This window comes from Kribbella pratensis (assembly GCF_004366075.1).
GTDB lineage: Bacteria > Actinomycetota > Actinomycetes > Propionibacteriales > Kribbellaceae > Kribbella > Kribbella pratensis.
On record NZ_SODU01000001.1, the window covers coordinates 1,502,650 to 1,549,153 of the forward strand.

Sequence of the window (46,504 nt, forward strand, 5' to 3'; positions counted from 1 at the left end):
CACCGAGGCCTTCAAGGAAGGCACGGTGGAGTCCGGCTTCGGCCGCCGCAAGATGATCCGCAACTCGCTGATCGGCGCGCTCGGCGTCCTCGGCCTGCCGGCCGTCATCCTGCTCCGCGACCTCGGCCCGCTGCCGGGCCGGGCGCTGTACAACACGATCTGGGCGAAGGGCATCCGGGTCGTCAACGACGTCACCGACCGCCCGATCAAGCCGTCCGACCTGATCGTCGGCCAGCTGGTCAACGCGGCGCCGGCCAACCTGGCCCCGCTGCAGGAGGAGAGCGCGGTCGAGTACCAGAACGCCAAGGCGAAGGCCGCGGTGATCGTGGTCCGGATCAAGCCGAGCGAGATCCGCACCAAGCCGGGCCGGGAGAACTGGGGCGTCGACGGCATCCTGTGCTACTCGAAGATCTGCACCCACGTCGGCTGCCCGATCTCGCTGTACGAGCAGACCACGCACCACGTGCTCTGCCCGTGCCACCAGTCGACGTTCGACCTGGCCGACAGCGCCAAGGTCGTGTTCGGCCCTGCTGCCCGGCCGCTGCCTCAGCTACCGTTGGCAGTGGACAGTGAGGGCTACCTGGTTGCGCAGAGCGGCTTCACCGAGCCGGTCGGCCCGAGCTTCTTCGAACGAGGGTGACAACAGTGTCAACAAACACAGAGTTCCCTGGACCGGTCAAGTGGGTCGACGATCGCCTCGGCATCGCGAAGATCGGCAAGAAGAACCTGCGGAAGGTCTTCCCGGACCACTGGTCCTTCATGCTGGGCGAGATCGCGCTCTACAGCTTCATCATCCTGATCCTGACCGGGACCTTCCTGACGTTCTGGTTCAAGCCCTCGATGGCCGAGGTCGAGTACCAGGGCTCGTACAGCCTGCTCAAGGGTCTGCACATGTCGGAGGCGTACGCCTCCACGCTGGACATCACGTTCGACGTCCGCGGCGGTCTGCTGATGCGGCAGATCCACCACTGGGCGGCCGTGCTGTTCATCGCCGCGATGATGGTGCACCTGCTGCGGATGTTCTTCACCGGCGCGTTCCGCAAGCCGCGGGAGCTGAACTGGCTGATCGGCTTCGGGATGCTGTTCCTCGGCATCGTCGAGGGCTTCATCGGCTACGGCCTCCCCGACGACCTGCTGTCCGGTACCGGTCTGCGGATCACCAACGGCATGATCCAGGCGTCACCGGTGGTCGGCACGTACATGAACTTCTTCATCTTCGGCGGTGAGTTCCCCGGCGACGACTTCGTCTCCAGATTCTTCATCGTCCACGTGCTGCTGATCCCGGGCATCATCCTGGCGCTCGTCACGGCGCACCTGTTCCTGGTCGTGTACCACAAGCACACGCAGTACGCCGGTCCCGGCCGGACGCAGAAGAACGTGGTCGGCTACCCGCTGTTCCCGGTGTACACGGCCAAGGCCGGCGGCTTCTTCTTCGTGGTCTTCGGCATCACGGCGCTGATGGGCGCGTTGATGCAGATCAACCCGGTCTGGCTGTACGGGCCGTACAACCCGGCCGAGGTGACCGCCGGTGCGCAACCGGACTGGTACATGGGCTGGCTGGAAGGCTCGGTGCGAATATTCCCCGGCTTCGAGTCGCACTTCTGGGGCATCACGCTCAGCTGGAACCTGATCATCCCGGCGCTGATCGTGCCACCGGCGTTCGTCACGCTGGTCGCGCTCTATCCGTTCATCGAGGGCTGGATCACCGGTGACAAGCGCGAGCACCACCTGCTGGACCGGCCGCGGGACATGCCGACCCGGACCGGTATCGGCGTCGCGTTCATCGTGTTCTACGCGATGCTGTGGATCGGCGGCGGTAACGACCTGATCGCCACCCACTTCAACCTGTCGCTGAACCACGTGACCTGGTTCCTGCGGTTCGCGGTGATCCTCGGCCCGATCCTGGGCTTCTGGGTCGCGCGCCGCTGGGCGATCTCGCTGCAGCGGGCCGACCAGGACCGGTTGCTGCACGGCCTGGAGACCGGTGTGATCATGCGCTCCCCCGAGGGCAAGTACACCGAGAAGCACCAGCCGATCTCGACGTACGAGGCGTACTCGATCACCGCGCGGGACCGGCTCGTGCCGCACGAGATCGGCCCGGAGACCGACGAGAACGGCGTCCGCGCCCCGCGTCGGGCGCTGCACAAGGCCCGTGCCGCGCTCTCCCGGTTCTACTTCGCCGACGCCGTACAGAAGCCGACCACTCAGGAGCTCGAGGCGGCGCACGAGCACGCTCACGACGCCGACGAGATCCACGAGCTGACGGAGGACACGGAGACCTATCGAGAGGTCACCAGCGACCGCTCCTGACGTCGCCCTGAAGTCGTACTGAAAGAGCCCCGGCCGATCGGCCGGGGCTCTTTCGTTTATCCGAGCGCGTCGGTGACCGCGGTGAGATAGTCCTTCACCAGCGTCTGCTGACTCGGGTCGAGTGCCTGGGTGGTGATGATCAGCCGGTCCAGGAGCGGGCCGAAGAACTGCCAGCCGAGGGCTACAGCGGTGTCGGAGACCTGGAGGCGGGCGCTGCGACCGTCTGTGCGGCTTCTGAGGCGTTCGACGTGGCCGGCGGCCTCCAGGCGGTGGATGACTGCCGTCGTCGCCTGAGAGGTCATTCCGAGCTGCTGAGCGAGCCATGTAGGCGTGGCCGCTACTCCGGCGCGTTCGGCGTCCAGGAGGCTCACCAGCGCGCGTACGTCGGTCCCGTGCAAGCCCGCCGTACGGGCGAACTCTCCGACCGCCCGGTCGTACCGCAAGGCGACCTCTCGCAGCAGGTGCACCACGTCCAGTGCAGCGGCCCGTTCCGGGTCGGCTGGTGTCACTCCTTCACGCATGCCTGACACTTTACCTCACTGAGTGAGCTATTCTCGGCAGCATGAGTTTTCAGGACACGTACGACGCTCTCCTCGCCCGCTGGGACGTGCCGGTCGAGCAACTCGAGCTGACCGACGAGTTCGGTACGACCCACGTCAACGCGTGCGGACCCGCTGACGGGCAACCCGTCGTACTGCTTCCGGGGCACGGTGCGACGTCACCCGTGTGGTTCGCCCTCGCGCCGCGGCTTGCGGAGCGGTACCGCGTCTACGCGATCGACCTGATCGTCGACGCGGGGCGCAGTACGAACAGCGGCCGGACGCCCAAGACGCCGGCCGATCTGCACACATGGCTGACGAACACCTTCGACGGACTCGGCATCAGCCAGGCGGCGTTGTGCGGTCATTCGTACGGCGCCTGGATCGCACTCACGTACACGATCGCGCACCCGGAGCGCGTCGAGCGCCTGGCCCTGCTCGACCCGACGGACTGCTACGCCGGCCTCCGCGTGCCCTACATCCTCAGAGCTTTGCCAGGCCTGCTGCGGCCGTCCCGGAAGCGCACGATGTCGTTCCTGCGCTGGGAGACGCACGGGCTTCCGATCGATCCCCAGGTCCTGGAACTGGCCGGACTGGCTGCAGAGCAGCCCTCCACCCCGTTCGTCCGCACCAAACGCCCCACGGACGACCAATTGCGAGAACTCGCTCCCCTGGTCTTCGTCGCGGGCCGCAGCAAGAGCCACAACGCAGCCCACCTGACTCGCCGAGTCACCACACTCTCCCCCGCCGCGACCGTCGTACAACTCGACACCGCAACCCACCACTCCCTCCCGTCCCTCCATGCGGACGAGGTGTGGGCAGTGTGGGCCCACGAATTGCCCACAAAATAAGGGGATTCTGGCTCGTCGGTCGACGGGCGGGCGTTCTAGGGTCGATGCCATGGAACTCCTGGGCGAGCGGCCGGTGTGGTCGATGAGTGGCAGCGAACTGCTGTCGACTCTCGACGCGCTGGAAGCCGAGGCCGCCCGCCGGGAGACGTACCGGTCGCGAGCGGACAGCTGGTGTACGGCGACGGATTGTCGGCCGCAACCGTCCGACGGCTGGCCTGCGACGCGCGGATCATCCCGCTCGTGCTCGGCACGAGCTCCGAGCCCCTGGATGTGGGCCGCAGCGAACGCCTGGTCACCCGGGCGATGCGTCGCGCGCTGAACGCCCGCGACCAGGGCTGCGTCATCTGTGGCGTCCCGCCGATCATGTGCGACGCGCACCACCTGCGCTCCTGGATCGACGGTGGCGAGACGAAGACCTCCAACCTCGTGCTCTTGTGCCGGCGCCACCACGTCGACCTGCATCACGGTCAGTGGAGCGTCACTATCACCGACGGCCTGGTCGAGGTCGCGCGCCCGAGCTGGGCAGAACCACCTCCCAGACAGCACCGCAGCCGTCGCCGACGGAGGGCAGATCACCCCGCCGGCGACTCGGTCGTGCCCATCTCCCAGCGCTCACGAACGAAGGCCGACGAGGCTGACGGCTCACGATCGAGCGCCGACAAGCCTCAGCGCTCGCGATGGAGGGCCGACGAGGCTGTCCTCCGGCAAGCGGCCGACTTCGCGTTGGCCGACGTACCTGCGGGCTGAACCAGCCACGGTGAAACACAGCAGCCTCCTGCCCGCGGGCATGCGGTGAGGAGGCTGCTGCGTCTTGGTGTGTCAGGAGAGGGCGGAGCCGGCCTTGTAGGCGGCCCAGGTGGTGTTCCAGTCGGTCCAGCCGTTGCCGGGCTCCATGTGGCGGGTGGTGCCGGTGACGATCACCGGATCGCCACGGAGGGTCTGGTTGAAGTACCACTGGGCGTCCTTGAGGCTCATGCCGACGCACCCGTGGCTGACGTTGGAGCTGCCCTGGCTGCCGGCCGACCACGGCGCGCCGTGGATGAACTCGCCGGAGCTGGTGACCCGCTGGGCCCACTTCACATCGGGGATGTTGTAGTACTCCGGGTCGCCGGGCTTGAGGCCGACCGTCGCCGCGTCCATCCGCTTCACCGTGAACTTCTCCATGATCACCTTCACCCCGCTGCGGGTGGTGAAGCCGTCCTTGCCGGCGGTGATCGGGATGGTCCGGGCCAGCTTGCCGTTGATCGTCACCGTCATCGTGTGCCTCTTGACGTTGACGTTGGTGACCACCGACTTGCCGATGGTGAACGCGATGGTCCGGCTCGCGGTGCCCCACGTGTTGTTGCCGGCGTTGACGCCCAGGGTGCCGATGTCGACCGTCACCTTGGTGCCGGCCGGCCAGTAGTTCTTCGGGCGGTAGTTGACCTGCTTGCTGTTCACCCAGTGCCAGCTGCCGTCGACCGGGACCGAGGTCTTCACCGAGAGCCGCTTCTCGACTGCCGCACGGTCCTTGACCGGGTTGTTCCAGAAGATCTGGATCGGCAGCGCGACGCCGACCGTCTCACCGTTCAGCGGGACGACCGAGGCCTTCAGGCTCTTCGACGCCTTCAGCGTCTTGAAGGTCGAGCTGATCGGCACGGTGGCACCGTCGGTGCCCTCGGCCGAGCCACTCACCGTGTACGTCGCGCCAGGCTTGAGCTGCGGCGACGACGTCCACTGGGTCTTGTCGGCGTTGAAGCTGCCGGTCACCTTGTCGCCGTCGTCGTCCTTGAGCGTGACCGCGGTCAGCTTGCCGGCCGTGGTGGTCACCGTCACCGGCTTGTCCGGCTGCACCGACGAGGCGCCCTTGGCAGGCACGATCGCGATGCTGGCCGACGCCGGGGTCTCCGACGGGCTCGTCGAGTTCCCTGGGGTGCTGGAGGCACCTGGCGAGTTGCTCTGCGACGTGGACGTGCCGGGCGTCGACTGCCCGCCAGAGCCGCCGCCGGCCTCTGTGTCGCTACAGGCCGTGCCGGCCAGCAGCAGGACGCAGATCCCCGCCACGGCAAGGCCGTGCTTCCTCACCGAACCGCTCACCATTCCCCAGTTCTCCCCTGTTTAGTCAGACCGCGGTAAGGGTAACCTGCCGCGGCGACATTTCTGTGCATCCGCACGAGCCGTTCCGGTACAGTCCACGACTCTCTGTACCCGTTCGCAGTACTACAGACGCACGAAAACGCCGCCCGGTTCGTTCCCGGACGGCGTTTTTCGTACGACTCTCAACTAGTGAGCAACTAGTGAGCGTGGTCACCGCGGTAGTACTCGAAGATGAACCCGCTCAGCGTGACGATGCCGATCCCGCAGCCGGCGATGAACAGCCACCAGCCGAAGACGACGCCGAGGACAACCACCGCCAGCGTCAGCGCGCACCACAGCGGCCACCAGGAGTACGGCGGGAAGAAGCCGAGCTCGCCGGCCCCTTCGACGATCTCCGCTTCCTTGCGGTCCTCGGGCCGGGCGTCCATCCGCCGGGCGGTGACGCTCAGGTAGAACGCCACCAGCAGCGAAAGGAAGAACGTCATCACCAGTGCGGTGGTGCCGGTCGGGTCCTCGGACATCAGCCAGTAGATCGGCGTGACGACGAGCACGAACACACTCAGGATCCCGAAGACCCAGGCTTCGACCTTCACGCCTTGTCCTTCCCGTCGTCCTCGGTACCCGCGAGCTCCTCGAGATGCTCGACGCGGCCCTGGTCCTCACCCGCGTCCAGCAGGTTGTCCTCGCCGGCCCGGTTGTCCGGGTACTCCGCCAGCGCCAGGTCGGCGTGGTGCAGGTCGAACGCCGGGGACTCCGAACGGATCCGGGGCAGCCTCTCGAAGTTGTGCCGCGGCGGCGGCGAACTGGTCGCCCACTCCAGCGAGCGGCCCCAGCCCCACGGGTCGTCGACACCCACGAGCGGCGTCTTGCGGGACTTGTAGATGTTGTAGAAGAACGGCAGCATCGACGCGCCCAGGATGAAGGCGCCGACGCTGGACACCTCGTTCAGCGTGGTGAAGCCCTCGTTGGCGCCGTACGACGCGTAGCGCCGCGGCATGCCCTCGACACCGAGCCAGTGCTGCACCAGGAACGTGGTGTGGAAGCCGATGAACAACATCCAGAAGTGCAGCTTGCCGAGCCGCTCGTCGAGCATCCGCCCGGTGAACTTCGGCCACCAGAAGTAGAACCCGGCGAACATCGCGAACACCACGGTGCCGAACACGACGTAGTGGAAGTGCGCGACCACGAAGTACGAGTCGGACAGCTGGTAGTCCAGGGCCGGCGAGGCCAGGATGACGCCGGTCAGACCGCCGAAGAGGAAGGTGGTCAGGAAGCCCACCGACCAGAGCATCGGGGTGTCGAACGAGACTGACCCGCCCCAGATCGTGCCGATCCAGTTGAAGAACTTCACGCCGGTCGGGACCGCGATCAGGAAGGTCATGAACGAAAAGAACGGCAGGTTCACCGCGCCGGTGACGAACATGTGGTGTGCCCACACCGCCACCGAGAGAACCGCGATACCGAGGGTCGCGCTGACCAGACCGATGTAGCCAAAGACCGGCTTGCGGCTGAACACCGGCAGGATCTCGGTCACGATGCCGAAGAACGGTAGCGCGATGATGTACACCTCTGGATGCCCGAAGAACCAGAACAGGTGTTGCCAGAGAATCGGGCCGCCGTTGGCCGCGTCGAAGACATGGGCCCCGAGTGTTCGATCCGCCTCCAGGACCAGCAGCGCCGCCGCCAGGATCGGGAAGGCGATCAGCACGAGGATCGACGTGACCAGGATGTTCCAGGTGAAGATCGGCATCCGGAACATCGTCATGCCGGGAGCGCGCATGGTGATGATTGTGGTGATGAAGTTGACCGCACCCAGGATCGTGCCCAGACCGGCCATCCACAGACCCATGATCCACAGGTCGCCGCCGACACCCGGTGAACGGACCGCGTTCGACAGCGGGGCGTAGGCGAACCAGCCGAAGTCGGCCGCGCCGCCCGGGGTGAAGAAGCCGCTGATCGTGATCAGGCCGCCGAACAGGAACAGCCAGAAGCTGAACATGTTCAGCCGCGGGAACGCGACGTCGGGCGCGCCGATCTGGATCGGCATGATCTCGTTCGCGAAGCCGACGAACAGCGGGGTCGCGAACAGCAGCAGCATGATCGTGCCGTGCATCGTGAAGAGCTGATTGTACACCTCTTCGTTCACGATCTGCAGGCCCGGCTTGGCCAGTTCGGCGCGGATCAGCAGCGCCATCACGCCGCCGATCAGGAAGAACGCGAACGACGTGATCAGGTACATGTGCCCGATCAGCTTGTGGTCCGTCGTGGTCAGGTACTTGACCAGCAACGCGCCCTTGCTGCGCCGGCGGGGCAGCGCGCTGGTGCTACCGATAGCGCCGGTGCGCTCGGCGAAGTCGGTCACTTCTCGCCCCCTGTACCGGGAATGGTGGTGGCGTCGGCGCCGCCGGTTGCGGCTCCGGTCTGGCCCTTGGCGGCCAGTTCCTTCAGGTGTGCGTCGTACTCGTCGCGGGAGACCACCTTGACGGTGAAGACCATCCGGCTGTGGTAGAGCCCGCAGAGCTCAGCACACTTGCCGGCGAAGGTGCCGGTCTTGGTCGGGGTCAGCTCGAACTTGTTCGTCTTGCCCGGGATCACGTCGAGCTTGAAGTAGAACGACGGCACCCAGAACGAGTGGATGACGTCCGGCGAGGTCAGGTCGAAGTGGACCGACTCGTTCACCGGGAGCCACAGGGTCGCCGGCTTGTCCAGCGTGCCGGTCTCCCAGACGCCCTGCTGCCCGTCGACGGTGTCCTTGTAGTTGAAGGTCCACTGCCACTGCTGGCCCACCACGTTCACGGTGTGCTGCGGATTGGCGTCCATCTTCGTGACCTGGTTGCCGTGCTCGACGGTGTAGAAGAACAGCACACCGATGATCGCGAACGGGGCCAGGGTGTAGAGCACCTCGAGCGGCAGGTTGTACCGCACTTGCCGGGGTGCGTCGTCGTTGCGCTTGCGGTACCGCACCACGACCCACAGGATCAGGCCCCAGACCATCACGCCGATGATCAGGGCGGCGATCCACGCCCCGATCCAGAGGCTGCGGATGGCCTCGGTCCGGTCCGATGCGCCCTCGGGCAGACCGAGTCGTTTCCACTGCTCAGTGGTCGCCGTCGAGCAACCGGTCAGCAGCAGGGTGCCGAGCACCACTGCACTGCCGACCAGCAGGCGACGCTTCGCCGGTCGTGTGGCGCCGGCAGAACCTGCCGGTCGCTCCTCCACTCCGGGCGTGCCGTTCGAACCCACGGGGCGCCTTTCCCTTCCCAAGTGAGACTGACGACCAAACACTACTGGACACCATTCGCGTCTCCGCGCATAGGTAGGGCCAAGAGCATGTCGACCCCTCCGACGCCTGCTGCGGGGCACTCGGTGGGCGTCTCGCCGCACTGGAGCAAAGGCCACGATGCTCCGCATCGAGACCTTCACTCCAGCACGCCGAGCCACTCCACCGAGCACCTCCTCGCGACGGCGTCGGAGGGGTCGACATGCTCTAGCGTTTCCCGTGTGAGCGAGCGTACGTACTTGGACGCCGCGTCGGCCGAGCCGATGCACCCCGCGGCGCGGGAGATGTTGCTGTCGGCAGTGGATTCCGGATGGGCGGATCCGGTGCGTCTGCACCATGAGGGCCGGACCGCCAGGCTGCTGGTGGACAACGCCCGCGCGGTCCTCGCGGAGGCGGTCGGCGTGCGGCCGGACGAGCTGTACCTGACTACCTCCGGTACGGCGGCGATCCAGAGCGGCCTGACCGCGGTACGGGCCGCGCGCAGCCGGGTCGGGGCAACGATCGTGCACAGTGCGGTCGAGCATTCCGCCGTACTGCGCACGGCTGGGGAGGCGGCTGCCGAGGTGGGCGTGGACCGGCTGGGGCGGGTCGAGCTGGATGCCTTCACAGACGCCGTACGGCGACCTGGTGTGGCTGTGGCCGCGCTGCAGTCGGCGAACCATGAGGTGGGGACGCGTCAGCCGATCGAAGCGGCGGCTGCGGCGGCAGGCGACGTACCGCTGTTCGTTGACGCGTCCGCGTCGGTCGGGCACGACGTCGTACCCACGGGCTGGTCGGTGCTCGCGGCAAGCGCGCACAAGTGGGGCGGCCCGGCGGGTATCGGGCTACTGGCTGTGAAGAAGGGCACGCGCATCGCACCGGCGTGGCCGATGGACGAGCGGGAGGACGGCCTCTCCCCCGGATTCCCGAACGTCCCCAACGCGCTGGCCGCGGCCGCTGCGCTGCAGGCGCGACTGGCTGAGGCGGAGGAGCTCGACAAGCGGCACAGGGCCTGGATCGACGAGGTACGGCGCCGTGTGGCCGCGGACATCCCCGATGTCGAGGTAGTAGGTGACCCGGACGACCGTCTGCCGCACATCCTGACGTTCTCCTGTCTCTATGTGGACGGTGAGGCGCTGGTGACCGCACTGGACGCTGAGGGGTTCGCTGTCTCCAGTGGTTCCGCCTGTACGTCGAGCACGCTCCGGCCCTCGCACGTACTCGCAGCGATGGGCGTCCTGACTCACGGCAACGTCCGTGTGTCTCTAGGGCGCGACACGACCCATGACGAGGTGCAGCGGTTCTGTGCGGTGCTTCCAGGACTGGTGCAGCGGATCCGGGCGGAGGTGGGCATGTGAATGTCGACCTGGACTGCCGTGGTCTGCTCTGCCCACTCCCGGTGATCAAACTGGCCAAGACGCTACCGACAGTTGCCGTAGGCGACACGGTGACAGTGCTGGCCGACGACCCGGCCGCGGCGACCGACATCCCGGCGTGGTGCCGGATGCGCTCCCAGGAGCTGGTGTCGGCCGGGGAAGACCAGTACGTCGTACGACGGGTGAGCTGACATACCGTTTGAGGTGTGATCGAGGCCGAACGCATCGCCGTACTGACCGGAGCCGGGATCTCGACTGCGTCGGGCATCCCCGACTTCCGGGGCCCGCAGGGCGTGTGGACGAAGAACCCGGCCGCGGAGGCGATGTTCGACATCGACGAGTACGTCGCCAGTCGCGAGGTGCGAGTGGCGACCTGGAAGCACCGGCTGGCCGTTCCGGCGTGGACAGCCGAGCCGAACCCGGGTCATCTCGCTCTGGTCGAGCTGGAGCGGCAGGGCCGTCTGACCGGTCTGATCACACAGAACGTCGACGGGCTGCACCAGAAGGCCGGCTCGTCACCAGAGCTGGTCCACGAGCTGCACGGCACGGTCCGGTACGTCGATTGCCTCCAGTGCGAGCGCCAGGTCCCCATGACCGACGTACTCCCCCGACTCGAGTCAGGCGACGAGGACCCGGCCTGTGAGGTGTGCGGCGGCATCCTGAAGTCCGCGACCGTCTCGTTCGGCCAGTCCCTCGACCGGGCCGTGCTGGACCGAGCTGTCGCAGCCACCGAGTCAGCCGACCTGTTCCTGGCCATTGGCACGTCGCTGCAGGTCTACCCGGCGGCTGGTCTCTGCGACCTCGCACTGAACGCCGGAAAGCCTCTGATCATCCTGAACGCACAGCCGACGCCGTACGACGAGCAGGCCACGACTGTGCTGCGCACTCCGATCGAGACCACACTGCCGGACCTCGTGACCTTACCGTGACATTTGAGCCCTCCTCACGGTAAAAGGCGGCGGCTACCGTCCCCGGCAGGGTGAGTCGGCGGGGAGGGGCACGTGATGCGCGGGTTCAGGCGTTTGACAGCAGGTTTCACCGCGGCCGCTGTGGTCGTACTGGGGTTGGGTACGGCGGCACCGGCTCCGGCCCAGGTGACGGCGGAGCGGGTGATCACCGTCGCGGGCTCGTTGCAGGACGAGCTCGGGTGCGCGACCGACTGGGATCCGGGCTGCGACGCGTCCAGTCTGGGGGCGAGCGCGCCGTACACGAAGGTGTTCGATGTGCCGGCGGGGTCGTACGAGTTCAAGGTCACGGTCAACAAGAGCTGGGACGAGAACTACGGCGCCGGGGGTGTGCTGAACGGCGCGAACATCCCGCTGCGGATCGAGGGGCCGGCGGAACTGCAGTTCAGTTACAACGACACCAGTCACGTTGTGACGGTGAAGCCGGTGGATCTCGCCGGGTCGACGGTGACGGCCGCGGACAAGGCCCTCGCGACACCGAGCCTGCGCCCGGACCTCACCAAGGAGCGGTTCTACTTCCTGATGGCGGACCGGTTCGCGAACGGCAACAAGGCGAACGACGCCGGCGGACTCACCGGTGACCGCCTGACGACCGGGCTGGACCCGAAGGACAAGGGCTTCTACCACGGCGGTGACCTGGCCGGAGTGATCCAGGAGCTCGACTACATCAAGTCTCTGGGTACGACGTCGATCTGGCTGACCCCGTCGTTCAAGAACCGGCCGGTGCAGGGCTCCGGCGCGAACGTCAGCGCCGGGTACCACGGGTACTGGATCACCGACTTCACCCAGATCGATCCGCATCTGGGCACGAACGCCGACATGCAGCGGCTGATCGACCTCGCGCACCGCAAGGGCATGAAGGTCTTCTTCGACATCATCACCAACCACACCGCGGACGTGATCGACTACCAGTCCGGCCAGTACGGCTACATCCCGAAGTCCACGTCGCCGTACAAAGATGCCCAGGGCAACGTGTTCGACGACAAGGACTATGCCGGCACCGACACCTTCCCGGCGCTGGACAAGAACATCTCCTTCCCCAACATCCCGGTCTTCCGGAACACGGCCGACGAGACCGTCAAGGTGCCGGCCTGGCTGAACGACCCGACGCTGTACCACAACCGCGGCGACTCGACGTTCGCCGGCGAGAGCGCGGAGTACGGCGACTTCGTCGGGCTGGACGACCTGTTCACCGAGCAGCCGAAGGTCCGCGACGGGATGATCGACGTCTACAAGACGTGGGCCGAGCTCGGGATCGACGGGTTCCGGATCGACACCGTGAAGCACGTGAACCTCGAGTTCTGGCAGAAGTTCTCGCCCGCGATCCTGGCGGCTGCTCGTGGGGCTGGGTCGAAGAACTTCTTCATGTTCGGCGAGGTCTTCGACGCGAACCCGCAGTTCATGTCGACGTACACGACCAAGGGCGCCCTGCAGGCGACGCTCGACTTCGGGTTCCAGCAGAGCGCGGTCGCGTACGCGAAGGGCGACCCGAGTACCAAGCTGCAGGACTTCTACGCGGACGACGACTACTACACCGACACGGACTCGAACGCGTACGAGCTGCCGACGTTCCTCGGCAACCACGACATGGGACGCGTCGGTACGTTCCTGAAGCAGAGTGGTGCGGCTGGTCAGGACCTGCTCGCGCGGGACAAGCTGGCGCACTCGCTGATGTACCTGACCCGCGGGCAGCCGGTCATCTACTACGGCGACGAGCAAGGCTTCACAGGTCCCGGTGGTGACAAGGACGCGCGGCAGGACATGTTCGCGACCCAGACCGACGACTACGCGGATGACGAGGTCGTCGACGGCACAGGTACGACGACGATCGGCAAGAAGGACAGGTACGACGTCAACTCGCCGATGTACAAGCACATCGCGGACCTGGCGAAGCTGCGCGCCACGTACCCGGCCCTGTCCGACGGGCGACAGGTGCACCGGTACTCGTCCAACCTGAACGGTCTGTACGCGTTCAGCCGGCTGGGCAGCGACAACGTCGAGTACCTGGTCGTCGCGAATAACTCGACGACAGCGGCCGCTGCGACGGTGGCGACGTACGGCCCGAACACCTGGCTCAAGCCGGTCTACGGCGGCTCCAAGTCGGTGAAGACCGACCGTGAGGGCAGGGTGGCCGTCAGCCAGGCTCCTCTGTCGGTGACGGTGTACCAGGCCCAGACCAAGGTCCCAGCTCGTGCTCAGGCGCCCAGCGTGTACATGAGCTCGCCAGAAGCCGGTGCCACAGTCGGTGGGCGTGCTGAGATCGCTGCTGCGGTCCCGGCGAACACACCGGTGACAGTGACGTTCGGCTACCGGCCTGTGGGTACGACGGCGTGGAAGCGACTCGGTGCCGACGACAACGCGCCGTACCGCGTCTTCCACGACGTGTCCGGACTGGCCAAGGGCACGCTCCTCGAGTACCGCGCCGTACTGCGGGATGCCTCGGGCAACTACTCGGTGTCCGGCTCGTATGGCGTGGTTGGTGATGCTGCTGCGCCAGGTGGTGGCGGTGGCGGGACAGGTCCTGTCGTACAGCCGGCCAACGTGTCTGTCCCGGGCGACCACAACAGTGAGATGGGTTGTCCCGCGGACTGGTCTCCGGACTGCGAGCAGGCTCAGCTGAAGCTGGACGCGAAGGACAAGGTCTGGAAGGGCACGTACACGCTCCCGCCCGGTGAGCACGCGTACAAGGCGGCGATCAACAAGACCTGGGACGAGAACTACGGAGCGGGTGGTGTCGCCAACGGCGCCAACATCTCGTACACGGCACCGACCACGCCGGTCACCTTCTACTACGAGCACGGACGGCACTACGCCACGTCCAGCGCGCAGGGGCCGATCATCACGGTGCCCGGGACGTTCCAGACCGCACTGGGCTGTCCGACCGACTGGGATCCCTCCTGCATGCGACCCTGGTTGACCGACGAGGACGGCGACGGGACCTACACCTGGTCCACCAGCGAACTGAAGGCGGGCAACTATGAGGCGAAGGTGGCGCACAACCTGTCCTGGGACGAGAGCTACCCGGCACAGAACGTTCCGGTGGCGGTGCCGTCGGACGGGCTGGTCGTCACGTTCTCGTACGTGCTCGCGACCCACCAGCTCACGGTGACGACGGCCAAGCCCGGTGCACAGCCGGACCTGAGCCAGGCGAAGGCGTACTGGATCAACCGCGACACCCTCGCCGTGCCGGCGGTCGATCACGCGGAGCGGTACCGGTGGCGGCTGCACTGGTCGGACACCGGTTCGCTGAAGATCGACGCGAACGACATCGGCGGATCGTCGGCCGCGCTGCGCTACGACCCCGCTGAGGTGAAACCGGGCTACACGACGCTGCGACTCGGCAGCGCGGACGTTCGCAAGATCCTCACCGGTCAGCTCGGTCTGGCGCAGTACGACGACGCAGGGCGTCTGCTCGACGCGACCGGTGTACAGATCCCGGGCGTGCTCGACGACGTCTACGGGAACGCGACCGGGCGCTCGTACGGCGTGACGTGGCAGGCCGGCAAGCCGACCTTCACCCTCTGGGCGCCGACCGCCCAGGACGTGCGGTTGATGATCGGATCGTCGACAATCCCCATGCGTACAAACGGCGACGGTTCCTGGTCGGTCAGCGGACCACGGTCGTGGAAGAACGCGTCGTACCGCTATCAGGTGAAGGTGTTCGCACCCAGCACCGGCAAGGTCGAGACGAACGTCGTCACGGACCCGTACTCGGTTGCCTTGACCACCAACTCGGCGTACTCCGTGGCCGCCGACCTGAATGACCCGGCGGGTAAACCGGCGCTCTGGTCGACCACTCCCTCGCCGAAGCTGGCGCGGGGCGTCGACTCGACCATCTACGAGCTGCACGTACGGGACTTCTCGATCAACGACAACACGGTGCCGGCCGCGCACCGCGGTACCTACCTGGCCTTTGCCGACGAAGGCAACGGGACCAAGCACCTGCGGACGCTCAAGGCCGCCGGCCTCAACACTGTGCACCTATTGCCGACATTCGACATTGCATCAATCCCGGAGACCGGCCAGCAGACGCCCGCGTGCGATCTCAAGTCATTGCCGGCCGACTCCGAGCAGCAGCAGGCGTGCGTGACGGCGGTGGCTGCGAAGGACGGGTTCAACTGGGGCTACGACCCGTTCCACTGGCTCGCGCCGGAGGGGTCGTACGCGACCGAACGGGATGGCCTGGCACGCGTCGCGGAGTTCCGCACGATGGTCGGCGGACTGCACAAGTCCGGGCTGCGCGTCGTCCTCGACCAGGTCTTCAACCACACCCCCGCCGCAGGCCAGGCACCGACGTCGGTGCTCGATCAGATCGTGCCCGGGTACTACCAGCGGCTCAACGCGACCGGGAAGGTCGAGAACTCGACCTGCTGCAGCAACATCGCGACCGAGCATGCGATGGCCGAGAAGATCATGGTCGACGGCACGGTGAGCTGGGCGCGCAACTACCACGTGGACGGCTTCAGATACGACCTGATGGGCCATCACACCAAGGCGAACATGCTGAAGGTCCGCGCCGCGCTCGACAAGCTGACGCTCGCCAAGGACGGCGTCGACGGCAAGTCGATCTACCTGTACGGCGAGGGCTGGAACTTCGGCGAGGTCGCGGACGACGCGCTGTTCGTCCAGGCCAGGCAGGGAAATCTCGGCGGGACGGGGATCGGGACGTTCTCCGACCGACTGCGGGACGGGGTCCGCGGCGGCGGGCCGTTCGACGACAATCCGCGGATCCAGGGCTTCGGCTCCGGCGAGGCGAGCGACCCGAACGGCGACCCCGTGAACGGTACGCCGGACGAGCGCGCCAAGCGGCTCGCCCACGACACCGACCTGGTCCAGCTCGGGCTGGCCGGCAACCTTCGCACGTTCACGTTCAAGTCGGCATCGTCGGGTGCAGACGTCCGTGGTGATCAGGTCGACTACAACGGCTCGCCGGCCGGGTACGCCGACCAGCCGGACGAGGTGATCACGTACGTCGATGCCCATGACAACGAAACGTTGTGGGACACACTGACGTACAAGCTGCCGGCGAACCTGCCGATGCCGGACCGGATCCGGATGAACACGTTGTCGCTGGCAACGACCGCGCTGGCGCAGACGCCGTCGTTCTGGCATGCGGGCGCGGACCTGCTGCGGAGCAAGTCACTCGACCGCAACTCGTACGACTCGGGTGACTGGTTCAACACGCTCGACTGGACCGGTGCCGACAACGGCTTCGGTCACGGCCTGCCGCCGAAGACCGACAACGAGGCCAAGTGGCAGTACATGAAGCCTCTCCTCGCCAACCCGGCCCTGAAGCCCTCGGCGACCGATGTGGCGTCGGCGTCCGCAGCGGCCGCCGATCTGCTGAAGCTGCGCTTCTCCACTCCCCTGTTCCGCCTCGGGTCGGCCGCTCTCATCAATCAGAAACTGAGCTTTCCCCTGAGCGGTACGACGCCGGGCGTCATCACGATGCGCGTCGACGACACCGTCGGCCCGGACGTCGACCCGGCGCTGAAGGGCCTCGTGGTCGTCTTCAACTCCACCAGCTCCACCGTCACCCAGCAGGTGCCCGGTCTGACCGGCGCCAACCTGAGCTTGTCCCCCGTCCAAGCCAACGGCACCGACGCAGTGGTCAAGCAGACCACGTGGTCCTCGGCCACGGGCACCGCAACAGTCCCGCCGCGAACTGTCGCCGTACTGGTCCAGCACTAGAGACCGGCGAACCGAGCTGCCGCTACGAAAGCCGCCAGCGCCAGAAGGATGGTGTTGGCGGCTGTCGAGCCGGGCTCGCGCAGCGAGGAGTGGGAGGTGGCCGCGCCGATCATGACGACGCACAGGCCCACGGCCGCGAGCGGGGTGAGGATGCGGGCTGTGTCGGTCAGCCACGGCGCGAACAGGCCGGCCACCGCCAGGAGCTCGCAGACAGCCACGAAGCGGACCAGCGGCATCGGGAACGGGGCGATCCCGGTCTGACCGGTGGCGATGAGGCGAGCGCGGGACATGACGGCCTTCAGCACGCCGGAGATCGTGAAGACAACCGCCAGCACGCCGCTGAAGATCCAAGTGATCGTATTCATGTCGATTGCAGACGATCGACAGATCAGTGCTGTGACACTGTCACTGGAAGGCGTCCCCGATCGTCTGTGATGGGTGTGATGGAGGAACTCAGGCCGCTGCTGCTGTCGATCGCGTACCGGATGCTGGGCACGTTCGGGGACGCGGAGGACGTCGTACAAGAGGCGTACCTGCGGTTGCACCGGGAGCCGGAGGTCACTTCACCGAAGGCGTTCCTGACCACGGTGACGACCCGCCTGGCGATCGACCAACTGCGCTCGGCGCGGCGGCAGCGGGAAGAGTACTTCGGACCGTGGCTGCCGGAGCCGGCCGTCGACGAGTACGTCGATCTCGCGGACCGCGCCGCGCTCTCGGACTCGCTGTCCACCGCGTTCCTCGTCGTCCTCGAACGGCTCACCCCCGACCAGCGCGCCGTCTTCCTGCTGGGTGACGTGTTCGGCTACTCGTACGACGACCTCGCCGGCATCCTCGGCAAGACGCCGGCCAACTGCCGCCAGCTCGCCGTCCGCGCCCGCCGTCGGATTGCCGACAATCGACCACGCTTCGACCCGTCCCCCCGCGAACGCGACGAGCTGGTACGACGGTTCGTCGCGGCCGCCGAGGACGGTGAGCTGGAGGCGCTCGTCGCCGTACTCACCCCGGACGCGACCTTCACCGGCGACGGTGGCGGCAAGGGCGGCTTCCCCCGCCCGGTGCACGGCGCCGGCAACGTGGCCCGGATGCTCATCGGCGTCTTCGGCAAGTTCCGTCAACTGTCCACCGAGGCGGTGCATGTCGGCGGACAGCCCGCGCTGCGGATCCACGACCGGTCGAACCGCACCGTCGCGGTCTGGTCGTTCACCATCGCCGAAGGCCGGATCACCGCGATCCATGGCATCGTGAACCCCGAGAAGCTGACCCACCTCCAGCCGTCAGGGCACCCGGACGACCAGGGCTGACGCGTCGACCTCAGCGGTAAGCGACGTGCCGCCGGAAACGGTGTCGCCATCGAGCTGGCGCCGTACCGTGCGCTCCGCCCGGACCTGGATGCGACAGCCGGTGAAGCGCTGCAGGTGTTCCTCCCGCCAGGACTTGATCACGACGCCGAGCACGAGCCGCGGCCAATGACTGACCCGGCGCGGGGCGAGGAGCACCGCGTCGATCCGCCCGTCGTCGGGGATCGCGTCCGGCAGCAGCGGGATGTTCGCCTGCAGTGTGCCGACGTTGCCGATCACCACGGTGCGCGCGCGGCGGCGTACCGGGGGCTGGTCGTCGACGGTGATCTCGACCTGGACGGACGGATGGTTCAGGTTCTTCAGCATCGACACCACATAGGCTGCCCAGCCGGCCCGCTTCTTCAGGTCGTCGGGGGCATCCGCGATGATCGCGGCATCCAGCCCGAGGCCCGCCATCACCACGAAGCGGTCGGTCGACAGCTGATCTCCTTCGACCAGCACGCTGTCGATCCGCCGGTCCGAGCCGTCGAGCACCTCGGCCAGCGCTGTCTCGAGCTCGAGCGAGATCCCGAGGTTGCGGGCGAGCAGGTTCCCGGTCCCGGCCGGCAGCACCCCCACCGGGATCCCCGTCCGGGCGAGCTCGGCGCACACCACCCGCACGGTCCCGTCGCCACCGGCCACCAGCACCAGATCGACCACGTCGTCGATCGCGCGCCGGGCCATCGTCACGCCGGCGTCGTCCTCGGTCGTCTCGAGCCAGAGCGGATCCTCGAACCCCCGCTCGGCCAGCGCCTTCTCGACGGTACGCCGGAAGTCGTCGCCGTCGACCTTCACCGGGTTCACGATGACGGCTGCCCGCCTGGCAGAACTCACCTGATCTTTGTCCGTTCGAAGAGATAACGTGCTGAGAATGAGCAGACTTCCACGGAGTACGCCAGAAGCCCAGGGGCTGTCCACCGCCGCACTCGGCAGTTTCGTCGCAGCGCTGGACGCCGGGCAGCCGGAGATCCAGACCGTGATGCTGGTGCGGCACGGACACGTGGTGCTGGAGGAGGCGTGGGCGCCGTACCGGCTGGAGGACCGGCACCTGCTGTTCTCGGTGTCGAAGAGTTTCACGTCGACCGGCATCGGACTGGCGATCGACGCCGGGCTGTTGTCGCTGGACGACCAGGTGATCTCGTTCTTCGACGCGGACGACCTGCCCGAGACGGTCAGCGACAACCTGGCCGCGATGAAGGTCCGGCACCTGCTCACGATGACGACCGGGCACTCGAAGGACACCGTCGAGGCGCTCAGCCGGGATCGCCGGATGGTCAAGATCTTCCTCGGACTCGAGGTGCAGCACGAGCCGGGCACCGTGTTCGTGTACAACAGCGGCGCGACGTACATGCTGTCGGCGATCCTGCAGCGGCTCACCGGTGCGAACCTGCTCGACTACCTGCGACCTCGGCTGTTCGAGCCGCTCGGCGCCACCGAGGCGACCTGGCAGGTGTCGAAGGAAGGCATCGTCGTCGGCGGCTGGGGCCTGAGCCTCAACACCGAGTCCCTGGCGTGCTTCGGGCAGCTCTTGCTCCAGCACGGCGAGTGGAACGGCAAGCCACTCGTCCCGGCCGAGTGGTTCGAGGCGGCCACCTCGAAGCAGGTCCCCAACGACAACGAGGAGAACCCGGACTGGAAACAGGGCTACGGCTTCCAGTTCTGGCGCGGCCGCCACAACACGTACCGCGGCGACGGCGCGTTCGGGCAGTTCATCCTGGTCTTCCCGGAGTACGACGCGGTGCTCATCACCACGAGCGCGACCAGCGACATGCAGGCGATCCTCAACACCGCCTGGGACTACCTGCTGCCGGCCCTTGAGGGCAAGGAGGTCCCCGCGACGCAACGCCCGGAGCGGCTCGAGCTTGCGCCGCCGAGCGGTCCCGCACCCGCGCCGGGCAACGGGCAGACGTACCGCTTCGCGGCGGACAACCCGACCGGCCTGACCGCCGTACGGCTCGACCCCGACGGCACCGGCACGTTCAGCTTCCGTGACTTCAGCAACGGGAGTCAGCACGAGGTCGTCTGCGCGCCGGGCGGGTGGCGCGAGCAGACTGCCCACGGCACGGTCGACGACGCGAGCCCCGAGATCGGCGAGCGTCTGGTGACCAGTGCGTACGGTGACGGCAACGCATTCGTCGCGGCCTTCCGGTGGGTCGAGTCCCCGTTCGCCGCAACGATCAGCTGCCAGGTCGACGGCGACACGATGACCGTCGACGGTCAGCTCAACGTCTCCTTCGGACCGACCGAGTTCAGGCTGACTTCGGAGAAGTGATTCACGTCACGTCACAAAGCCGGGACCGGCGCGTGTCCTCCGGGTCGTAATCACGGACGACGGAGGACGACATGAAGGTTTTGGTGGCAGGCGCGACCGGCGGACTGGGCCGGTCACTGGTACCGCAGCTGCTCGCGGCCGGACACGAGGTGACCGGGATGACCCGGTCCGAGTCCGGTGCGGCCGAGGTGCGGTCGTTCGGTGCGGACGCCGTACTCGCGGACGGCCTGGATGCCGCCGCGGTACGCGCCGCGGTGGAGTCGGTCCGCCCGGAGGTCGTCGTACACCAGATGACGGCGCTCAAGGGCGGCATCGACTTCAAGCACTTCGACGACAGCTTCGCGATGACGAACCGGCTGCGCACCGAAGGCACCGACAATCTGCTCGCGGCGTCCCAGGCGGCCGGCGTACGACGGTTCGTCGTCCAGTCGTACGCCGGCTGGAACCTCGAGCACGGCGGATCCGCCGCGAAGACCGAGGCAGACCCGCTCGACCCGAACCCGGTGCCCGCCCAGCGGCAGACGATGGCCGGGATCAAGCACCTCGAGTCGGCAGCCCTGAACACCGAAGGGATCGAGGGCGTCGCGTTGCGGTACGCGAACTTCTACGGCCCGACCGGCGACATCGGCAAGGGCGGGTCGATGGTCGAGATGATCCAGAAGCGCCGGCTCCCGCTGATCGGCGACGGCACCGGGGTCTGGTCCTTCATCCACTACGACGACGCGGCCGCGGCGACGGTGAAGGCGATCGAGAGCGACGTCACCGGCGTGTTCCAGGTCGCGGACGACGACCCGGCGCAGGCGGCGGTCTGGCTGCCCGAGTTCGCCAGGATCCTCGGTGCGAAAGCGCCGCGACGCGTCCCGACCTGGCTCGGCCGCCTCGCCGCCGGCGACGTCGGTGTGGCCGCCTTCACCGAGATCCGCGGCGCCGACAACACCCTCGCCAAGAAGACCTTCGACTGGCAGCCCGGCTATGCGTCATGGCGCGAAGGTTTCCGCCACGGGCTCTGAGGCGGAACTGGTGAGAGGATTCGTTTACTTCGCTGTTACACACCAGGACGGCTGCCGAAACCGGCTCGTCCTGAACTGGAACAGACCCGCCGGGACGGCGGGGCGCCCCTAGGGTTCCGCTGCTGGTCGATCTGACGGCAGGACTGGTCCGAGAGGGGAGGCGGTGCAGTCACTGTCGTTGAGGCAATCGTGACCGCACCGCTCCACGGCGGGACAAAAGCCCGGGAGGCCTTGATGGCCCCGGGCTGCCGTGCGCGTTCCTGGGCCCGATGCAGCGGAGGCCCGAATGCCAGGATCCAGCACAGCACCCACGGAAACTCTCAGCAGCGATCAGCTCGGCGCACGCGATCTCGGCCACTTCGGCTACGCGCAGCAGCTCTCGCGCCGCGTCGGCAGCTACGCGTCGTTCGCGGCCGGTTTCTCGTTCGTCTCCATCCTCACCACTGTGTTCCAGCTGTTCGGTCTGGGCTTCGGCTTCGGCGGTACGACGTTCTTCTGGACCTGGCCGGTCGTTCTCACCGGTCAGCTGATGGTGGCGTTGTGCTTCGCCGAGCTCGCCGCCCGGTACCCCTTGTCCGGAGCGATCTACCAGTGGGCCCGTCGTCTCGGCGGTGCTGTCGTCGGGTGGTTCGCGGGCTGGACCATGGTGATCGCGCAGATCATCACGCTGGCCACGGCGGCGATCGCGCTGCAGGTCGTGCTGCCCGCGGTCTGGCCCGGTTTCCAGCTGGTCGGCAGCGATCCCGCTCTCGCGTCGAAGGACGGCGCCGCGAACGCCATACTTCTCGGCTGCCTGCTGCTCGTTGCCACCACTGCGCTCAACGCCACCAGCGTCCGCATCACCGCGGTCGTGAACTCGGTCGGCGTGACCTGCGAACTGGTCGGCGTCCTGTTGATCGTTGTTTTGTTGACAACCAGAGCCGAGCGCGGTCCGTCGGTCGTACTGCACACGACGAATCTCGACAGCAGCACCGGGTACGTCGTACCGCTGCTGATCTCGGCGTTGATGGCGGCGTACGTGCTGGTCGGGTTCGACAGCGCGGGCGAGTTGTCGGAGGAGACGCACAAGCCGCGCGCGACGACGCCACGGACGATCATCCGGGCGGTCACCGCCTCGGGAATCGGCGGCGCCTTCCTGATCGTCGCGGCACTGATGGCCGCGCCGTCACTGACCGACGGAGATCTCGCCACCCAGGGCCTCCCCTACGTGCTGACGAGCCGGCTCGGTACGACGGCCGGCAAGCTGCTGCTCCTCGACGTCGCGCTCGCGGTCTGCGTGTGCACGCTGGCGATCCAGACCGCGGCGGCCCGGATGATCTTCTCGATGGCACGCGACAACGTGCTGCCGGGATCGCGGCAGCTGCGCAAGGTGTCCACGCGGACCGGCACGCCGGTCGCTGCGACCGTGGTGCCCGGTGTTCTTGCCGGTGTCTGCCTCGTGGTGAACGTTGGGAACGCGGGGCTGTTCCTGGGTCTTGCCAGCGTCTGCATCATGCTGCTGTACGTCGCCTATCTGATGGTCACGACGCCTCTGCTGGTACGTCGTTTGACCGGCAGCGGACTGCCCGGCGGAGTGGACGAGAACGGACGGCCGCTGTTCTCACTCGGACGGTTTGGTCTGATTGTCAACATTGTTGCGGTCGCCTACGGCCTCGCGATGGCGATCAACCTCGGCTGGCCACGCGCCGAGGTGTACGACCCGGCCGGTGACGGCTGGTATCTGCAGTACCTCCCGCTGATCACCCTCGGGGTGGTCGCCGTCGGCGGTCTCCTCGCCTACCGGACCCAGCGCACCGCCTACTACGCCTCGATCGGCGTACCCGTGCCCACCACCGCACCGGCCGTCGAAGCAGAAGGGGCCAGCGCATGACTCTCGATCATGAGCACGAGCTTCCGGGCGCCGCCGCGTGGTCGGCGCCGGTGCGGGCGGGGCGCACCGTAACGCTGACCGCTCTGGCCGACGGTGCGAACGCGACGATGCTGATCATCGGCGCCGACCGTCTCGATCGGCTCAACATCCCGGACACGTTGAAATCGCAGATGTCGGCCCGCATCAAGCCAGGCATGGTCCTGATGTCGGATCGCGGCCTGGCGCTGGCAACCGTCACCGCCTCCAGCCTTGACTGGCACGACTGCCTGACCGGAGCTCTCCCCGACCAACTCCTCCTCCTCGAACTCACCAAACACGGATTCGGCGAGGCGGACCTGCACGCCTGCATCAACTTCTTCAGCAAGGTCTCCGTCGCAGACGACCCACGCGCCTCCCTGACGTACGTACCCGACCACGGCCACGCAGGTGACACAGTCACGCTCCGGGCCGACCAGGACCTCCTCATCTTCGTCTCGACCGCCCCCCATGCGCTGTCCGACGGCCGCGCCGCGAGCGTCGCCGTACGGCTCGAAACACCTGATCACTCCGAAGATCACACAGGAGGTCACACCGGAGATCCCGCACCGGATCCCGAACTCCGCGAGGAAGCGATCCGCGCGCTGCGCCTGACCCGGGAGCTGATCGCGTGACCGTCACCAAAACGACCGCTTCGACCTCAACGGCCGTCGCGCTGGACACCGTGGTCGACGCCGGCGACGGCGCCCTCGTGACAGTGCCATCAGGCGGTCGATTGCAGATTGTCGACCTTCACGGCAACCAGGCCGTGGACACGTTGTTCTACGACGCCCATGACATCGACAACCGGTACTCCGCGTTCGACACGATCCGCGAGCAGCGGGCCGTGTTCCTGACCACCGGATCACGCCTGATGTCGACCAGGCTCGACGAACTCGCGGTGATCACCGACGACACCTGCGGCCGGCACGACACCGTCGGCGGCGCCTGCTCGCAGGAGAGCAACGTCATCCGGTACGGCGAGTCCACGCGGCATCAGCATGCCTGCCGCCAGACGTTCCTGCGCTACGGAGCGCGGGCGGGCATCGGCCAGCGGCAGCTCACCCACAACGTCAACTTCTTCATGAACGTGCCGGTGACGTCGAGCGGCGGCCTCACGTTCGAGGACGGCCTGTCCGCCCCGGGCAAGTACGTCGAGATCACCGCGAGCCGCGACCTGTTCGTGCTGATCAGCAATTGTCCGCAGGTCAACAATCCTTGTAACGGTTGGGACCCGACGCCGATCCAGCTGCTGGGCCGGTGGTGACGGTGGCCGTCGTCACAGTTGTTGCCCCAGGCATCCAAACGACGGTGCAGGACCTGGCCGGGCGGCCGGGCCTGTGGGACGTCGGCGTACCGCCGTCCGGGGCTGCCGACGAACTCACGTTCGCCCTGGTCAACGCCGCGGTCGGCAACCCGGACAGTGCGGCCGGGCTGGAGTGCGTACTCACCGGACCGGCTCTCACCTGCGACGAGGATCGGCTGATCTGCGTCGGAGGCGCAGTCCGCAATCCGACTGTCGACAATCTGCCGTTCCGACCGGGGATGGTCGTCCGCTGGCCGGCCGGATCGGTGCTGGACGTCGGGCCGCTCGACGGTCCCGGAATGCGCGGATATGTGGCGATCCAGGGCGGGCTGGATGTGCCACGAGTGCTGGGCAGCCGATCCACGTTCGTTCTCGGCGGCTTCGGTGGTCACGACGGCGGGCCGCTCAAGGCCGGCGATCAGCTTCCGCTGGGTCGGCAGGAGAACCTGCTCACTCCGTTGTCGGTGGAGCTGCCAACGATCTCCGACTCCTGGCAGGTGCGCGTGATCCCCGGCCCTCACGGGGCACCGGAGCATCTCACCGCCGAAGGTGTCGACATGTTCTTTGCCAACGAGTGGATTGTCGACCATCGGTCCGACCGCACCGGCGTCCGGCTGATCGGCCCGAACCCCGGCTGGGCCCGGACCGACGGCGGCGAGGCCGGGCTGCATCCGTCGAACGTGCACGACTCCGCCTACCCGGTCGGCGGCATCATGCTGTCCGGCGACACCCCCGTCATCGTCGGCAAGGACGGACCGTCGCTCGGCGGTTTCGTCGTACCCGCCGTGGTGATCGAGGCCGACCGATGGATGCTCGGCCAGCTAGGCGCGGGCGACTCCGTTCGCCTTGTCCCCGTGACCCCCGACGCGGCTGCCGAAGCGATCCAGGCTCGGAGGCGCTGGCTGACCGATCTCCGGCAGGAGCCCACCCCCGTCCCCGTCGCGATCGGTACGCCGGATCGCCCGAAGCTCCTGCACCACGGCGCGCAGGCCGGCACGGCACCGTCGTACACGATCAGGTGCGCAGGCGAGCGGCACGTGCTGGTCGAGGCAGGGCCGGCCGAGCTCGACCTCACGGTCCGGGTCTGGATCCACCTGCTGGCCGAGGCCCTGCGGGACGATCGACCGACCGGGATCACGGAGATCGTCGAGGGCGTGCGATCGCTGCTCGTCGCGGTCGACTCGGCCCGGCTTGCGCTCACCGAACTCGCGGAGCGGCTCGCGTTCCTGGCCGCCGGCCTGGGCGATCCCGAGACCGTGGTGCTGCCGGCCCGGGAGGTGGTGCTGCCGATCGCGTTCGATCATCCGGCGGCGCACGAGGCGATGCGCCGCTACGCCACATCGGTCCGGCCGGACGCGCCGTGGTGCCCGGACAACGTCGAGTTCATCCGGCGGGTCAACGATCTGGAGACCCGCGACGAGGTCTTCGAGATCGTCCAGGCCGCGACGTACCTGGTGGTCGGTCTCGGCGACGTGTACCTCGGCGCACCGGTCGCCGTACCGGTCGATCCGCGGCACCGGCTCGTCACCACGAAGTACAACCCGGCGCGGACCTGGACGCCGCAGAACGCGGTCGGGATCGGCGGGATCTATCTGTGTGTCTACGGGATGGAGGGTCCCGGCGGGTACCAGCTCGTCGGACGCACCGTCCCGGTCTGGCGGCTCTCCCCCGATGACGCGCAACCTTGGTTGCTGAGGCAGTTCGACCTGATCAGATTCGCGCCGGTGAGCGCGGAGCAACTCGCGCACGAACGGGCCGAGATCGCGGCCGGGCGGGCGGATCTGAAGACCGCACCGGCGACGTTCTCGATCGCCGACGTACGCCGGATCGAGCAGGAGGCACCTGTGGACATCGCGACCTTGCGCGCCAGACGCCGCGCCGCGTTCGAGGCCGAGCGGGCACGGTGGGGAGCATGAACAACGAGTGGATCACCCGGGTCGACCCGATCGAGCCGGCGCCCGGACCGTTGCACGGGCTGACGATGGCGCTCAAGGACAACATCGACCTGGCCGGTGTGCCGACGACCGCAGGCGACCCGCGCACGACGGAGCCCGCGAAGGACAACGCGTTCGTGGTCGAGCAGCTGATTGCCGCCGGCGCCGTTCCGCTGGGGAAGACGAACCTGGATCAGTACGCGACCGGTCTGGTCGGCACGCGATCGCCGTACGGCGCGTGTCACTCGGTCTTCTCGCCTGAGCATGTGTCGGGCGGCTCGAGCTCGGGCAGTGCGGTCGCGGTCGCCACCGGGCAGGTCGACTTCGCGCTCGGCACCGACACCGCGGGGAGCGGCCGCGTTCCCGGCGCCTTCAACCGGCTCGTCGGTATCAAGCCGAGCCGTGGCCTGGTCTCCGCGCGCGGCGTCGTACCGGCGTGCCGGTCGCTCGACTGCGTCACGGTGATGGCGCGATCGGTCGCCACCGCGCGGCGCGTCTTCGACGTGATGGTTGCCTTCGACCCCGATGACGCCTGGTCGCGGCGAGCGTCGTCACTCCCCCAGCGCAGGCCGGGCCGGGTTGCCGGGTCGGCGGCGGTGATCGGCGTACCGGATGTCGGGCTGGGTCTGGATCCGGAGTACGAGCAGACGTGGCAGGCGACGCTCGACGAGGCGCATCGGTTGGGCGAGGTGGTCAAGGTCGACGTACAGCCGTTGCTCGAAGCTGCCGAGCTGCTGTACTCCGGACCGTGGCTGGCCGAGCGTTGGCTGGCGTTCGGGGACAAGCTGGACGACTCTGAGGCCGTCGATCCGACCGTACGGACGATCGTGCGGGGCGGAGCGACTCTGACTGCGGCCGCCGCGTTCGCGGGGTTCGACCGGTTGGCGACGCTGAAGCGTGCGAGTGAGCATCTGTGGACGCAGCTCGACGCGCTCCTGCTGCCGGTAACACCCGGGCATCCGACGCTGGCAGAGGTCGCGGCCGATCCGATCGGCGTGAACAGTCGCCTCGGTCGCTTCACGAACATGGTCAACCTGCTCAACCTGTGCGCGGTCGCCTTCCCGGGGCCGGATCGGGCCGATGGTCTGCCGTTCGGGATCCAGCTCCTGGCACCGGCTGGTCACGACCGCTCGCTGATCGACTTGGCGGGTCTTTGGTGTGGTGAGGATGTGCCGGACACCGACATCCTGCTCGCGGTGGCGGGTGCCCATCTGTCCGGCCAGCCACTCAACGATCAGCTGGTACGGCGTGGTGCCCGGCTCGCCTTCACTGCACGGACTGCTGCGTCGTACCGGATGTATCTGGTCGACGGACCGCGTCCCGGGCTGACCCGGACCCTGTCGGGTGTGGAAGGCCCGGGGATCGAGGTCGAGGTGTGGAGCGTGCCCGCCGCCGAGCTCGGTGAATTCGCGGCAACCATCGATCCGCCGTTGGCGATCGGCCCACTCGAACTCTCTGACGGCCAACAGGTCCTCGGCTTCCTGTGTACGGCGGACGCCGCGGACCCCGAGCGTGACATCACGGCATCCGGCGGCTGGCGAGCGTACCTGGCCGGGAACTGAGCCTAAGGTGGGTGGGTATGAGCCTGACGCCCGCCGAACAGAAGGTGCTGGATCGCATCGACGAGGATCTGCTGGTGCAGATCACGCAGGATCTCGTCCGGGCCCCTGGACAGAACCCGCCCGGTGAGGAGGCCGCCACGGTGGCCGCCCTCACCGCGGCGGGTCGACAGCTCGGGCTCGACGTCGGCACATCTGTTGTCGAGCCCGGCCGGGACAACGTCTCGATCACGCTTGCCGGTGGCAACGATCCCGGTCTGCTGCTGCTCGGCCACACCGATGTCGTCCCGGTCGGCGACGGCTGGACGGTCGACCCGTACGGCGGGCTCCTGCGCGACGGCCGGATCTACGGCCGCGGCGCATCCGACATGAAGGGCGGACTCGCCGCGGCTCTCGTCGCACTCGCCGCACTCCGCGGTACCACGCTGAGCGGTCCGGTCGAACTGGCCGCGGTCGTCGACGAGGAAGAGACCGGCAAGGGCATCCGCGCCTACATCGCAGCCGACCAGCACGAGTTCCGGCGGTACGCCGGATGCATCACGGCCGAGCCGACCGACCTGCAGACGATCGTCGCGGCGCGCGGTGACTCGTACCTCCAGGTCGCGGTCCACGGCCGCGCCTCGCACGCCGGCAACCCGGACGGCGGCGCCAACGCGATCTACGGCGCCGCAGCCGTCGTCGCCGAGATCGAACGCCTGCACAAAGAACTCGCCGCCGCGCCCCACCCCCTGCTCGGCCCCGCCACCTGGAGCGTCGGCCAGATCAACGGCGGCACCGGAGGCTCGATCGTTCCCGCCGACTGCGTGATCGTCGCCGACCGTCGGCTGCTTCCCGGTGAGTCCCCCGTCGAGGTACTCGCCGACCTCGACCGCCGGATCGCAGCGCTGCACCTGGAAGATCGCGGCCTGAGCGTCGAGCTCGCGATGCCGATGGAGATGCCCGCCTTCGAAACCCCCGAGGACGCCGACCTGGTCCGCATCACCGAGGCCGCGCGCTTCGACGCCGGCGGACCACCGCTGCCGCTCGCGGGGTGGACCGCAGCCTGCGACGGCGGGTACATCGCCCGAGATCTCGGCGTACCGGTCGTTGTCCTGGGTCCCGGTTCGGTCACCACCCAAGCACATCGCGCGGACGAATCCGTCGCCGTCGCCGAGCTGGTCACGGCAGCACGCGCGTACGCCCTCATCGCACTCCGACTCCTATGAGCGGACGGTTGGTTCTTCGCCACGGGTCGGTGCTCGACGTCAGCTCCGGCGACGTTCATCGAGCCGACGTTGTGGTCGAAGGCGATCGAATCGTCGGGGTCGGGACAGGGCTGGACGGCGACGCCGCGATCGACTGCGAGGGCGGATTGCTGGTTCCCGGGTTCATCGACTGCCACACGCATCTGTGCATCGCGCAGACGCGGATCGACCCGTTCGGACTGCCGCGCTCGGTCCGCCCGCTGTCCGCCGTACCCGTGCTGCGAACCCTCCTGAGCCTCGGCGTCACGACGGTGCGCGACGCGTGGGGCGCGGACGCCGGGGTGCGGATGGCGGTCGAGAAGGGCTGGATCGACGGGCCGCAGGTGCTGCTGAGCCTGCGGCAGGTGGGTACGACGGGTGGCATCGGCGACCTGTGGGCGCCGCGGACCGGGCCGGTCGACTTCTTCGAGGATCCTTCGCTGCCCGATCCGATCTTCAACGGCGCCGACGAGGCTCGGGCCGTCGTACGGCGGATGGTCCGAGCCGGTGCGGATTGGATCAAGGTGACCGTCACCGGTTCGCTGGCGATCGGGAAGGGCCTCACGGATCTCGAGCTGACCGAGGACGAGATGACTGCGCTGGTCGAAGAGGCGCAGCGGCGCGGGGGCCGGCGGGTCATGGTGCACGCGCACGCAGCCCGGGCCGCGGAACTCGCCGCCCGCGCCGGTGCGGGGAGCATCGAGCACGGGACGTACCTCGACGAGGCCGCGGTGGAGGCGATGGCCGAGCACGGGACCTGGTACGTGCCCACCCTCTCCGTCACCCAGTCGGAGCCGACCGCTACACCGGAGGGCGCCGCCGAGGCCCATCTGGAATCCATGCGACTCGCCATCGCCGCGGGCGTGCGTATCGCGATGGGTACCGACAACCCGGTCCGGCCGCACACCGAGGTCCTGTGGGAACTGCGGCATCTCGCTGCCGCCGGACTGGGTGACGCCGGGGCGCTGCGAGCCGCGACGATCGACGCGGCGACGCTGCTGGGGCTCGCGGACGACCGCGGTGAGATTGCGGTGGGCAAGCGGGCAGACCTGGTTCTGCTGCAGGGCGTCGACCTGGACTGCAGCTCACTCTCGACGCGGATCCAACGGGTGTTCCACAACGGAGTCGAAGTCGGGCGTTGACTCTGACACGGTGTCAGACCGTAGACCGGGCGCATGTACACAGCAGGAGAGATCGCGGAGCGGATCCGCACGGGTCAGGTCACGTCGCGTGAGGTGACGGAGGAACTCCTCGCGCGGATCGCAGCTGACACGAAGGTCAACGCGGTGGTCGAGGTCCGGCGCGAGCACGCGCTGGCAGAAGCGGACCGAGCCGACGCTCTACTGGCCGAGCGCGGAGGACTGGTCGAGCGGGCCGGTCTGGTCGGGCGAGCCGGTGTGGTCGGGCGGGATGGCGTGGTCGGGCCGGACAGCTTGGGCGGGCAGGGCGGTTGGGGCGGGCCGTTGCTTGGGGTGCCGGTGACGGTCAAGGACTGTTTCAATGTCGCCGGGATGCGCACCACCTGGGGCAATCCTGCGTTCGCGGAGTACGTCGCGGACCACGACGCGCTTGTCGTCGAGCGACTGCAGCGCGCCGGCGCGATCGTCGTCGGGAAGACCAACGTGCATGCGATGCTCGCGGACTTCGGGCAGACCGCCAACGAGATCTACGGACGAACCAACAACCCCGCCGACCTCGACCGCACCCCTGGCGGATCAAGCGGCGGCGCAGCGGCAGCACTGGCGGCCGACCTCACCTACCTGGAGTACGGCTCCGACCTCGTCGGCTCCATCCGACTCCCAGCTGCATACTGCGGCGTCTACGGACTCAAGCCCACCAACGGCCTGGTCCCGCTGCGCGGTTTCGAGATCCCCGGTACGCCGTACCTCCCGACCGAACTGCCCGTATTGTCAACAATCGGACCACTAGCCCGCTCCGCCGCCGACCTCCGGACCGCACTGCGCGCAACCGCCGGCCCCGAAGCCCCGTACTCGTACAAGCTCCGCCCGCCCCGGCACGACCGTCTCCAGGACTACCGCGTCGGCATCGTCACCGACCACCCGTCGGCGCCTGTCTCGAGCGAGGTCGGCGATGCGCTGTCCGACACGATCGACCGCCTGGCCCGCAGCGGCGCGAAGATTGTCAACAATTGGCCGGACGGAGTGGACGCGAACGAACAGGCGGAGGAGTTCGGCCGCCAGGTCGAACTGTTCTTCGCGCTGCACGGCGACTCGGACAGCGACCTGACCGCCGCAGACGTACGCGACCTCGACCGGCGCCGGATGCAGGCGCGTGCCGGCTGGCAGCAGTACTTCGAGGACGTCGACGTCTTCCTGTGCCCGACGAGCTTCACCGTCGCGTTCCCGCACGGCTCAACCACGATCGACGGGCAACCCTATGAAACACAGGTGTTCTGGATCGCGCACGCATCGCTGACCGGTCATCCCGCGCTCAGCATGCCGATCGGACACACACCAGCGGGGCTGCCGGTCGGCGCCCAGGTGATCGGTCCGTGGCACGAGGACGACACCGCGATCACGTTCGCAGAGCTCCTGGCTGGTTGACTGCCCTCATGTTCGCAATCGGAGAGTTCGCCCGCCACGGCCGGGTGTCGATTCGGATGCTGCGGCACTACGACGCTCTCGGCCTGCTGCGGCCGGCGTACGTCGATCCCGTCACCGGCTACCGCAGCTACACCGCCGGTCAGCTCGCCGACCTGAACCGGATCGTCGCACTCAAGGACCTCGGCTTCTCCCTCGACCAGGTCGGCACGATGATTGTCGACAATCTCAGCCCGGCCGAACTGCGCGCGATGCTCACGATGCGACGCGCACAACTGGAGACCATGCTCGCCGAGAGCTCCGCGCGACTCACACAGGTCGAGTCACGTCTGCGCGGCCTGGAAGCCGACATTCCGATTGCAGACATCGTGGTCAAGGAGCTGCCCGCCGTACGACTGGTCGGCCTCACCGCGTCGGCCGCGAGCTTCACACCCGACGACATCACGCCCGTGGTCCATCCGCTGTGCGCGGAGCTCGGCCGACGGTTGCCGGACGCCGACGTACGGCCGTCCGGTCGGCTGACCTGCCTGTACGCGCAGGAGTTCGAGGACGAGATCGTCGTACGCGCGACGGTTCCGGCCGCGGTCGATGCCGGAGGCAACCTCAACGGACTGGAGGTGATCGACCTGCCCACAACGCAGGCCGCGACGCTGGTACACCGCGGACCGATCGACCAGGTACTGCCTTCCTGGCAGGCGTTGGCGCGCTGGCTCGACGACAACGGCCGACGCGCCGCCGAGCCTGCTCGCGAGCTCTACCTCGACACTCCGGAAGACCCAGAGCAGTGGGTCACCGAGCTGCAGCAGCCGCTCACAACCGACTGAACGACAACGTCTCTCCCCGAGCGCCGCCCATCCAGAGGTCCTGGCAAGCGGCGGCGAACTCGTCGAGATTCTCGGTGATCGCACCGAACACGTTGCCCGGGACCCAGCCCTGATCGCCGTTGATCAGCAGGTTGTTGCGGCCGTAGAACACAGCAAGGTCGACAATCGCACCGGTCGTCCCGGTGCCGGTCGTGTTCTCGTACCCGTACGCCGGATTCCCCAGATCGTCGGAGTCGAACGAGAACCAGCACAGATCCCCCGGGATCGGTGTGACCGTCGTGTTCTCCTTGCCCGGGTCGGGCGCGAACGCCGGCAGCAGCGTGTAGATCTCGTTCCGCGCGTACTTGCCGTGGAACACCGGCGCCGACAGCGGCAGCGCGTCCCACACCGCCGCGCACGTCCGCGGCGCCACCTCGTCGAGCAACTTCGCCACGCAGCTCACGCCGCGCTTGTCCAGGCTGACGGAGATGTGCTTGCTCACTGAGCCTCCAAGGTCGGGGTACGCCGGTGCCAGTCCGTGGCCGCTTGATACGCCTGGCCGACCCGCAATGTCAGCGCGTCGGCATGCCGCGGTGCGACCACCTGCAGTCCCACCGGCAATCCGGCACCGGTGAAGCCGCACGGCACGCTCAGCGCCGGCTGCTGAGTCAGGTTGAACGGATACGTGTACGGCGTCCAGTCGGTCCAGTCCGGCGACGCCGAACCGTCCGGCACGTCCTGGCCGACCGGGAACGCCGTGATCGGCAACGTCGGCGTGACGAGTACGTCGTACCGCTCGTGGAAGCGGCCCATCAGTGTGCCGAGGTCCATCCGGACCGCGGTCGCGTCGAGGAAGTCCGACGCGGAGTACGCCGCCCCGAGCTCCGCGACCCGGCGCAGTCCCGGATCGACGCGATCGTCGACCGTGTACGCCGAGAGCACCTTCGCGGCGCCGGACCACCACAGCACGTTGAACGCGTCGATCGGATCCGCGAACCCCGGATCCACCTCCGTCACCTCGGCGCCCAGACTCTCGAGGACGCCGACCGCGGTCCGGACCAGCGCCTCGACCTCCGGTTGATTGTCAACAAAACCAAGATCTACAGAGAACCCGATCCGCAACCCGGCGATTCCGTCGTCGAGCCCGTCCAGGAACGACCGGCCCGGCGTCGGCATCGCCGACCAGTCCCGCGAGTCGAACCCGGTGACCACGTCGAGCAGCGCCGCCGCGTCGCGCACGGTCCGCGTCATCGGCCCCGCGTGCGACAGCGTCCCGAATGCGCTCGGTGGGAACAACGGGATCAGCCCGTACGTCGGTTTCAGCGCGACCGTACCGGTGAACGCGGCCGGGATCCGGACCGATCCGCCGCCGTCCGTGCCGAGCGACCACACGCCCATCCCGAGTCCGACCGCGGTCGCGGAACCGCCGCTCGAGCCGCCCGACGTCTTCGACGGATCCCACGGGTTGCCCGTGGCGCCGTACGTGTAGGAGTCGGTGACACCCTTCCAGGAGTACTCCGGCGTGGTCGTCTTGCCGAGGAAGACGGCGCCGGTCTCACGCAGCCGGGCGACGGACGGCGCGTCCTCGTCCCACGGCCCGGCCGGGTCGATCATCGTGCTGCCGCGCAGTGTCGGCCATCCTTTTGTCCACAATGCGTCCTTGATGGACGTGGGTACGCCGTCGCCGGGACCGAGTGGCGTGCCGGCGTGCCAGCGGGCTTCCGACTCCTTGGCCGCGGCGAGCGCACCCTCGGCGTCGACGAGCACGAAGGCGTTGACCTGCTCGTCGTACCGCTCGATCGCGTCCAGCGCTTCCTGCGTCGCCTCGACCGGGGACAGCGCGCCGGTGCGGTAGCCCTCGACCAGCTCGGATGCTTGTCTCATCGATCTCCTGTCGGAATGTAGCCAAGCTTCTTGTCGACAATGTTCAGCAGCGGTTCGCCGGCCAGCCAGCGCCGGACGTTCGACGCGAACTGGTCCGCGAGGGTGTCGCGCCAGCCGATCACGTCACCGGACATGTGCGCGGTGACAGTCACGTTCGGCGCGTCCCAGAGCGGATGGTCCGGCGGCAGCGGCTCGTTGTCGAAGACGTCGAGAGTGACCGCAATCCGTCCGTCGTGGACCGCGGCGAGCAGTGCCGTTTCGTCGACAATCGGACCACGGGCAACGTTGACGAGGTGCGCGCCGGGCCGCATCGCGGCCAGGACCGCCCCGTCGACGAGCCCGCGGGTCTCAGCCGTCAAGGGTGCGGCGATCACGACATGGTCGGCCCATCCGGCCTCGGCCTGAAGATTGCTGCTGGCAACAATCTCGCCGAAGTCCGGGTCGTCCCCTCGCGCGACCCGGCCGGCGCCCCGCACCTCCAACCCGGCGGCGCGGAGCAGCCGGGCAGTCTCTCTTCCGATCGCACCGGTCCCGACGACCAGTGCCTTCGCGCCCAGCACACTCCGGGTTTCACGGTGCTGCCAGCGACGGCCGCGCTGCAGATCGAAGCTGCGGAGGCTGTCCTTGGCGTTGGCGATCACCGCACCGAGCACGTACTCGGCGATCGGCCGGTCGAACACACCGTGCGCGTTCGTGACCACGACTGCGGAGTCCCGCAGTTCGTCGAAGAGCAGTGTGTCGACACCGGCCGCGGTCACATGGATCCACTCGAGCGCGTCGGCGTCCGCCCAGACGTCCCGGACCGCCGTCGAGAAGAAGTCCCAGAGCATCAGGGCCCGCGCACCCCGAACCGCCTCGCGCAGTCCGTCCGCGGCGCAGTACCGGAAGTCGGCCGGCAGCCCGTCAAGACCCGGCGGCCGATCGGTCGCTCGCTCGCAGAGCACCGCGATCACAGGTCGCTCGGCGCTTGCTGGCGGGGAGGCTGGCACGTCATCGAGGCTAGGAACTCGCTAGTAGGATTGTCAACAATCTCCTGATGGCCGCACACTGACTCGCATGAGCACGCGTCCCTCCACCCATCCGCTGCCGGCGGCGGTGCCTCCACTGCTGCAGACCGGTATCGGTGTCGTCGCGCCGTACGACTTCGCGCTCGACCGCGAGCTGTGGCGCTGGGCGCCCGACGACGTCACGCTGCACGTCACACGGACGCCGTACGCACCGCTGGCCGCGACCGTCGAGATGGCAGTACATATCTCGGATCCGGAACTCATCGCGCGGACGACGTACGACGTACTCGCGGTCGCCCCGCTCGCGGTCGCGTACGCGTGCACGTTCGGCAGTTTTGTCGGCGGGTTGACCGGCGAGCTGGCGCTGGTGGACGCGATGGTCGGCGCCGGAGCGCCGGCCGCGGTGACCACGAGCGGCGCTTTGCTGCTCGCACTGCGCCGGCTCGGGGTCAACCGGATCGCGACGGTCACGCCGTACACGAACGACCTGACCGCGGGGCTGACCGCCTTCCTCGCGCAGGCCGGGATCGAGGTGGTCGCGACCGCCGGGCTCGGCCTGATCGCGCAGATCTGGGCCGTCCCCTACGAGACGACCGTGGAGCTGGTCCGCAGCGTCGACAGCGACATGGTCGAGGCGATCTTCATCAGCTGCACGAACCTGCCGACGTACGACGTGATCGCCGGGCTGGAGGCCGCGCTCGGCAAGCCGGTCCTGACCGCGAACCAGGTCACGATGTGGTCCGTGCTCGAGCTCGCCGGGCATACCGCGATCGGTCCGGGGCAGCGATTGCTGAACGTCCGATGAACGAGCCTGCGAGGAACGAGCCTGCGTTGAATGAGTACGGCGCCCGGCTGGCGAGGGTTCGCGCCGTACTGGCCGAGCGTGGTCTGGGCGCGCTCGTGGTCAGCGATCCCGCGAACATCTTCTACCTGACCGGGTACGACGCCTGGTCGTTCTACACGCCGCAGTGCCTGCTGGTACCGGCCGAGGGCGAGGTGCGGCTGTTCGCGAGGGCGATGGACGCGGCCGGAGCGTCGTACACCTGCAACCTGCGCGCGGACCAGATCCACGGATATCCCGAGCAGCTGGTCCACCGGCCGGACGTCCATCCGTACGACTGGATCGCGAACGTCTGTCACGAGCTGATCCCGGCCGGCGCCGACGTCGCGGTCGAGAGCGACGCGCACTACTTCACCGCGCGCAGCTACCTTGCCCTCAGCAACGGACTGCCCGGGCGCCGGCTGGTCGACTCCGCCGAGCTGGTGAACTGGATCCGGCTGGTCAAGTCGCCGTACGAGATCGGCCAGTTGCGGATCGCCGGCCGGATCGCCGAGCAGGCGATGCGGACCGCGCTCGACCGGCTGCAGCCGGGTCGGCGGCAGTGCGACGTGGCCGCGGAGATCCTCGCCGCGCAGACGATCGGCACGCCCGAGCACGGCGGTGAGTACCCGGCGATCGTGCCGATGCTGCCGACCGGTGCCGCCGCCGGTACGCCGCACCTCACCTGGAGCGATCGTCCGTTTGTCGACAACGAGGCAACCACGATCGAGCTGGCCGGCGTGTACGGCCGGTACCACGCCCCGCTCGCCCGCACCGTGATGCTCGGCGACCCGCCGCGACGCCTCCGCGAGACCGCGAAGATCGTTGCTGACGGCATGCAGGCCGCCTTGTCGGCAATCCGACCAGGTGTCACCGGCGGCGCCGTGCACGCGGCATTCAACGACGTGATCGCCGCGCACAGTCTGGTGAAGGAGTCCCGGATCGGGTACTCGATCGGTATCGGGTACCCGCCCGACTGGGGTGAACGCACCGTCAGCCTGCGTGCCGAGGAGACCACCGTGCTGACCGCGGGAATGGCGTTCCACCTCATCCTCGGGATGTGGATGGACGGCTGGGGCTACGAGCTGTCCGAGCCCGTGGTGGTCGCCGCCGGCGGAGTGGAGCGACTGACCGGTCTGTCCCACGAACTGACGATCAGGAGGTAGTCCCTTGCCAGCACTCCCGTACGCTGCACGCGCCGCCGGACTGGTGGGTTCGGTGATCGACTCGAGTACGTCGTTGCTGCACAGGCAGACGCACGACATCGTCCGTTTCGCGATGGGATCACCCGCGGCTGAAGCGGTACCGGCGCAGATCCTGTCCGCGATCGCGGCCGACGAGCTGAGCCGGCCGTCCAGCTACGACTACGCGGCGACCGAGGGCGACCCGCCGCTGCACGCGGCGCTGCTCGAGATGCTGCACGGGACCAGTGACGAGACGACTGCCGAGCGCCTCACGATCACGGCCGGTGGCATGCAGGGTCTCGACCTGTTCTGCAAGATCTTCGTCGACCCGGGCGATCTGGTGGTCGTCGAGTCGCCGACGTACACGAACGGCAGTGCGACTGCACTCTCGTACGGCGCGGAGCTTCTCGAGGTTCCGGTCGACGACGACGGCATGATTGTCGACGATCTACCGCGGTTGCTGGACGGGCGGCGGCCGAAAGCGATCTACACGATCCCGACCTTCCAGAATCCGTCGGGTGCGACGCTCTCCCTCGAACGACGGCACCGCCTGCTGGAGCTGGCCCGATCGTGGGGTTCGATGGTGATCGACGACGACCCGTACGGTCTGCTCCGGTTCGCGGGCGCACCGCTCCCGACGCTGCGCGAGCTCGGCGCAGGCGATCCGCTGGTCTTCGCCGTACGGACGTTCTCGAAGATCGTCGCGCCCGGTCTGCGCGTCGGTTGGGTTGATGCGGATCCCGAACTGCAGCAGCTGCTGATCAACGCTAAACAGGCGATGGACACCTGCACGAATCTTCCGGCGCAGCGGCTGCTCACCGGGTTCCTGACCGGCGGGCATCTCGAGGAACATCTCGTTCGGCAGCGAGCGGCGTACAAACAGCGCAAGGAGGCGATGCGTGCCGCGCTGACGGAGAACTTCGGCGACATCGCGCACTGGACCGATCCGGAAGGCGGCTTCTTCCTCTGGGTCACGCTGGACAACGGCGTCAATGCCGAAGAACTGTTCGAGCTCGCGCTGGCCGAAGGCGTCGCATTCATCCCCGGCCCGGCCTTCTCCCCCACCGCCCGCTTCCAGAACGCCTTCCGCCTCTGCTTCGCCTCCACGCCCCCAGCCCGCATCCACGAAGGCATCACCCGCCTCCGCCGAGCCACCGACAAACTAGCCCTCTGACCAGCCCCCGCCCGACCACCCAGCGCGCACGGAGGCGGGGATATCGCTTGGTGTGCTGGGTTCTCTGCTCGTACACCAGTAGAGAACCCAACACAGCAAGGGATATCCGTTCGAAGTTGGCTTTGGGGAGATTACTCGGGAGGACGGGGTGGATCCGGGAGGGCTTCGGCGAGGAGTTGGGCCAGGTGGTGGGGGTGGCGGGGTGTGGCCTGGGCGATTTGGGTGCGGCAGCTGAAGCCGTCGGCCAGCACGGTGGTTGTCTCGGGCAACGACCGTACGGCGGGAAGCAGCGTGCGTTCACCGATTGCCGCGGAGATCTTGTAGTGGTCGCGTTCGAAGCCGAAGTTGCCGGCTAGACCGCAGCAGCCCGGGTCCGCGAGTCCTGCCTCGATGCCGGCCGCTTCCATCAGCTTGCGGTCGGCGTCGAAGCCGAGGACGGCGTGCTGGTGGCAATGCGGTTGGACGAACGCCGCTCCCCCGACGTACGGCGGATGCCAGCCGGACTCGACGAGCAGCTCGGAGAACGTGCGGATGTTCGCGGCCGCCGACGCGGCGAGCGGATTGCCGGCGAGGAGGGCGGGGGCGTCGTGGCGGAACGCCGCCGTACAGCTGGGTTCGAGGCCGACGATCGGCGTACCGGCTTGAAGATGCGGAGCGAGAACGCGAAGGGATCGGTTGAGGACGCGGCGGGCGGTGGTGAGCTGGCCGGTCGAGATCCAGGTGAGCCCGCAGCAGACCGGCTTCGCGGGCAGCACCACCTCATAACCAGCGGCTTCCAGTACAGCGACGGCGGCACGGCCGATCTCCGGCGCGAGGTAGTTGGTGAACGTGTCCGGCCAAAGCACAACCCGTCGCCCGCCACCGCCTGACCCATCGCCTGAACCATCGGCCGAACCACCACGCCCCGAGCCACCGCCCGGCGAACCATCCGCCGGTGCAGGGCCGCTCGGTGAGCCAGTCGTGGGTGACGTGCCGCGATGGGTGAACCAGTGGGTAAGAGTCTCCGGCGCGAAGGGAGGGACCTTCCGCTCTGCAGCGATTCCGCCGAGGCGCTTGGTCAGTGGCAGGCCGGCGAAGCGGTTCGCAAGGCGCGGCGCCCGCGACGCAAGACGGGACCACAGCGGCAGCCAACCCATCGACCAGTGCGACAACGGCCGTGCCCACGGGCGGCGCGCGTAGTGGTGATGGGTGAACTCGGCCTTGTACGTCGCCACGTCGACATTCACCGGGCAGTCCGACAGACATCCCTTGCACGAAAGGCAAAGGTCCAGCCCGTCGCGTACCTCGGTCGACCGCCACCCGTCCGTGATCAGGTCGCCCTGCAACATCTCCCACAACAGATGCGCCCGCCCACGCGTCGAGTGCAGCTCGTCCCGCGTCACCTGGTAGCTGGGGCACATCACGCTGCCGGACGACTGCCGGCACTTCCCGATCCCCACGCACCGCCGCTGGGCCTGCGCGAAGTCGTGCCCATCGTCGGGATAGTCGAAGATTGTCAACATTCTGCGATCCTTGGCCGGCCCGTCATGCCGGATTGCGACGTCGAGCCGCGGCGGGTCGACAATCATGCCCGGGTTCAGCACGCCCGCCGGGTCCCAGATCCGCTTCAACTCGCCGAGGAGCGCGACCCCGTCAGCGCCGTACATCCTGCTGAGCAACTCCCCGCGCGCCCGACCGTCACCGTGCTCGCCGGACACCGAACCGCCGAGCTCGACCACCAGATCCGCGGCCTGCTCGACGAACTCCCGGTACGTCGCGATGCCCTGCGGACTCAGCAGGTCGAAGTCGATCCGCATGTGCATGCAGCCCTCGCCGAAATGCCCGTACGACGCACCCGACAGACCATGCCGCCCGAGCAGTTCGTCGAGACCGCGCAGGTAGGCGCCCAACCGCTCCGGTGGTACGGCGGCGTCCTCCCAACCGCCCCACGCCTCTGCCCCGTCCGCGCGCCGCGTCGCGAGGCCCGCAGCGTCCGTACGGCATCGCCACAGGACGGCCTGCGCCTTCGGGTCGGTCACCAGGGACGCGGTCGCACCGGAATCACGCAGTTCCTCGAGCATCGCGCGGGCAGCCGACGCGGCGGTCGCCTCGTCGTCGCCGGCGATCTCGACCAGCAGCCAGGCGTTGCCGCCCGGGAGCCCGGCGTGGACCGCGGCGTCACGCACCTCCGTCGGCAGTCGGTCCACCAGTTCGTTGTTGATGGACTCCATCGTGAGCGGCGCGTGCCGCAGCACGACCGGCACGCAGTCAGCCGACGTGATCGAGTCGGCGAACCCGAGAACGCACAAAACCTTTGCCTTGGGCAACTCCACGAGCTGAAGAGTCGCCCGCAGGGTAGCGGCGAGGCCGCCTTCGCTACCGGCCAGCAGACCAGCCACGTTGTACCCGTACTCCGGCAGCAGCCGATGCAGCGCATAACCGGAGATCTGCCGCGTGAACTGCCCGAACCGCCGGCGGATCAGCAGCTCGTTCCGCCCCGCGAAAGCCTGAAGCGCCCGATGCAACTCCCCCTCCCGCCCCGGCCGAGCCCCCAACTCCGCAAGCGCTGCGGCCGACGCGTTACCTGTGCCGGAGTCGAAGGTCAGGCGGGTTGCGTCGGCGAGGATCACGTCGAGGGAACGCAGGTTGTCGGCTGTGGTGCCCCAGGCAACAGAGTGCGCGCCGCAGGCGTTGTTGGCGATCATGCCGCCGAGGGTCGCGCGACTTGCCGACGACGGGTCGGCGCCGAACGCCAGCCCGTGCGGTTTCGCGGCGGCCAGCAGATCGGTCAGTACGACGCCCGGCTCGACGACCGCCGTACGCGCCGATGTGTCGATGCCGAGGATGCGATTCACGTGCCGGGAGGCGTCGATGACGACGCCGCCGATCGCGTTGCCCGCCATCGACGTACCGCCGCCGCGCATCACCACCGGCGCCCCAGCAGCGGCGGTCAACGCAACAGCCGCCGCCAGGTCTTCGGCATCAGCTGGTACGACGACCAAGTCGGGCACCGCGCGGTAATTCGACCCGTCCGCGGCATAGAGCGCCCGCGTCCCTCGATCGTCGGCGACCGCACCCCGGAGATCCCGGCGCAGCATGCCGGCCAGCCCCGCGACGTCGTACGCGACGGATCCGGGGCCGGAGCGCTCTGGGGTTAACATTGTCGACAATCTACCTTTCGGACGATGGACCAGCCAGGAGGCCCGATGGTCACGGTAGGACTCCTTTACCCCGGACACAGCGCGGAAGACGACTACCCGGCACTCGAGGCACGGCTGGACGGCTCGGTGAAGCTTCCGGTCGTCATCACCTCGGTGGGCGAGGACGCGCATCGGGTGGACGCGCTCCTCGACCTCGGCCGGGCGGAACGGCTTGCCGAAGGGGCAGCGGAGCTCAAGCCGGCGCGGCCGGACTCGGTGATGTGGGCGTGTACCTCGGGCAGCTTCGTGTTCGGCAGGGAGGGCGCGAACATCCAGGCGGCCGGGGTGGCGCAGGCGCTCGGCGTACCGGCGTCCTCGACCTCGATCGCGTTCGTCGACGCATGCCACGCGCTCGGTGTGAAGCGGGTCGCGGTCGCCGCGTCGTACCCGGAGGATGTCGCACAGCACTTCGTCCGGTTCCTGACCGCGGGCGGCGTCGACGTGGTGTCGATGGGCAGCAACGGGATCATCACCGCCGCCGAGGTCGGGACGCTCGCACCCGAGCAGGTGGTCGCGATGGTGAAGGCGGCCGACCACCCGGACGCCGAGGCGGTCCTGGTGCCGGACACCGCGATGCACACCCTGGAGATTGTCGACGAACTGGAGACCGCAGTCGGCAAACCGGTGCTGACCGCGAACCAGGTGACGGTCTGGAAGGGGCTCGAGTTGGCCGGGGTTGTACCCTCCTTGCCAGATCTGGGGACGTTGTTCGCCACAAGGGGGAATCCGGAGTGACCAGTTACATCGAGCCGCTGGCTCAGGAGTCGACGCCGAGCATCATCGCCGACAAACTGCGCAAGGCCATCGGCCACGGGGAGTTCAAGCCCGGCGCGCAGATCGTCGAGGCCGACCTGGCCCGCAAGCTCGGGGTCAGCCGGGGTCCGTTGCGGGAGGGCATGCAGCGTCTGACCCAGGAAGGGCTGCTGGTCTCGATCCGCAACCGCGGCCTGTTCGTCATCGACATGACGCCCCAGGACATCCGCGACATGTACCTCGCTCGCGAGGCGATCGAGCGCGCCGCCGCCTTCAAGATCCTCCGCGACGGCGACTTCGAGACCGTCGGACTGGCGCTGCTCGCGATCGTCGACCAGATGGCGGCCGCCGACGGCGACCCGGCCGCGGTCGGCGAGCTCGACATCGCGTTCCACGAGCTGCTCGTGCGGCTGGCCGACAGCCCCCGGCTGTCGCGGATGCATCGGACGTCCATGATCGAGACCCGGATGTGCATCCACGCACTGGAGGAGACGTACCTCGCCACCGACGCCCGCGCCATCGAGCACGAGAGGCTCGCGAACGCGATCCGGACCGGCGACGTCGCGCGCACCGACGAACTCCTGAGCGCCCACATGGACGACGCCATCGAACGCCTCGTCAGCCGCTGAGCCCCGCCCTCGGGGCCCTGTCAGCTGACCGCGATGCCGATGTACTTCGTCTCGAGGAACTCGTCGATCCCGACCGCGCCGCCCTCACGGCCGAGCCCCGACTGTTTCACGCCCCCGAACGGCGCGGCGGGATTCGACACCACGCCCTGATTCAGCCCGACCATCCCGGTCTCGATCGACTCCGCGACCCGCAGCGCCCGGCGCAGGTCGTTGGTGAACACGTACGCGACCAGCCCGTACTCGGTGTCGTTCGCCGCCCGCACGACCTCCTCCTCGGTGCTGAACGGCGTCAGCGGCGCGACCGGCCCGAAGATCTCCTGGTCGGCCATCGCCGCCTCCCGCGGTACGCCGGTGAGCACCGTCGGCGGATAGAAGTACCCGTTGCCGGCCTCCACCTCGCCCCCGGTGAGCACGGTCGCACCCCGTCCGACCGCGTCCGCCACCAGCGACCGCACCTTCTCCCGGCCCGCCTCGTCGATCAGCGGGCCCACGTTCACGCCCGGCTCAGTACCGCGCCCGACCGTCAGCGCACTCATCCGCTCCGCGAGCCGGCGCCCGAACTCGTCGATCACCGACTCGTGCACGAAGATCCGGTTGGCCGCCGTACAGGCCTCGCCCATGTTCCGCATCTTGGCCGCGATCGCGCCGGTCACCGCCTCGTCCAGGTCCGCGTCCTCGAAGACCACGAACGGCGCGTTGCCGCCGAGCTCGAGGGACGTCCGCAGCACCTTCTCCGCGCACTGCTCGAGCAGGATCCGGCCGACCCGCGTGGACCCGGTGAACGACAGCTTCCGCGCCAGGCCGGACCGGATCAGCGGCTCCATCACGCCGCCCGCCTCCATCGCGGTGACGCAGTTGACGGCTCCCGCGGGTACGCCGGCCTCGGCCAGGATCCCCATCAACGCCAGCATCGACAGCGGCGTCTGGTGAGCGGGCTTGATGACGCTCGTGCAGCCGGCCGCGATCGCCGGGCCGAGCTTGCGGGTCCCCATCGCCATCGGGAAGTTCCATGGGGTGATCAGCAGGCACGGCCCGACCGGCTGCTTGGTGATCAGGAAGCGGGCGTTGCCCGCCGGTGCGGTCTGGTACCCGCCGTCGATCCGGACCGCCTCGCCCGCGAAGTGCCGGAAGAACTCGGCTGCGTACGCGATCTCGCCGCGCGCCTCCGCCAGCGGCTTGCCCATCTCCAACGTCATCAGCAAGGCGAGATCGTCGACGCGTTGCATCAAGAGCTCGTACGCCGTCATGAGCATGTCGGACCGTTCGCGTGGCGACGTACGGGCGAAGTCCGGCTGGGCGGCGACGGCCGCCTCGAGGGCGGTCCGGCCGTCCTCCGGTGAGGCGTCGGCGACCGCACACAGCACCTTGCCGGTCGACGGATCGACAACGTCGAACGTCGCGCCGCGGGTCGCGTCGGTCCACTTCCCGTCGATGAACAGCCGCTTCTCGACGGCCTCGACAACCCTCGACTCGTCCACCCTCGACTGGTCCATCTGCACCCCTTCACCGGCCTCGACAGCTGAGATAGGCTGATTGTCGACAATCTACCATCCGACGACTAGAGGGGAAGTCCGTGGCCGAGCTCTCGCAGGTCCTCAAGCAGGCGACCGGGGTGGTCGCCGCCCGCGGTGAGGGCGTCCAACTGTTCGACGAGGACGACCGCAGGTACCTGGACTTCACCGCCGGCATCGGCGTCACCTCGACGGGGCACTGCCATCCGCGAGTGGTCGCGGCCGCCCAGGAGCAGGTCGGCCGGATCATCCACGCGCAGTACACGACCGTGATGCACCGGCCGTTGCTCACGCTGGTAGACCGGCTCGGCGAGGTCCTCCCCCGGCACCTCGACCGGATGTTCTTCGCGAACTCCGGCAGCGAGGCGATCGAGGCGGCCCTACGGCTCACCCGCCAGGCGACCGGCCGGCCGAACGTGATCGTGTTCCACGGCGGCTTCCACGGCCGGACCGTGGCGGCGGCCACGATGACCACGTCCGGGACCAAGTTCCGCTCCGGCTTCAGCCCGTTGATGGCCGGCGTCCACGTGTCGCCGTTCCCGGACCCCGGTCACTTCGGCTGGCCTGTCGAGCAGGCGACCGACTTCGCGCTCAGCCAGTTGGACTATGTCCTGCAGACGTTGAGCACGCCGGCCGACACCGCGGCGTTCTTCGTGGAGCCGGTGCTCGGCGAGGGTGGCTACGTACCGGCGAACGAGCGGTTCTTCGCGGGCCTTCGCGAACGTGCCGACGCGCACGGGATCCTGCTCGTGGTGGACGAGGTACAGACCGGGTTCGGGCGGACCGGGAAGTTCTGGGGTGGTGACCACTTCGGTTCGCATCCGGACGTTCTGGTCACGGCGAAGGGGCTCGCATCCGGGTTCCCGTTGTCGGGGATCGCTGCGTCCTCGGAGCTGATGGAGAAGGCGTGGCCCGGTTCGCAGGGCGGCACGTACGGCGCGAACGCGGTCGCGTGTGCGGCGGCGTTGGCGACCTTGGACGTCATCAAGGACGAGGGTCTCGTGCAGAACTCCGCGGACCGTGGCGCTCAGCTGAAGCAGGCGCTGCAACTGGTCGCGGACAAGCACGATCAGATCACCGACGTCCGCGGCCTCGGTCTGATGATCGGTAACGAGTTCCGCGACGCGGACGGGAAACCGGACCCGGTGACGGCCGCCGCGGTCCAGCAGGAGGCGGCGCGCCGAGGCTTGCTGCTCCTCACGTGCGGCGCCTGGGGTCAGGTCGTGCGCTTCATTCCCGCGCTGGTCGTGTCCCCCGACGAGATCGACGAGGCCGCAAGCCTCTGGTCCGACGCAGTCACCGCAGTAGTCGGCTGACTCACGGGCTGAGTCACCGGTCGGGTCGTCGGCCGGTCGGTCGGTCGTCGGTCGGTCGTCGGTCGGTCGGTCGTCGGTCGAGTCGCCGGT

The 46,504-nt window shown here is 68.2% G+C and carries 38 protein-coding genes and 1 riboswitch (1 of these 39 cut by a window edge); of the genes, 26 read left to right on the forward strand and 12 right to left on the reverse strand.

Going from position 1 to position 46,504, the window contains the following annotated elements; translation table 11 throughout:
• Together qcrA and qcrB are read left to right on the forward strand one after the other, a co-directional pair.
• On the forward strand, window positions 1-640 hold the 3' portion of the coding sequence (gene qcrA, locus EV137_RS07215) for a cytochrome bc1 complex Rieske iron-sulfur subunit (RefSeq protein ID WP_370342795.1). It extends 386 nt beyond the left edge of the window; the window shows 640 of its 1,026 coding nt (coding positions 387-1,026); its start codon lies off the left edge, out of view; the stop codon is at window positions 638-640.
• On the forward strand, window positions 637-2,310 hold the full coding sequence (gene qcrB / locus EV137_RS07220; protein WP_133998974.1) for a cytochrome bc1 complex cytochrome b subunit: 1,674 nt from the start codon (window positions 637-639) through the stop codon (window positions 2,308-2,310). Before qcrA ends, qcrB begins: the two co-directional genes overlap by 4 nt.
• Before the next feature lie 56 nt (window positions 2,311-2,366).
• On the opposite strand, the gene EV137_RS07225 is transcribed toward qcrB, so the two are convergent.
• Window positions 2,367-2,831 (reverse strand): MarR family winged helix-turn-helix transcriptional regulator, encoded by a 465-nt coding sequence (locus EV137_RS07225; RefSeq protein ID WP_134127321.1) that lies wholly within the window; start codon window positions 2,829-2,831, stop codon window positions 2,367-2,369.
• Between the two features lie 41 nt (window positions 2,832-2,872).
• Between EV137_RS07225 and EV137_RS07230 the strand changes: the two genes are divergently transcribed.
• Together EV137_RS07230 and EV137_RS07235 are read left to right on the forward strand one after the other, a co-directional pair.
• Window positions 2,873-3,700: an alpha/beta hydrolase gene (locus EV137_RS07230; RefSeq protein ID WP_134127323.1), complete on the forward strand. Its 828-nt coding sequence runs from the start codon at window positions 2,873-2,875 to the stop codon at window positions 3,698-3,700.
• Between the two features lie 171 nt (window positions 3,701-3,871).
• A complete protein-coding gene (locus tag EV137_RS07235; protein WP_238175143.1) occupies window positions 3,872-4,447 on the forward strand; it encodes an HNH endonuclease in 576 nt (191 codons plus the stop codon).
• A 72-nt stretch (window positions 4,448-4,519) separates the two neighbouring features.
• Here EV137_RS07235 and EV137_RS07240 read toward each other — a convergent pair whose 3' ends face one another.
• The 4 genes from EV137_RS07240 to ctaC form a co-directional block, all read right to left on the reverse strand.
• Window positions 4,520-5,764, reverse strand: a complete 1,245-nt coding sequence (locus EV137_RS07240; protein ID WP_238175144.1) for a L,D-transpeptidase — start codon at window positions 5,762-5,764, stop codon at window positions 4,520-4,522.
• Window positions 5,765-5,973: 209 nt separating this feature from the next.
• On the reverse strand, window positions 5,974-6,369 hold the full coding sequence (locus EV137_RS07245) for a cytochrome c oxidase subunit 4 (protein ID WP_131342187.1): 396 nt from the start codon (window positions 6,367-6,369) through the stop codon (window positions 5,974-5,976).
• Complete coding sequence (gene ctaD / locus EV137_RS07250) at window positions 6,366-8,108, reverse strand: aa3-type cytochrome oxidase subunit I (protein ID WP_445991791.1); 1,743 nt, start codon at window positions 8,106-8,108, stop codon at window positions 6,366-6,368. Before ctaD ends, EV137_RS07245 begins: the two co-directional genes overlap by 4 nt.
• Before the next feature lie 26 nt (window positions 8,109-8,134).
• Complete coding sequence (ctaC, locus tag EV137_RS07255) at window positions 8,135-9,019, reverse strand: aa3-type cytochrome oxidase subunit II (RefSeq protein WP_133998992.1); 885 nt, start codon at window positions 9,017-9,019, stop codon at window positions 8,135-8,137.
• A 258-nt stretch (window positions 9,020-9,277) separates the two neighbouring features.
• Here ctaC and EV137_RS07260 point away from each other — a divergent pair, with 258 nt between their 5' ends.
• From EV137_RS07260 to pulA, 4 genes are all read left to right on the forward strand, one after another.
• Window positions 9,278-10,393 (forward strand): cysteine desulfurase family protein, encoded by a 1,116-nt coding sequence (locus EV137_RS07260; RefSeq protein WP_202870831.1) that lies wholly within the window; start codon window positions 9,278-9,280, stop codon window positions 10,391-10,393.
• On the forward strand, window positions 10,390-10,602 hold the full coding sequence (locus tag EV137_RS07265; RefSeq protein WP_133998995.1) for a sulfurtransferase TusA family protein: 213 nt from the start codon (window positions 10,390-10,392) through the stop codon (window positions 10,600-10,602). Before EV137_RS07260 ends, EV137_RS07265 begins: the two co-directional genes overlap by 4 nt.
• Window positions 10,603-10,617: 15 nt before the next feature.
• The gene (locus EV137_RS07270) at window positions 10,618-11,340 is read left to right on the forward strand and encodes an SIR2 family NAD-dependent protein deacylase (RefSeq protein ID WP_133998998.1); all 723 of its coding nucleotides are present in this window, start codon (window positions 10,618-10,620) and stop codon (window positions 11,338-11,340) included.
• A 75-nt stretch (window positions 11,341-11,415) separates the two neighbouring features.
• Window positions 11,416-17,067: a pullulanase-type alpha-1,6-glucosidase gene (gene pulA, locus EV137_RS07275; protein ID WP_134127329.1), complete on the forward strand. Its 5,652-nt coding sequence runs from the start codon at window positions 11,416-11,418 to the stop codon at window positions 17,065-17,067.
• On the opposite strand, the gene EV137_RS07280 is transcribed toward pulA, so the two are convergent.
• On the reverse strand, window positions 17,064-17,432 hold the full coding sequence (locus tag EV137_RS07280) for a DoxX family protein (RefSeq protein ID WP_133999004.1): 369 nt from the start codon (window positions 17,430-17,432) through the stop codon (window positions 17,064-17,066). The two genes, pulA and EV137_RS07280, sit on opposite strands and share 4 nt — an antisense overlap.
• A 78-nt stretch (window positions 17,433-17,510) precedes the next feature.
• On the opposite strand from EV137_RS07280, the gene sigJ reads away from it, so the two are divergent.
• Complete coding sequence (sigJ, locus tag EV137_RS07285) at window positions 17,511-18,368, forward strand: RNA polymerase sigma factor SigJ (protein ID WP_202870832.1); 858 nt, start codon at window positions 17,511-17,513, stop codon at window positions 18,366-18,368.
• Here the strand turns inward: sigJ and EV137_RS07290 are convergent.
• The gene (locus EV137_RS07290; RefSeq protein ID WP_238175145.1) at window positions 18,342-19,238 is read right to left on the reverse strand and encodes a diacylglycerol/lipid kinase family protein; all 897 of its coding nucleotides are present in this window, start codon (window positions 19,236-19,238) and stop codon (window positions 18,342-18,344) included. The two genes, sigJ and EV137_RS07290, sit on opposite strands and share 27 nt — an antisense overlap.
• 37 nt (window positions 19,239-19,275) lie before the next feature.
• Between EV137_RS07290 and EV137_RS07295 the strand changes: the two genes are divergently transcribed.
• From EV137_RS07295 to EV137_RS07345, 11 genes are all read left to right on the forward strand, one after another.
• Window positions 19,276-20,676: a serine hydrolase domain-containing protein gene (locus tag EV137_RS07295; protein ID WP_238175146.1), complete on the forward strand. Its 1,401-nt coding sequence runs from the start codon at window positions 19,276-19,278 to the stop codon at window positions 20,674-20,676.
• A 71-nt stretch (window positions 20,677-20,747) separates the two neighbouring features.
• Window positions 20,748-21,686: an NAD-dependent epimerase/dehydratase family protein gene (locus tag EV137_RS07300; protein WP_134127335.1), complete on the forward strand. Its 939-nt coding sequence runs from the start codon at window positions 20,748-20,750 to the stop codon at window positions 21,684-21,686.
• A gap of 97 nt (window positions 21,687-21,783) precedes the next feature.
• Window positions 21,784-21,916: riboswitch (guanidine-I (ykkC/yxkD leader) on the forward strand.
• Window positions 21,917-21,972: 56 nt separating this feature from the next.
• Complete coding sequence (locus tag EV137_RS07305; protein ID WP_134127337.1) at window positions 21,973-23,556, forward strand: amino acid permease; 1,584 nt, start codon at window positions 21,973-21,975, stop codon at window positions 23,554-23,556.
• Window positions 23,553-24,206 carry a DUF1989 domain-containing protein gene (locus tag EV137_RS07310; protein WP_134127339.1) on the forward strand — a complete coding sequence of 218 codons (654 nt, stop codon included), beginning with the start codon at window positions 23,553-23,555 and terminating at the stop codon, window positions 24,204-24,206. Before EV137_RS07305 ends, EV137_RS07310 begins: the two co-directional genes overlap by 4 nt.
• Window positions 24,203-24,838, forward strand: a complete 636-nt coding sequence (locus EV137_RS07315) for an urea amidolyase associated protein UAAP2 (protein WP_134127341.1) — start codon at window positions 24,203-24,205, stop codon at window positions 24,836-24,838. The genes EV137_RS07310 and EV137_RS07315 overlap by 4 nt, the downstream gene beginning before the upstream one ends.
• Window positions 24,839-24,840: 2 nt before the next feature.
• Window positions 24,841-26,793 (forward strand): 5-oxoprolinase/urea amidolyase family protein, encoded by a 1,953-nt coding sequence (locus EV137_RS40980; protein WP_134127343.1) that lies wholly within the window; start codon window positions 24,841-24,843, stop codon window positions 26,791-26,793.
• Window positions 26,790-28,373 (forward strand): allophanate hydrolase, encoded by a 1,584-nt coding sequence (gene atzF, locus EV137_RS07325; protein ID WP_134127345.1) that lies wholly within the window; start codon window positions 26,790-26,792, stop codon window positions 28,371-28,373. The genes EV137_RS40980 and atzF overlap by 4 nt, the downstream gene beginning before the upstream one ends.
• Window positions 28,374-28,390: 17 nt before the next feature.
• On the forward strand, window positions 28,391-29,575 hold the full coding sequence (locus tag EV137_RS07330; RefSeq protein ID WP_134127347.1) for a M20 family metallopeptidase: 1,185 nt from the start codon (window positions 28,391-28,393) through the stop codon (window positions 29,573-29,575).
• Complete coding sequence (locus EV137_RS07335; RefSeq protein WP_134127349.1) at window positions 29,572-30,735, forward strand: amidohydrolase family protein; 1,164 nt, start codon at window positions 29,572-29,574, stop codon at window positions 30,733-30,735. Before EV137_RS07330 ends, EV137_RS07335 begins: the two co-directional genes overlap by 4 nt.
• A 33-nt stretch (window positions 30,736-30,768) precedes the next feature.
• Window positions 30,769-32,157 carry an amidase family protein gene (locus EV137_RS07340; RefSeq protein ID WP_134127351.1) on the forward strand — a complete coding sequence of 463 codons (1,389 nt, stop codon included), beginning with the start codon at window positions 30,769-30,771 and terminating at the stop codon, window positions 32,155-32,157.
• Between the two features lie 8 nt (window positions 32,158-32,165).
• Entirely contained in the window at window positions 32,166-32,978 is an 813-nt protein-coding gene (locus EV137_RS07345; protein WP_134127353.1) for a MerR family transcriptional regulator, read from the forward strand.
• Here the strand turns inward: EV137_RS07345 and EV137_RS07350 are convergent.
• Genes EV137_RS07350 through EV137_RS07360 form a run of 3 tightly spaced genes read right to left on the reverse strand, consistent with a single transcriptional unit; the run spans window position 32,965 to window position 35,830 of the window.
• Window positions 32,965-33,459, reverse strand: a complete 495-nt coding sequence (locus EV137_RS07350) for a DUF3830 family protein (RefSeq protein ID WP_134127355.1) — start codon at window positions 33,457-33,459, stop codon at window positions 32,965-32,967. The two genes, EV137_RS07345 and EV137_RS07350, sit on opposite strands and share 14 nt — an antisense overlap.
• Complete coding sequence (locus EV137_RS07355; RefSeq protein ID WP_133999050.1) at window positions 33,456-34,841, reverse strand: amidase; 1,386 nt, start codon at window positions 34,839-34,841, stop codon at window positions 33,456-33,458. Before EV137_RS07355 ends, EV137_RS07350 begins: the two co-directional genes overlap by 4 nt.
• Entirely contained in the window at window positions 34,838-35,830 is a 993-nt protein-coding gene (locus EV137_RS07360; RefSeq protein ID WP_238175147.1) for a D-2-hydroxyacid dehydrogenase, read from the reverse strand. The genes EV137_RS07355 and EV137_RS07360 overlap by 4 nt, the downstream gene beginning before the upstream one ends.
• 67 nt (window positions 35,831-35,897) lie before the next feature.
• Here EV137_RS07360 and EV137_RS07365 point away from each other — a divergent pair, with 67 nt between their 5' ends.
• The 3 genes from EV137_RS07365 to EV137_RS07375 are packed head-to-tail and all read left to right on the forward strand — an operon-like array spanning window position 35,898 to window position 39,026.
• Complete coding sequence (locus EV137_RS07365) at window positions 35,898-36,653, forward strand: maleate cis-trans isomerase family protein (RefSeq protein WP_202870833.1); 756 nt, start codon at window positions 35,898-35,900, stop codon at window positions 36,651-36,653.
• A gap of 26 nt (window positions 36,654-36,679) precedes the next feature.
• Window positions 36,680-37,834 carry a M24 family metallopeptidase gene (locus EV137_RS07370; RefSeq protein WP_238175148.1) on the forward strand — a complete coding sequence of 385 codons (1,155 nt, stop codon included), beginning with the start codon at window positions 36,680-36,682 and terminating at the stop codon, window positions 37,832-37,834.
• Between the two features lie 4 nt (window positions 37,835-37,838).
• On the forward strand, window positions 37,839-39,026 hold the full coding sequence (locus tag EV137_RS07375; RefSeq protein WP_134127359.1) for an aminotransferase-like domain-containing protein: 1,188 nt from the start codon (window positions 37,839-37,841) through the stop codon (window positions 39,024-39,026).
• A gap of 131 nt (window positions 39,027-39,157) precedes the next feature.
• Here the strand turns inward: EV137_RS07375 and EV137_RS07380 are convergent, their stop codons facing one another.
• Entirely contained in the window at window positions 39,158-42,166 is a 3,009-nt protein-coding gene (locus tag EV137_RS07380; protein ID WP_134127361.1) for an FAD-binding and (Fe-S)-binding domain-containing protein, read from the reverse strand.
• 24 nt (window positions 42,167-42,190) lie between these two features.
• On the opposite strand from EV137_RS07380, the gene EV137_RS07385 reads away from it, so the two are divergent.
• Complete coding sequence (locus EV137_RS07385; protein WP_238175149.1) at window positions 42,191-42,940, forward strand: maleate cis-trans isomerase family protein; 750 nt, start codon at window positions 42,191-42,193, stop codon at window positions 42,938-42,940.
• On the forward strand, window positions 42,937-43,587 hold the full coding sequence (locus EV137_RS07390) for a GntR family transcriptional regulator (RefSeq protein ID WP_134127363.1): 651 nt from the start codon (window positions 42,937-42,939) through the stop codon (window positions 43,585-43,587). The genes EV137_RS07385 and EV137_RS07390 overlap by 4 nt, the downstream gene beginning before the upstream one ends.
• Before the next feature lie 20 nt (window positions 43,588-43,607).
• Here the strand turns inward: EV137_RS07390 and EV137_RS07395 are convergent, their stop codons facing one another.
• Window positions 43,608-45,080, reverse strand: a complete 1,473-nt coding sequence (locus EV137_RS07395; protein ID WP_134127365.1) for an NAD-dependent succinate-semialdehyde dehydrogenase — start codon at window positions 45,078-45,080, stop codon at window positions 43,608-43,610.
• Between the two features lie 80 nt (window positions 45,081-45,160).
• Here EV137_RS07395 and EV137_RS07400 point away from each other — a divergent pair, with 80 nt between their 5' ends.
• Entirely contained in the window at window positions 45,161-46,414 is a 1,254-nt protein-coding gene (locus tag EV137_RS07400; protein WP_134127367.1) for an aspartate aminotransferase family protein, read from the forward strand.
• Window positions 46,415-46,504: the final 90 nt, after the last annotated feature.

Bases quoted from the DNA above. Each gene is read 5' to 3' on its own strand.
- EV137_RS07335 (WP_134127349.1), top strand. From the start codon at position 29,572: ATGAGCGGACGGTTGGTTCTTCGCCACGGGTCGGTGCTCGACGTCAGC.
- EV137_RS07340 (WP_134127351.1), top strand. From the start codon at position 30,769: ATGTACACAGCAGGAGAGATCGCGGAGCGGATCCGCACGGGTCAGGTC.
- EV137_RS07305 (WP_134127337.1), top strand. From the start codon at position 21,973: ATGCCAGGATCCAGCACAGCACCCACGGAAACTCTCAGCAGCGATCAG.
- EV137_RS07365 (WP_202870833.1), top strand. From the start codon at position 35,898: ATGAGCACGCGTCCCTCCACCCATCCGCTGCCGGCGGCGGTGCCTCCA.
- EV137_RS07330 (WP_134127347.1), top strand. From the start codon at position 28,391: ATGAGCCTGACGCCCGCCGAACAGAAGGTGCTGGATCGCATCGACGAG.
- EV137_RS07280 (WP_133999004.1), bottom strand. From the start codon at position 17,432: ATGAATACGATCACTTGGATCTTCAGCGGCGTGCTGGCGGTTGTCTTC.
- EV137_RS07295 (WP_238175146.1), top strand. From the start codon at position 19,276: ATGAGCAGACTTCCACGGAGTACGCCAGAAGCCCAGGGGCTGTCCACC.
- EV137_RS07230 (WP_134127323.1), top strand. From the start codon at position 2,873: ATGAGTTTTCAGGACACGTACGACGCTCTCCTCGCCCGCTGGGACGTG.
- EV137_RS07345 (WP_134127353.1), top strand. From the start codon at position 32,166: ATGTTCGCAATCGGAGAGTTCGCCCGCCACGGCCGGGTGTCGATTCGG.
- EV137_RS07300 (WP_134127335.1), top strand. From the start codon at position 20,748: ATGAAGGTTTTGGTGGCAGGCGCGACCGGCGGACTGGGCCGGTCACTG.
- EV137_RS07385 (WP_238175149.1), top strand. From the start codon at position 42,191: ATGGACCAGCCAGGAGGCCCGATGGTCACGGTAGGACTCCTTTACCCC.
- sigJ (WP_202870832.1), top strand. From the start codon at position 17,511: ATGGAGGAACTCAGGCCGCTGCTGCTGTCGATCGCGTACCGGATGCTG.
- EV137_RS07395 (WP_134127365.1), bottom strand. From the start codon at position 45,080: ATGGACCAGTCGAGGGTGGACGAGTCGAGGGTTGTCGAGGCCGTCGAG.
- EV137_RS07380 (WP_134127361.1), bottom strand. From the start codon at position 42,166: ATGTTAACCCCAGAGCGCTCCGGCCCCGGATCCGTCGCGTACGACGTC.
- atzF (WP_134127345.1), top strand. From the start codon at position 26,790: ATGAACAACGAGTGGATCACCCGGGTCGACCCGATCGAGCCGGCGCCC.
- EV137_RS07225 (WP_134127321.1), bottom strand. From the start codon at position 2,831: ATGCGTGAAGGAGTGACACCAGCCGACCCGGAACGGGCCGCTGCACTG.
- EV137_RS07355 (WP_133999050.1), bottom strand. From the start codon at position 34,841: ATGAGACAAGCATCCGAGCTGGTCGAGGGCTACCGCACCGGCGCGCTG.
- EV137_RS07310 (WP_134127339.1), top strand. From the start codon at position 23,553: ATGACTCTCGATCATGAGCACGAGCTTCCGGGCGCCGCCGCGTGGTCG.
- pulA (WP_134127329.1), top strand. From the start codon at position 11,416: ATGCGCGGGTTCAGGCGTTTGACAGCAGGTTTCACCGCGGCCGCTGTG.